This is a genomic window from Streptomyces sp. NPDC026589, from assembly GCF_040638385.1.
Lineage (GTDB): Bacteria > Actinomycetota > Actinomycetes > Streptomycetales > Streptomycetaceae > Streptomyces.
Genome location: NZ_JBEZYG010000038.1, coordinates 1 through 47,681, shown reverse-complemented (window position 1 = coordinate 47,681; position 47,681 = coordinate 1). Strand labels below are relative to the sequence as shown.

At 70.0% G+C, this 47,681-nt stretch carries 49 protein-coding genes, 1 tRNA gene and 2 pseudogenes; 24 read left to right on the top strand and 28 right to left on the bottom strand.

Annotation, left to right across the window (positions count from 1 at the left end; translation table 11 throughout):
• The coding region (locus AB0F29_RS38625) for a phosphotransferase (RefSeq protein WP_361882820.1) at positions 1-485 on the bottom strand (485 nt) is incomplete at its 3' end.
• Between the two features lie 142 nt (positions 486-627).
• Between AB0F29_RS38625 and AB0F29_RS38620 the strand changes: the two genes are divergently transcribed.
• Positions 628-1,287 (top strand): GNAT family N-acetyltransferase, encoded by a 660-nt coding sequence (locus AB0F29_RS38620; RefSeq protein WP_361882818.1) that lies wholly within the window; start codon positions 628-630, stop codon positions 1,285-1,287.
• Here AB0F29_RS38620 and AB0F29_RS38615 read toward each other — a convergent pair.
• The 3 genes from AB0F29_RS38615 to AB0F29_RS38605 form a co-directional block, all read right to left on the bottom strand.
• A complete protein-coding gene (locus AB0F29_RS38615) occupies positions 1,223-2,056 on the bottom strand; it encodes an IS5 family transposase (RefSeq protein WP_361882815.1) in 834 nt (277 codons plus the stop codon). The two genes, AB0F29_RS38620 and AB0F29_RS38615, sit on opposite strands and share 65 nt — an antisense overlap.
• A 75-nt stretch (positions 2,057-2,131) precedes the next feature.
• Positions 2,132-2,551 (bottom strand): RacP protein, encoded by a 420-nt coding sequence (locus AB0F29_RS38610; RefSeq protein ID WP_361882812.1) that lies wholly within the window; start codon positions 2,549-2,551, stop codon positions 2,132-2,134.
• Between the two features lie 2 nt (positions 2,552-2,553).
• Positions 2,554-3,555 carry a DUF6192 family protein gene (locus tag AB0F29_RS38605; RefSeq protein ID WP_361882809.1) on the bottom strand — a complete coding sequence of 334 codons (1,002 nt, stop codon included), beginning with the start codon at positions 3,553-3,555 and terminating at the stop codon, positions 2,554-2,556.
• 814 nt (positions 3,556-4,369) lie between these two features.
• Between AB0F29_RS38605 and AB0F29_RS38600 the strand changes: the two genes are divergently transcribed.
• The gene (locus AB0F29_RS38600; RefSeq protein WP_361882806.1) at positions 4,370-6,676 is read left to right on the top strand and encodes a tetratricopeptide repeat protein; all 2,307 of its coding nucleotides are present in this window, start codon (positions 4,370-4,372) and stop codon (positions 6,674-6,676) included.
• Here AB0F29_RS38600 and AB0F29_RS38595 read toward each other — a convergent pair.
• Complete coding sequence (locus AB0F29_RS38595; protein ID WP_361882804.1) at positions 6,639-7,421, bottom strand: hypothetical protein; 783 nt, start codon at positions 7,419-7,421, stop codon at positions 6,639-6,641. The genes AB0F29_RS38600 and AB0F29_RS38595 overlap by 38 nt on opposite strands.
• 180 nt (positions 7,422-7,601) lie before the next feature.
• On the opposite strand from AB0F29_RS38595, the gene AB0F29_RS38590 reads away from it, so the two are divergent.
• From AB0F29_RS38590 to AB0F29_RS38580, 3 genes are all read left to right on the top strand, one after another.
• Positions 7,602-8,066: a hypothetical protein gene (locus tag AB0F29_RS38590; protein WP_361882801.1), complete on the top strand. Its 465-nt coding sequence runs from the start codon at positions 7,602-7,604 to the stop codon at positions 8,064-8,066.
• Positions 8,067-10,249: 2,183 nt separating this feature from the next.
• Complete coding sequence (locus AB0F29_RS38585) at positions 10,250-10,723, top strand: MarR family transcriptional regulator (RefSeq protein WP_361882798.1); 474 nt, start codon at positions 10,250-10,252, stop codon at positions 10,721-10,723.
• Positions 10,724-10,725: 2 nt separating this feature from the next.
• Positions 10,726-11,043, top strand: coding sequence for a hypothetical protein (locus tag AB0F29_RS38580; RefSeq protein ID WP_361882795.1), 318 nt, complete (start codon positions 10,726-10,728; stop codon positions 11,041-11,043).
• A 617-nt stretch (positions 11,044-11,660) separates the two neighbouring features.
• Here AB0F29_RS38580 and AB0F29_RS38575 read toward each other — a convergent pair.
• Positions 11,661-12,044 (bottom strand): hypothetical protein, encoded by a 384-nt coding sequence (locus AB0F29_RS38575; RefSeq protein WP_361882792.1) that lies wholly within the window; start codon positions 12,042-12,044, stop codon positions 11,661-11,663.
• Between AB0F29_RS38575 and AB0F29_RS38570 the strand changes: the two are divergent.
• Positions 11,941-12,657, top strand: a pseudogene (locus tag AB0F29_RS38570) (hypothetical protein); the annotation flags it as partial. The gene AB0F29_RS38575 and the pseudogene AB0F29_RS38570 sit on opposite strands and share 104 nt — an antisense overlap.
• A 470-nt stretch (positions 12,658-13,127) precedes the next feature.
• Here the strand turns inward: AB0F29_RS38570 and AB0F29_RS38565 are convergent.
• The 3 genes from AB0F29_RS38565 to AB0F29_RS38555 all read right to left on the bottom strand — a co-directional run bounded on the left by AB0F29_RS38565 (position 13,128) and on the right by AB0F29_RS38555 (position 14,376).
• Positions 13,128-13,213 (bottom strand) — tRNA-Leu (locus tag AB0F29_RS38565).
• A 7-nt stretch (positions 13,214-13,220) separates the two neighbouring features.
• Complete coding sequence (locus tag AB0F29_RS38560) at positions 13,221-13,859, bottom strand: ScbR family autoregulator-binding transcription factor (protein ID WP_361882829.1); 639 nt, start codon at positions 13,857-13,859, stop codon at positions 13,221-13,223.
• A gap of 76 nt (positions 13,860-13,935) precedes the next feature.
• Entirely contained in the window at positions 13,936-14,376 is a 441-nt protein-coding gene (locus AB0F29_RS38555; RefSeq protein ID WP_361882789.1) for an ATP-binding protein, read from the bottom strand.
• Positions 14,377-14,557: 181 nt separating this feature from the next.
• Here AB0F29_RS38555 and AB0F29_RS38550 point away from each other — a divergent pair, with 181 nt between their 5' ends.
• The 6 genes and pseudogenes from AB0F29_RS38550 (at position 14,558) to AB0F29_RS38525 (ending at position 21,823) form a co-directional block, all read left to right on the top strand.
• Entirely contained in the window at positions 14,558-15,376 is an 819-nt protein-coding gene (locus tag AB0F29_RS38550) for a helix-turn-helix domain-containing protein (RefSeq protein WP_361882786.1), read from the top strand.
• 204 nt (positions 15,377-15,580) lie between these two features.
• The gene (locus AB0F29_RS38545; protein WP_361882783.1) at positions 15,581-18,088 is read left to right on the top strand and encodes a tetratricopeptide repeat protein; all 2,508 of its coding nucleotides are present in this window, start codon (positions 15,581-15,583) and stop codon (positions 18,086-18,088) included.
• A gap of 207 nt (positions 18,089-18,295) precedes the next feature.
• Complete coding sequence (locus AB0F29_RS38540) at positions 18,296-19,267, top strand: Ku protein (protein WP_361882780.1); 972 nt, start codon at positions 18,296-18,298, stop codon at positions 19,265-19,267.
• A gap of 34 nt (positions 19,268-19,301) precedes the next feature.
• Positions 19,302-20,274 (top strand): annotated as a pseudogene (locus tag AB0F29_RS38535) (ATP-dependent DNA ligase).
• A 169-nt stretch (positions 20,275-20,443) separates the two neighbouring features.
• On the top strand, positions 20,444-21,316 hold the full coding sequence (locus AB0F29_RS38530) for a DUF6192 family protein (protein ID WP_361882777.1): 873 nt from the start codon (positions 20,444-20,446) through the stop codon (positions 21,314-21,316).
• 87 nt (positions 21,317-21,403) lie between these two features.
• Positions 21,404-21,823, top strand: a complete 420-nt coding sequence (locus AB0F29_RS38525; protein WP_361882774.1) for a hypothetical protein — start codon at positions 21,404-21,406, stop codon at positions 21,821-21,823.
• A 32-nt stretch (positions 21,824-21,855) separates the two neighbouring features.
• On the opposite strand, the gene AB0F29_RS38520 is transcribed toward AB0F29_RS38525, so the two are convergent.
• From AB0F29_RS38520 to AB0F29_RS38475, 10 genes are all read right to left on the bottom strand, one after another.
• Complete coding sequence (locus tag AB0F29_RS38520; protein WP_361882772.1) at positions 21,856-22,611, bottom strand: restriction endonuclease; 756 nt, start codon at positions 22,609-22,611, stop codon at positions 21,856-21,858.
• Positions 22,612-22,632: 21 nt separating this feature from the next.
• The gene (locus AB0F29_RS38515; protein ID WP_361882769.1) at positions 22,633-22,815 is read right to left on the bottom strand and encodes a hypothetical protein; all 183 of its coding nucleotides are present in this window, start codon (positions 22,813-22,815) and stop codon (positions 22,633-22,635) included.
• 19 nt (positions 22,816-22,834) lie between these two features.
• On the bottom strand, positions 22,835-23,611 hold the full coding sequence (locus AB0F29_RS38510; RefSeq protein WP_361882766.1) for a DnaB-like helicase C-terminal domain-containing protein: 777 nt from the start codon (positions 23,609-23,611) through the stop codon (positions 22,835-22,837).
• A gap of 26 nt (positions 23,612-23,637) precedes the next feature.
• Entirely contained in the window at positions 23,638-23,961 is a 324-nt protein-coding gene (locus AB0F29_RS38505; RefSeq protein WP_361882763.1) for a hypothetical protein, read from the bottom strand.
• On the bottom strand, positions 23,898-24,116 hold the full coding sequence (locus tag AB0F29_RS38500) for a hypothetical protein (protein ID WP_361882760.1): 219 nt from the start codon (positions 24,114-24,116) through the stop codon (positions 23,898-23,900). The genes AB0F29_RS38505 and AB0F29_RS38500 overlap by 64 nt, the downstream gene beginning before the upstream one ends.
• Before the next feature lie 113 nt (positions 24,117-24,229).
• Positions 24,230-24,517: a helix-turn-helix transcriptional regulator gene (locus AB0F29_RS38495; protein ID WP_361882757.1), complete on the bottom strand. Its 288-nt coding sequence runs from the start codon at positions 24,515-24,517 to the stop codon at positions 24,230-24,232.
• Between the two features lie 120 nt (positions 24,518-24,637).
• Complete coding sequence (locus AB0F29_RS38490) at positions 24,638-26,530, bottom strand: hypothetical protein (RefSeq protein WP_361882754.1); 1,893 nt, start codon at positions 26,528-26,530, stop codon at positions 24,638-24,640.
• On the bottom strand, positions 26,527-26,661 hold the full coding sequence (locus AB0F29_RS38485) for a hypothetical protein (protein ID WP_361882752.1): 135 nt from the start codon (positions 26,659-26,661) through the stop codon (positions 26,527-26,529). The genes AB0F29_RS38490 and AB0F29_RS38485 overlap by 4 nt, the downstream gene beginning before the upstream one ends.
• A 424-nt stretch (positions 26,662-27,085) precedes the next feature.
• Positions 27,086-27,478: a toxin Doc gene (locus tag AB0F29_RS38480; RefSeq protein ID WP_361882749.1), complete on the bottom strand. Its 393-nt coding sequence runs from the start codon at positions 27,476-27,478 to the stop codon at positions 27,086-27,088.
• Positions 27,479-27,482: 4 nt separating this feature from the next.
• Positions 27,483-27,716 (bottom strand): antitoxin MazE7, encoded by a 234-nt coding sequence (locus AB0F29_RS38475; protein ID WP_069752753.1) that lies wholly within the window; start codon positions 27,714-27,716, stop codon positions 27,483-27,485.
• 382 nt (positions 27,717-28,098) lie between these two features.
• On the opposite strand from AB0F29_RS38475, the gene AB0F29_RS38470 reads away from it, so the two are divergent.
• On the top strand, positions 28,099-28,488 hold the full coding sequence (locus tag AB0F29_RS38470) for a hypothetical protein (RefSeq protein WP_361882745.1): 390 nt from the start codon (positions 28,099-28,101) through the stop codon (positions 28,486-28,488).
• A 379-nt stretch (positions 28,489-28,867) separates the two neighbouring features.
• Here AB0F29_RS38470 and AB0F29_RS38465 read toward each other — a convergent pair whose 3' ends face one another.
• On the bottom strand, positions 28,868-29,281 hold the full coding sequence (locus tag AB0F29_RS38465; RefSeq protein ID WP_361882742.1) for a hypothetical protein: 414 nt from the start codon (positions 29,279-29,281) through the stop codon (positions 28,868-28,870).
• A 471-nt stretch (positions 29,282-29,752) separates the two neighbouring features.
• Between AB0F29_RS38465 and AB0F29_RS38460 the strand changes: the two genes are divergently transcribed.
• The 3 genes from AB0F29_RS38460 to AB0F29_RS38450 all read left to right on the top strand — a co-directional run bounded on the left by AB0F29_RS38460 (position 29,753) and on the right by AB0F29_RS38450 (position 32,180).
• Positions 29,753-30,613, top strand: coding sequence for a hypothetical protein (locus tag AB0F29_RS38460; RefSeq protein ID WP_361882739.1), 861 nt, complete (start codon positions 29,753-29,755; stop codon positions 30,611-30,613).
• A 206-nt stretch (positions 30,614-30,819) separates the two neighbouring features.
• Positions 30,820-31,836: an ATP-binding protein gene (locus AB0F29_RS38455; protein ID WP_361882737.1), complete on the top strand. Its 1,017-nt coding sequence runs from the start codon at positions 30,820-30,822 to the stop codon at positions 31,834-31,836.
• Positions 31,800-32,180, top strand: coding sequence for a hypothetical protein (locus AB0F29_RS38450; RefSeq protein ID WP_361882734.1), 381 nt, complete (start codon positions 31,800-31,802; stop codon positions 32,178-32,180). The genes AB0F29_RS38455 and AB0F29_RS38450 overlap by 37 nt, the downstream gene beginning before the upstream one ends.
• Before the next feature lie 504 nt (positions 32,181-32,684).
• Here the strand turns inward: AB0F29_RS38450 and AB0F29_RS38445 are convergent.
• Complete coding sequence (locus AB0F29_RS38445) at positions 32,685-32,921, bottom strand: DciA family protein (RefSeq protein ID WP_361882826.1); 237 nt, start codon at positions 32,919-32,921, stop codon at positions 32,685-32,687.
• 103 nt (positions 32,922-33,024) lie between these two features.
• Positions 33,025-34,632, bottom strand: a complete 1,608-nt coding sequence (locus tag AB0F29_RS38440; protein ID WP_361882731.1) for a hypothetical protein — start codon at positions 34,630-34,632, stop codon at positions 33,025-33,027.
• Between the two features lie 70 nt (positions 34,633-34,702).
• Here AB0F29_RS38440 and AB0F29_RS38435 point away from each other — a divergent pair, with 70 nt between their 5' ends.
• Positions 34,703-35,023 carry a hypothetical protein gene (locus AB0F29_RS38435; RefSeq protein WP_361882728.1) on the top strand — a complete coding sequence of 107 codons (321 nt, stop codon included), beginning with the start codon at positions 34,703-34,705 and terminating at the stop codon, positions 35,021-35,023.
• A gap of 214 nt (positions 35,024-35,237) precedes the next feature.
• Here the strand turns inward: AB0F29_RS38435 and AB0F29_RS38430 are convergent, their stop codons facing one another.
• The 6 genes from AB0F29_RS38430 to AB0F29_RS38405 all read right to left on the bottom strand — a co-directional run bounded on the left by AB0F29_RS38430 (position 35,238) and on the right by AB0F29_RS38405 (position 41,256).
• Complete coding sequence (locus AB0F29_RS38430) at positions 35,238-36,116, bottom strand: DciA family protein (RefSeq protein ID WP_361882725.1); 879 nt, start codon at positions 36,114-36,116, stop codon at positions 35,238-35,240.
• 9 nt (positions 36,117-36,125) lie between these two features.
• Entirely contained in the window at positions 36,126-37,652 is a 1,527-nt protein-coding gene (locus tag AB0F29_RS38425; RefSeq protein ID WP_361882722.1) for a helix-turn-helix domain-containing protein, read from the bottom strand.
• An 823-nt stretch (positions 37,653-38,475) separates the two neighbouring features.
• Positions 38,476-39,015 carry a GNAT family N-acetyltransferase gene (locus tag AB0F29_RS38420; protein ID WP_361882719.1) on the bottom strand — a complete coding sequence of 180 codons (540 nt, stop codon included), beginning with the start codon at positions 39,013-39,015 and terminating at the stop codon, positions 38,476-38,478.
• A complete protein-coding gene (locus tag AB0F29_RS38415; protein WP_361882716.1) occupies positions 39,015-39,785 on the bottom strand; it encodes a GntR family transcriptional regulator in 771 nt (256 codons plus the stop codon). The genes AB0F29_RS38420 and AB0F29_RS38415 overlap by 1 nt, the downstream gene beginning before the upstream one ends.
• A 95-nt stretch (positions 39,786-39,880) precedes the next feature.
• Complete coding sequence (locus AB0F29_RS38410) at positions 39,881-40,471, bottom strand: UTRA domain-containing protein (RefSeq protein WP_361882713.1); 591 nt, start codon at positions 40,469-40,471, stop codon at positions 39,881-39,883.
• Positions 40,468-41,256 carry a GntR family transcriptional regulator gene (locus AB0F29_RS38405; RefSeq protein WP_361882710.1) on the bottom strand — a complete coding sequence of 263 codons (789 nt, stop codon included), beginning with the start codon at positions 41,254-41,256 and terminating at the stop codon, positions 40,468-40,470. The genes AB0F29_RS38410 and AB0F29_RS38405 overlap by 4 nt, the downstream gene beginning before the upstream one ends.
• 459 nt (positions 41,257-41,715) lie before the next feature.
• Between AB0F29_RS38405 and AB0F29_RS38400 the strand changes: the two genes are divergently transcribed.
• From AB0F29_RS38400 to AB0F29_RS38370, 7 genes are all read left to right on the top strand, one after another.
• The gene (locus AB0F29_RS38400) at positions 41,716-42,561 is read left to right on the top strand and encodes a hypothetical protein (protein WP_361882707.1); all 846 of its coding nucleotides are present in this window, start codon (positions 41,716-41,718) and stop codon (positions 42,559-42,561) included.
• A 175-nt stretch (positions 42,562-42,736) separates the two neighbouring features.
• Positions 42,737-43,255, top strand: coding sequence for a hypothetical protein (locus AB0F29_RS38395; protein ID WP_361882704.1), 519 nt, complete (start codon positions 42,737-42,739; stop codon positions 43,253-43,255).
• A gap of 299 nt (positions 43,256-43,554) precedes the next feature.
• Complete coding sequence (locus tag AB0F29_RS38390; protein ID WP_361882701.1) at positions 43,555-43,737, top strand: hypothetical protein; 183 nt, start codon at positions 43,555-43,557, stop codon at positions 43,735-43,737.
• On the top strand, positions 43,734-44,009 hold the full coding sequence (locus AB0F29_RS38385) for a hypothetical protein (protein ID WP_361882698.1): 276 nt from the start codon (positions 43,734-43,736) through the stop codon (positions 44,007-44,009). Before AB0F29_RS38390 ends, AB0F29_RS38385 begins: the two co-directional genes overlap by 4 nt.
• 105 nt (positions 44,010-44,114) lie before the next feature.
• A complete protein-coding gene (locus AB0F29_RS38380; protein WP_361882695.1) occupies positions 44,115-44,687 on the top strand; it encodes a hypothetical protein in 573 nt (190 codons plus the stop codon).
• Positions 44,688-44,901: 214 nt separating this feature from the next.
• Positions 44,902-47,526, top strand: a complete 2,625-nt coding sequence (locus tag AB0F29_RS38375) for a hypothetical protein (RefSeq protein ID WP_361882693.1) — start codon at positions 44,902-44,904, stop codon at positions 47,524-47,526.
• A gap of 77 nt (positions 47,527-47,603) precedes the next feature.
• Positions 47,604-47,681: hypothetical protein (locus AB0F29_RS38370; RefSeq protein WP_361882823.1), on the top strand; the 78-nt coding region annotated here is incomplete at its 3' end.

Here is a 47,681-nt window from a genome sequence, read left to right as displayed (position 1 = left end):
GCGTAGGCGACATCCCACAGGCGCGAGCCGGGACCTGCACCGTCCCAGTCGATGAAGGCCCACCGCGCCTCGTCGGCGACCACGAGGTTCCAGGGAGCCAGGTCGTTATGGGCGATGATGTCATCGCCCTCAGCGGGGATCGGCGTCTGCCACCGCGCATCGGAAGGCGGCGTGAAGTCCTGCACGGCATCGTGGAAGTCCCGGATCAACCGTGCAACGCGAGCCAGTTGTCGAGCGGGGTCGACCAGCGAAAACCGGTCGGGCCAGACCACATCTCCCGGCATGAAGGCCAGGACCTCACGCCCCTGATCGTCAATGCCGAGCGGACGAGGTGCCGCGCCGAATCCCACTTCGTGCAGGTGGGCAAGCAGGGCATGCACAGCGGGGGTCCATGGTCCGGCCGGACGGCGAACGGTGTCCCCGACGCGAACGACACCCTCACTGACGTTGCCACCGGACAAAGGCTGCTCATCATCGCGCCGCATCGAACCAGTGTGTCGGACCAGCTCGCCATGGTCACCCCAATTTGGGGAGCGTCAGAGTAGGGGCGGAGGTTAAAGAACAAGCTCAGTACCTGTTTCTGATCCCAAGGACTGTTCGTTGATAGCAGTCGGTGTATTTGAGATCATGCTGCTCATGCCTGCCTTGGTTTCTCCGCTGATGGCCGTTGGTTGTCTCGCAGCGTCTGCTCAGCCGTCTCTGCCGGTGGAGGGTGAGCTGCTGTTGAGGCCGTGGCTACCCAAAGACGCCGCTGGCGTGGTGAAGGCTTTCCAGGACCCGGCGATCCAGCGTTGGCACCTGCGGCGAGCCGACTCTGAAGAAGAAGCTCGGGAGTGGATCACCCAGTGGCAGCGAGGTTGGCGGGACGAGACGGGGGCGCATTGGGCTGTCGTGGACGCCCACGACATGTTGCTCGGTCGGGTCTCCCTCTCGTCGTTGGTCCTGATGGGCGGTCAAGCCGAGATCTCGTACTGGACCGCCCCTTGGGCAAGAGGTGCCGGTGTCTGTTCCCGCGCTGTGGCTGCGGTAACTGACTGGGCTCTGGGAGAAGCCGGCTTCCACCGCATCGAACTCGGGCACTCGGTGACCAACCCCGCGTCCTGCCGGATAGCGAAGCGGGCGGGGTTCACACAGGAGGGCGTCCGCCGCGACGCGCTGTTGCATGCGGATGGCTGGCATGACATGCACCTGCACGCCCGTGTTCGGCAGGGGGTGTGGTCTGTCAACGCCGCCCGGCAGCCTGGTGTGCTGCTGGCTGACGGGTCAGACGCCGAGTCATCAGCGTGATAGCTGCCCAGGTGATGAGGGTTTCGGAGTGCTGGATGAGGCGTTCGTAGTCCCTCGCATGCCGGCGGGCGTGCATCATCCAGGCGAGTGATCGTTCGACGACCCAGCGGCGGGGCAGGACGACGAAGCCGGAAGTGTCCTTGGGGCGGCTGACCGGTTTGATGGTGAGGTTCAGTCGCCCTTTCGCCCAAGTGACGAGCTTGCCCGCGTAGGCGGAGTCGGCCCAGACAATAGTGATCTCTGGGTGGGTGAGGCGGAGGCGGAAGAGGATCTCCTTCGCTGCGTCGCGGTCGCTGAGGGAGGCGGGGGTGACCATTACCATCAGCGGCAGGCCCCGTGTGTCGACCACGACGTGTCGTTTGCGGCCGTTGATCTTCTTGCCCGCGTCGTAGCCGCGGGTCGCCCGGGAGACGGTCTCGGCGGCCTTCACGGACTGGGAGTCAATGACCGTGGCGACGGCCCGGGGGCCTTTGCCCAGCTCGCGGCGGATGCGTGAGGTCAGGTGGTCACGGATCTGGTTGACGATGCCGGCGGCCGCCCAGCGGGCCATGAAGCCCCAAACCGTGCGCCAAGGCGGGAAGTCCGCTGGCATAGCCCTCCATTTGCAGCCGGTGTCCACGACGTAGCGGATCGCGTCCACGATCTCCCGCCGCGGGTGCTTCTCGGGGCGGCCGCCGGCCACGGTGTCGCACGCCGGAACGGGTAACAGCGGTTCGATCAGCGCCCATTCGGTGTCGGTGGTGTCGGTGGGATAGCGGCGGCCGCGCATGACAACCGGTGCCTCCAGACATGGGTGCGGGGGCCGGACGGCGAAGCCGTCCGGCCCCCGCCAGGGGTGGATGGGTCAGGCAGAGGCGATGAGGTCGAGGGTGGATTCGATGGAGTTGAGCTGGGCGACGATGTGCCGTACCCACTTGTCGTTCGGGTGGGTGGCGGCGTGCGGGGCGACGGTGCCGGTGATGAACCGGCGGAACTGGGTCAGTTTCTCGCCGACCACCTGCCGTTCGTAGGCTTCCAGCGCGGCCCGTTCCGCGCCGAGCTGGTAGCCGTCGGCGCGGGTCCAGATCAGCGGTGGCCAGCCCTTGGACGCGGCCTCATCCTTCAGCGCGGCCAGGCCCGAGCGGACCTGGTGCGGAGAGAGCGCGCTGGCCCGCACCAGCTGGTGGAACTCCAGCCCGGCCGGGCGGGCCTCGAACAGGACGAAGCGGACCGTGTCCGCGTGCCGTCTGGCGGCGTCTCCCTTGCGCCGGGAGGCGCGTGGCACGACTACTCGCCCCGCAGCATGGCCGCGAGCTCGTCGTCCATGTCGACCTTGCCGGTGTCGACCGCGGTCTCGATCCAGTCCAAGGTAGCCCTCACCTTGGCCACGTTCTGGTGCACGATCACCGACTCGTCCTCGGACAAGGTCCGGTCCCGCAGGCCGGGGACGGTGCGGCCGGCCGCGGCGACGAACGCGTGGCAGGCGGTCACCAGGTCGAGGAACTCCACCGTCCGGTCAATGTTGCGGACCGCCGGGGCGACCGGGCTGGTGTCCTCGAAGTGCTCGCGGGCTTGTCGGGAGCGTTCATTCTGGGCATGGTTGACCTGGAAACGGGCATGGTCGTCGCTCATCGCCTTGAACGCGACATCCGGCCGCCGCAGCAGGTTCGTCGCCGCCGTGGTGGCGACGCCCTCGTCGCGGGTGAACTCCTCCACCACCCGGGCCCTGTCCACCGGGGTGACCGAGGCCGTCACCTCCGGACGTTTCAGGAACACGCTGGTCACCGCCGCGGCGACCTGGTCGTCCTGGGCCAGGGAGTGGATAGCGGTGATCTTCTCCTGATGCGTAACGGGCGTCTCGACCTGGTTGCCCACGTAGCGGCGGGCGTCGTCCGGTACCCACCGGGTCTTGCCCTCGGGCGGAGTGAGGATGACGGCGAACCGCTCCTCCTCGTCCTCGATGAACGCCAGCGTCCGGTGAACGGTGAAGGACACTCCGGGCTGACGACGATCGGCCGGCCAGCGCGAAGACGTCCACCTCGCCGACTTCACCGTGCTGAACTTCAGGCCGATGTCCTCGGCCAGCCGCGTCAGCGTCGCGGTCACCGACCACTCCGGGTCGGTCGGCACCCCGCCGCCCGTCTCCCGCATCGGCTCGATCTCTAGGGCGCGGTCCCCGATCGTGAACTGCCCGCGCGTCTGCTGTTCGACCACGTCCCGCAACTCGGCCACGATCTGCTCGTAGCGGGACAGAGTCACTTCTCCGACGTTGCTGTTCTCCTCCGCCATGGTGCACTCACCATCCAACTGCGTTCACCGGCACGGCACTTCGAGCCGCGATGGACCGGTTCCGCGCCCCCCACGGAGAGTCAGACCAGAAGTAGGAAGATCGCAACAAAAGATAGAAAACGACCGAACACGACCGAATCTAGTTTGCTGAAGTGTTCGCCTCACGGTCACTGTGACCGAGTCCCGAACGTTTCCTTCCGCAGCCGCCAGGCAGCCACCTTGCACCGCTTCGAGCAGTAGACCGCCCGCACACTCCGGTCGACCCCCGCCGCCCAGCCCGCCCCGCAGACCGGGCACGACCTCAAGTCGCCCTCACCGCGAACCGCCGCCAGGCGGCGTCGCAACCGGCGCCGCAGCCGCCACTGCCTGGAACGACACGCCGCCGAACAGAACACCGCGTGCGGCCGGGCATCCGGCCTCAGCCGTTCACCACAGCCCTCACAGACCCTCTGCCCAGCCCCGCCGACGTCCTGAAACACAGCACCAGCGTAGGACTCAGGCTACTCGTCAACAGGGGATCAGAAACGAGTTCTGAGGAAACGCGCGGGAATTCACCGTCACAAAGACTCGGCTGTGCCGGAGATAGCTGAGGCCCGCAAAGGACGGCGGGAGGACACCTTTCGATCAGGCCCCGGCAGGGGCGCGCCGTGATGCCCCTGCCACACGTGGGAAGCGGTGGGGCCCTGCCCTCATTCCACACCGGGGCCGCCCGCCGCCACCAGGCAGAACAACCCGCAAAAGTAGGCCCCGCGCTACTTTTGCAGGAAGATCAGCTCCAGACCGTCCCGTGCGCGGTCAGTGAGGAGGCCAGATCATGACCAGTACGCCCGACGGCTTCGGGCAGCTCCTGCGCACGCTGCGGCTGCGCGCAGCACTAAGCCAGGAGCGGCTCGCGCTCGCAGCGGGGGTGAGTGTGCGCACGCTGGCCTACCTGGAGAGCGGCCACACCACGGGGCCGCAGCGCCGTACCGTCCACGCCCTGGCCCGGGCCTTGGGGCTGAACCCTGACGAAACCCTAACCCTCGAAGCAGCCGCCGCCCCCGGCCGGCACCGACCCCGCCCGGCCACCGGCCCGGCCGCGCCCGGAATCCTCTCCCTGCCGCGGAACACCGGCGACTTCACCGCCCGCCGCGACGCCCTAGCCACCCTCACTGCCCTGGCCGACTCCGCACCGTCCACCGGGGCCTCCGTGGCCGTTGTCACGGGCACGGCCGGTCTAGGGAAGACGGCGTTCGCCGTCCACGCCGCCCACCACCTCGCCCCCGCCTTCCCCGACGGGCAGTTGTATCTCGACCTGCGCGCCATGGACAGCGAGCCGATCCGGCCGGACGACGCACTGGCCCGGCTGCTGGCAGCGCTCGGCGTGACCAGCCGGTGCGTGCCCCGGGCCGTGGAGGACCGGGCCGCGCTGTTCCACTCCCTGGCAGCCCCCCGGCGTCTGCTCCTGGTCCTCGACAACGCCACCGACGAGTCCCAGTTACGCCCCCTCCTCCCCACCTCAGGGACCTCCCTCACCGTCATCACCAGCCGCAACAGCCTCACCGGCCTCGAAGCCGTCCACCGCATCGACCTTCCTCTCCTGCGGCGCGAGGAAGCTGTCGAGTTGCTCACCCGGATCGTGGGCGAGGAGCGGGTCGCCCGGGAGCCGCAGGCCGCCCGCGATCTTGCCGACCGCTGCGGACACCTGCCTCTCGCCCTGCGGATCGCCGGACAGCGCCTCGCCGCCCGCCCCCACGAGAACCTGGCCAAACTCGCCGCCCTCCTCAACCGGGAAGAACGCCGCCTCGACCTGCTCCAGACGGGCGACCTCAAGGTCCGGTCCGCGTTCGCCCTCTCCTACCAGCAACTCGACCACGTCTCCCAACGGCTTCTGCGGCGCTGCGCCCTCGCCGCAGGACCTGATATCAGTCCCGAGGCCGCTGCCCTCCTCGCCGGCGTCCCGCTCCGCGACGCCCAGCTCGGGCTGGAGGAACTCTGCGACCGAGGACTCCTGCAGCCCCACCCCACCACCGAGCGCTACCGCTTCCACGACCTCCTGCGCCTCTTCGCCACCGAACAACTCGCCGCCGACGACCCGGCGACCCTGGACGCGGCCCTCGACCGCACCGCCCGCTGGATGCTCGCCCGCGCCACCGCCGCAGCCCTCCACTTCGACAGCGAGCACCACCGCGCTCCGGCCGGTGACCCCGACCCCGCCACGGCCCCGGCCAACCGCGACCAGGCCCGTGCCTGGCTGGAAGCCGAACGGGACCACTGGCTCTCCGCCCTCCACCACGCCCGCACCGCAGGATGGAACCAGCAGGTCATCGACACCGCCGCGGCCATGCACTGGTTCTCCGACCTCACCCAGCACTGGGCCCAGTGGACTGACGTCTTCCAGCACTCCGCCAACACGGCTCGCGCCATCGGCAGCACACGCGACGAGGCCGCCCACCTCAACTACCTCGCCTGGGCCCACAGCATCTGCGCCCACAACCCCTCCGCCGCCCTCGAAGCCGCCGACGCCGCCCTCCAAGCAGCCCACGCATGCGACGACCCCCTCCAGACCGGCTGGGCCCTCGGATACGGCGCCGGAGCACTACGCCGCCTCGGACACATGGACCAGGCCATCACCCGGCTCCGCGCATCAGCCGCCTGCCACCACACCAACCCCGCGCCCCAGGCCCGGCTCGCCGAACTGACCACCCTCAACACACTCGGCGAGGCCCTGCGCCAGCACGGCCGCGCCGGCGAAGCCCTCGAGCACCACCTGAACAGCCTCACCATGTGCCAGCAGCGTCACCCCGGTCTCTCCCCCCACTTGCTCGCCACCTACCAGGCCCTCGCCCAGCGTCAGCTCGGCAACACCTACGCCGCCCTCGCCCGCTGGCAAGAAGCCGAACCCCTCCTGAGGCAAGCCCTCACCTTCTTCGAACAGACGGACTCCCCCGCCCGCAGCGGACCCGTCCAGCTCGAACTCGGACGCGTCCTGCACGCCCTCCATCGCACAGATGAAGCCCGCACAGCCCTGACCGCCGCCCTCCACACCCTCGCCGCGCACCACCACCCCCTCCAAACCGAAGCCAGCGCCCAACTCGCCGCCCTCACACACATATCCGCCGGAACGCCGTCCCCACACTGACAGATACTGCGACACCCCTCCGACCGATATGGCACTCGCCGGACCAGGCGCGGGCCTGCACGCGTCCATCCTTCGCCAGGATTCCGGACCGGAGAGCGGCGGTGTGGTGGAGCCGGGAGGTTGCGTTGTCGCCGGCGTCGTAGGCGGCCCGTCCGGCGGAGGAGTACAGGTCGCTGAGCGTGCGGTGCAGGGCCTGCTCCACGCGGGGGCCGTAGGTGCAGCCGTCGACCGTGTTACGCAGGCGGTCGATGTAGGTGGTGGCGGCGGTGAGGAGGGCGCCGCCGCCGATCGCGGTGAAGTGGGCGTCGAGTCGGCCGATGGTCGCGGCGACGCGGTCGGCGTGCGCCATGGTGAGGCGTCCGCGCACTGGGGTGTCCTCCAGGCGGAGCGCGAGGGTGAGGGTCGTGGCGGTGGACGCGGTCAGGAATGCGCGGCGTTTCACGGGTTCCTCCTGCCCTGGCCGCACCGAGGAGGGTGGGGCGGGCAGGCGGCTGGTGCGGCCGCGCGGCACGAATCCCATGGCCTCGGGCGGCCGGTCGAAAATCTCGGCGAGAGCCAGAAGGTAGCGGCCGGTCGGCCACCGCACGGTGCCGGAGATCCACCGGCGTACGTCCCGGTCGGTGGCCGCCCCGGGACGTCCGAAGATGCGCCCGGAGACCTGGTTGACCTCGTCGGCCAGGGACCGGTGGGTGAAGCCGTACTCGCCAAGCAGCACGGTGAGGATGGTGTTGGTCGGTGTGTCCATCAGGCCCCCGGGCGGCTGCTGTTCGAGACGGCGACGGTAGTCCAGGCATCTGGTCCGCGCAGGTAAAACTGTCCGCCTCCCGGCAGGGACTTGCCCGCGTTCTGCCCTGAACCCACCCGTGCGTGAAGGCGTTGTCTGGGAGAAGGCCATCAGTCACCACACTGCGATCGGGAGAGCGCCATGCCACCACCGAGCCGCCGCACCGGTTGGTTGTCGTTGCCGCGCCTGGTGCCGGGCGGCACCCGCAGCGACCCGGCGGCCGGGACAGCGCCGGTCGTCGGGCCAGGCACTGCGGTCGCGCTGTACGCGGTGGCGCCGCTGCGGGGCGTCGAGCACCTGGTCCTCGACGACCTCGCCGCCTACACGCAGGACCGGGGGTGGATCGTCCCGGCCGACTGCGCGGTCGCCGACGCCGGGCCGCTCGACCAAGCCCCTGCCATGCGGGCCGGATGGCAGCGGGTACGAGCCGCAGCAGCCGGCCGCCTGGTCCACGGGGTGGTGATCCCCTCCTTCGCACACGTCGCCTATCGTGCGGCGGACTGGGACGGGGAGCGCGCCTGGCTGCTGGAGCAAGGGCTGTTCGTCGTCGCGACCGACCCCACCGAACTCCAGGCAGGCCTCGAACCGGCGGAGCTGAGGGCATGAGCGGCACCGTGGTGTACGGCCCTTCGGGTGCGGAAACCGGCGGGCTGCCGCTGGACCGTGACCCACACCTCGCACTCACCGCCGCCGTCCCGGCCTGGGGGCCAAACCCGGCAGGCGTACGGGCGGCGGACTGTGCGCAGATCCGCCTCCAGCTCACCGGGCAAGCGCGGTGCGTGGCCGCCGACGTCCGCCAGCGGTTCGAGGCACTCCCGGCGGACAGCGAACTGCGCCCGCTGACCAGGGTCGTGCTGCGGGAGTCGGTGAACCGCCTCTCGACCGGCCCCGCCACCAGCGTCGCAAAGGTCCAGAACCGGGCCCGGCTGGTCCAGGCCCTGTACCGGGCACTCGACCGAGTCCCGGCCCAGGATCACAGGGCGGTGGTCGGAGAGGTCGACGTGGGTCTCCTCACGCAGCTCGCGGACCAGAGTAATCGGGGCGGTCTCGCCCGGATCGACCATGCCACCCGGGAAAGCCTCCACCGCGATGTCGTCCCGGGTGATCAGCAAAACTCGGCGGTCCCGGCCGGTGCCCGCGACGACGATCGGGTCGGCGGCCGCGTTCTCGCCCCACCGGCCCAGGTTGCGGCCGGGGCGGCCGGTGCGGCCCTGCGGCTGGAGCGGCCAGCCCTGCGCGTCGAGCTGGAACGGTACGAGCGCGGCGGCCTGCCGCTGCGGCCAGTCGGGCACGTCGGCCGGTGTGGGAGCGGCTTCGGCCCAGCCGAGCACATGGTGGGCCAGTGCCGACGGCCGCAGCTCCGGCGGCGTGATGTCCGTGGGCGCGTTACTCCGGCCAGTTTCGTATCCCGTACACCCGAAGGATGAGCGAGGAGAAGGGCGGTCCTCTCCGCCCACCGGTGGAGCCCACGCTGGCCCAGGCCAGGGAAGGGCGCGGTGTCTGGGACCCGTGATCAGTGGGCGGTTTTTTCACCGTCCATGAAGCTCCTGCGACGGTTGATTCCGGTCTCTCTGGTTCTCGTGATGGCGACGAGCTGCGTGTCCGTGCAGGGCTCGGAGGCACCGACATCACGTTCCCCGGTCGCGACGCCGGCCGCGCGGTCCGGAGATACTTCGGCGTTGTCGGACTATCCGGTACAGCCTCCGGCGGCCCGGGAGCATCTGGCGCCGATGACCGACGACTCACCCGGCAGGAAGCAGAAGAGGGGGACGAAGTCGAAGGAGAGCGGGAAGCGGTCCACGCCGGTCGTCCCCCAGCGCCCGTCTGTGCAGCAGTTCGGTCGGACCTACGATCCCCCGAAGCAGCGGCGGCAGCGGCCGGCCACGTCTCCTCGCCCCGGCCAGGCCTGCGACATGCGGAGCCTGTGCTCTGCCAGCAGGGGTGTCACCGGTTCAGGGATCGTGGATCTCTGTCGCAGGGCATACGGATGATCTCGCTGACTTCTTCGTATGTCGGCCTTCCGGACGGCGCTCGGCGGTGACATTCGTCGAGCCGTGACCCGCGATGGCGTCGCTCGACGAGTTTCAACCTCAGCCCTCGCCGGCCAGCCTGCCGTGCAGAGCGCCAGGTTGGTCGGCCTGCCAGTCGGCTTCTGGTTTCCGTTGCATTCCTGGCGGAAGCCCACACCTCAACGATCCGCTGAGCGACCACCGTGCCCTGATGACTCATCAGCCACCGCACGCTGAGCCCCTCCGGTCAGGGGAGACGGTCAACCTGCAGTGGCTACATCAGGCTGATCGGGCATCAGCCACACCTTGCTGCGATCGTCATCAGCCCGGTACCGCCGAGGAGTTACGACGGTGCGGAGGAACGTGCGCCGAGGACCGGAGCGCTTGCGCGAGGACCGCAGGTCCGCCCCAACGAGCCGTCAGGTGCTCACCTTTTTCGATGCATAGAGAGGGCGGAGCCCCCGCGGGCCCCTGACCTGCGAAAACGATCAAGGTATTGGCATCTGCCGATGCCTATATCGGCATCCTAGGATGCCGATCCATGACCACTATGGTCATGTCGCCAGGGATCATGGAGTGAACCTCAGGGTTCCTTCGGTGACCTCTGTCGACATGTCGCGATTGGCGAGCGAACGAACCGCAGAGTTCTTTCGCCTACCACAGGCGACATGTCGCCAGCGGTCACCGAAGGAATCGCCGAGTTCCTTCGCTTACCGTTGACGACATGTCGCCTGTGGTAATCTTCAGGAGTCAGGGAAAAGCCCAGGTCAGGGGACGTAAGTGCCAAGTCAGCGCGGCCGAGAGCTGGTCAATACTGCGACCGGTGAGGTCCATGAGCTGTGGGAGCCCGAGGAGGACGGCGGCCAGCGTCGGTCCTACAACCTGGGGGGCAGGCACGGCCAGTTCTCGTTCGAACGTGTACTTGCCATGCTGGACGGCGACTCGGGGATCACAGGAGACGCGTTCCGGGTGTTCTGGTACTGCGGGATCGCGACGTATCAGAGCGGCGGTGCCACGGCCAAGGAGGCGGCGAAGCACCTCAAGCTCACCCCGCAGGCGACGCGAAGGATCGCCAAGGAACTCTCCGAGAACAAGCTCTTGCTGGTCGCCGATGTCGTCGGGCGGACGATCAAGTACAAGGCGAGCCCGCACATCGTGTCCAGCCTCAGCGGCGCGGAGCAGTCCGAAGAAGCCGCCGCGTATCATCTTCCGACTCTGCCGGGCCGTCGCACCGGCGCGAAGCGAAGGGCGTGACCATGCCAGCTACCAGCGAGTACCCCGAACTCGAAGCTCTGCAGTCGCGCATAAGTGAACTGTCCCACCTGAAGCAGAACATCATCATGACGTACGCGATCCTGGGCGGCCTGGAGCGCAGCGTCGAGCGTACGGCGGCCACTCTTGCCAAGCTGATGGGCGTACCTGCCCCCCACTTCAGCCGTGCCCGCCGCGAGCTGGAAGCCGAGGACTGGGTAGAGCTCACCCACAGCGAGGGCCAGGTGAAGTTCTACCGGCTCGGCGAGAGGGCCACCGGCCGCGAGGTCGTCGTCCAGCTGCGGAGCCGACCTACCGCGTGATCTGAGCCGAGAGCGACACTGCCGGGGCCGGGAAGGTGACTCCTACCCGGCCCCGGCTTCTTGCGGAGAACCGGGCCAGGAACAGCGCACTGGTCACGCCGTCCCCTTCCGGGCCGGGCTTCCGCGTCCCGGCGTCGTGACGGCCTGAACATAGACTGCCCGGCATGTCGTGCTCCCTCTGGGAGGGCTGACGGGTGGGGCCAGCGGGTACCGCCGTCTTCACGGAGACGGACCGCGGGCCCCTACGCATGCCACGGTCTCCGCAGATCTGCGCCGCTTCAGGCATCCATCGGGGGACGTCTCCTTGGCCGTGCTCCATCGATTGGTACCGGGGCGCGGCTCGTGCGCCACCTTCTGACCGAGTCGGGGCCGTCCTCCTGGGCCTGGTCGACATCGCCACCCCGCCCTGTGGTTCTGCGTCTCCGTCGTGAGCCGGTGGCGGTCCGAGTGTCAGCGGTCCTCTGGAGCTCTGGGCCTCGGGACGAGGGGGCGGGCCCGTTCTCCACAGGGCGCAGTGCAACCGGTCCGGGCTGGGGCCCGGCGCTGGTGGACGAGGGCAGTACGGCGCAGGGCGTGCAGGGCCAGGTAGCGCAGCCGGCGCAGGGTTCGGGTGGTCATCAGCTGTCTTCGGGGGCGTCGGTGAGTTCGAGGACGACGGGGTCGCGGTGCTGGGTGGCGGCGGTGACGCGGGTGGTGTGTCGGACCAGGTGCAGGCCCATGTCGGCGAGTTCGTCCGGGTTGTGGAGGGAGCAGAGGAGGGCTGCGGCGGCCGGGAGGGTGAGGGGGGTGGTGGTGCTGTAGCCGACGAGGGCGGCGGTGTCGGGGTCGGCGTGGGCGGCGGTGCGGGCGTGGGCGAGGACCCGGCGGGGGTCGGTGACGATGAGTTCGTCGAGCTGGATGCGTTGGGCGTGGACGCGGAGGTCGAGGGGGCGTCGTGCGGCTATTTGTGTGGTGGGGGCGGGGAGGGCGGGCAGCAGGCTGGGGTGCGGCAGACGGTTCATTGTGGGATTCCTTGGTGTGCGTACGGTGAAGGGGACGGACGAGCAGGGGGTTGGGATGGACGTGGTGATCGGGCGCCCGGTGGTGGTGCGGGCTGAGTTCCGGGTGGGCACGGACGAGCTCGTGGAGGACCTGGAGCGGCGCTACGGGCCTGTGAAGCTCGCCGCGTGGACGCGGATGCTGAAGAACACGGGGGTCGTGCACCGGCCGTGGTCGGCTCCGCTGGAGGAGAACGTGGCCCGGGCGGGTGTGGGGGTGCGGTCACGGGCCGCGTACGAGGCGTCCCGGGACCGGGCGGTGTCGGCGGCGCGGGACGCGCTGCTCCAGGAGGAGCTGGGCGCGCGGGATGTGGATGTGCTGATAACGACGCACACCACGTCCTGGACGATCCCGGGCTTGGACGTCGATCTGGTGGGGCGGCTGGGGCTGCGGCCGGATGTGGAGCGGATCGGGCTGGCGACCGCGGCGTGTGTCGGCGGCGGGCACGGTCTGGTGCACGCGGCCCGGGCCCTGCGCGGCCGCCCCGGGAGGCGGGCCCTGGTGGTGGCCGCCGAGGATCTGTCCACCCTCTACCGTCCGGGTGCCGAACTGCCGACCATGCAGGACGTCCTGTATGGCGGATTGTTCGGTGACGCGGCGGGGGCGGTGGTCGTTTCCGGCGTCGAGTCGGCCGGCGCGGGCGACCTGGTGGTGGAGGACGTGTGGGAGCTCGTGCTGCCGGAGAGTTCGGATGCGTACTGGGGTGTGGTCCATGAGGGCGGGGTCACTTTCGATTCGGGGCGGGAGGCCACCCGGGCGCCGGTGCGGGTGGTGCCGTACCTGACGGGGTGGCTGGAGGGGCGGCCGGTGCAGTGGGCGGCGGTGCACCCGGGCGGGCCCGGGATCATCTCCGGGACCCTGACCGGTCTCGGCCTCGACCCGGAGACGGCCGGACGGCACGCACGCGACTCCCTCACGGGAGGGAATCTGGGCGGGGTGGCCTTGTTGGACGTGCTGGCCCGGACCATGGCCGACGGCGCGACCGCGGGGCCCGGTGTAGTGGTGGCCTACGGACCCGGGTTCACCGCCGCCGCGCTGTATCTGCGTGGTGCCCGAAGCCGGACTCGAACCGGCACGCCGTCTAGGGGCAGCGACTTTTAAGGTCGCCGTGTCTGCGTTCCACCATTCGGGCAGGCGGGTCAGGAGGCCGGCGGGCCCAGGCGCAGTTGGTTGAGGACGGGCCCGCGTGCGAGGCCGGGCATTATCAGGGACCACATGGCGCTGACCTGCTGGTGCAGGGCGTCGCGTTCGGCGAGGGCGAGTGCGAGGAGTTGGACGCCGCTGTAGCAGCCGACCAGGGTGCGGGCCGTCTCGGCGGGCTCGATGTGGTCCTGGATCTCGTCGGCGTCCCGGGCGGCGTTGAGGACGGCGGTGACGGCTCCGAGCGGGCCTGCGTAGCTGGTCGCGGTCTGGTACGGGCCCGGTTCGATCGACAGGCGCACGGCGGCCCGCAGGACGGGGTCGGCCAGGATGCTTGCGGTGTACTGGTGGCTGATGTCGGCCAGTGCCTGGAGCCAGAGCACCGGCGCCGGGCCCGATCCCGCCTGCTCGGAGACCTTGCGGAAGAAGGCGTCCTGGTGAGCCAGGACCGCGTCGCCGAGCTCCTCCTTGGACGCGAAGTGGTGGTAGAACCCGCCGCGGGAGACTCCGGCGACGCGCTGGATCTCTGGCGTCGTCGCGCCGGCGTAACCGTGCCGGTCGATCACGATCCCGGCGGCCTCGACGATCCGCTGCGCAGTCCGCTCGCGGCGGTCTGCGGGCTCCCCGCGCTGCTGCATCGTCCTGTCGCCTCCCTGGGCCGCGTCCGACGCTACCCGGGGCTCCGGCAGCACGCCCCCAAGACCCACCGGGGCGTCACGCATCGGCGCACTCCAACCGCTCCGGACAGACGGTGCCCCAGCGCGGAGCCGTAGCGGAGCCCTGGAACAGGGCCCACACGCATTTCCCGCCGCACGGGCGCGGGGCCCATCCGTAGTCGTAGGCGAGCGCGTCGACCAGGAGTAGGCCGCGGCCGCCGTCCTCATCAGTATGGACGCCGGCTGGGGTGTCGGGGAGCGGCTGGTCGCTGGCGTCGGTGACGGCCAGGGCGACGTGCCGGCCCGCCGGGTCGACGACCAGCTCGACCTCGATGTCGTCCAGGGCCCCGGCCGCCGCGTCGGCGGCGACCGCGTTCGTCATCAGCTCGGAGACGACGAGCACGACCTCATCGCGTACGTCGGCGGGCAGCAGCGGGGCCGCCCAGCGCCGTGCGGTACCTACGGACGCGGGGACCGGCGGCAGTTGCAGACACGTCATGACGGAACATCCTCCAAAAGCTCGGATCCGACCAGACAGACAGGTCTGTCGGTCTTTTTCCAGAGAACGCCCGCGAGCCGCCGGGGCGGAAGGGCCAGGTCTGGCCCCGGGCCAGGTCTGGCCCGGTCGCGAATGTCCCAAATGGGTACCGTGTGGACAGGCCGTACACCTGGAGGTGCGCATGCGAGACGTGGCTCCCGATCTGCCCGCCCTCCTGAAGCGGTGGCGGGCCCGCCGTACTCTGGCCGATCTGCCCGGCGCGGACCCGGCGGCCGGCGACGGCCCCGTCACCCAGACGGTGATGGCCTCCCAGCTCGACATCAGCGAGCACCACTACCGGCGGCTGGAGACCGGACGGCGCCCGATGAGCAGCGACGTCATCGCGGAGATCAGCCGCGTACTCACCCTGCACCCGGACGAGCAGCTGGCCCTCTACCGGTGGGCCGGGCGTCCCGCCCCTCCCCTGCTCTCCCCCATCACCCCCGACGTCCCGGACGACCTCCGCGACCACATCGGCAGGCTTCCCTTCCCCGCGCTGCTGGAGGGGCCGGACTTCGGGATCCTCGCGTACAACCGCCGTGCCGCACGCGCGTGCCCCTGGACCACCCGACCCGGCGCGAACGTGATGGTGGACTTGCTCCTGCCCGGGCCGGGCCGCGACCAGTGCGCGCAGTGGGAGGAGCACTGGGCACCGCCCCTGCTCGCGCAGCTGCGCCAGGGAGCGCTGGCCAACAGTGCGCTGCGGGCGATCGTCGACCGGGTCTGCGAGGACTCCCAGGTCCGGGAGCTCTGGCACCGGACCGCGGACCTGCGCCGCCACGCCTACGGCACCACCCGGCCCATGCACCTGGACGGCTGGCGTCCCCGGCCGGCCTGGGTCCGGATCATGGGATGGCAGCCGCTCCATGAGCCGAGCCTCCGCGTCATCACCGGAGAACCCGCCAGCGTTTCTGAGGAGGAGATGGCAGCCCGTTTCGACGACAGAAGAAGGTCGCGATAAACGAGGCAAGGGCGAGAGGTCGCCCGTTTCCTTCGCTGGACAGCTCGTTGCTTCGTCGGGGGCGCTGCGGTCCGGCGTCTTCTGGCCGTCGGTGCGGAGTTGAGGACGGGCGGGTTTCTGCTGCCTGCCCGCGTCCCCTGGCCGGATCGTGGAGGATGTGGTCCGAGCCCGGACGTGGCGGGCGGAGTTGGGGGAGGGCACGGGGTGAGTATCGAGCGGGAAGCGGCGGGGACGAGCAACAGCATCTCCGGCGGCCGTCAGGATGCCGTGGTCATGGCGCGGGAGATCTCCGGGCCCATCACCTTCACCACCGGGGGCCGGCGGGTTCCCGCGTATCTCCAGGATCCTCTCCGGTGGGCGCTGGCCGGGGAGTGGGATGCGCTGGCGGCGGGTGCTCACCGGGCGCGCCCCGACGACTCCGGGGACGCTGTGCCCCCGTACGTTCCCCGGGACCAGGACCCGGTGATTCGTACCCGGCTCACGCGGGCCGCGGACGAGGGCGGTCTGGTCCTGGTGGTCGGGGACTCCACCGCGGGCAAGACGCGGGCCTGCTTCGAGGCACTCCGTGCGGAGCTGCCGGAGTACCGGGTAGTGGCCCCTGCCGGGGGCGCGGATCTGATGGCCGCTGTAGAGGTGATCGACCGCACCAGAACCCGCTGCGTCGTGTGGCTTGACGACCTGGAGTCCTACCTCGGGCCCGAAGGGCTGGAGCCCGGGCTGCTCGCCGAACTCGTCCGCCTGCGTATCCCGGTGCTGGCCACGATGCGCCACCAGCAGTTCGAGATCTTCGCCGCCCCGGAAAGCACCTCCGAGAGGGGTGCGGAGCACGCCAGGGCGGCGACCGTTGGCGCGAGGGTGCTGCGGCAGCTGGAGACCGTGGAACTCGACCGGGTCTGGAGTACCGGTGAACTGGAACGGGCGGGCGAGGCGGAGGACGACCGGATCGCTGACGCCCTGGCCCATCACGGGCCCTACGGGATTGCCGAGTACCTCGCCGCCGGCCCCGCACTGTTCCAGGAGTGGCACCGCGCAGCCCGCCCCGGCGGGCACCCCCGCGCGGCCGCCCTCATCGCGGCAGCCGTCGACCTCTCCCGCACCGGCCTGCGCCCCCCGTATCCACTCGACCTTCTCGCCGACGTTCACGAGCCCTACCTCGCGATAGCCGGCGGGCCTCTCCTGCGCCCCGAATCGCTCGGCACCGCCCTTGAATGGGCAACCCGTCGTCGCCACGGCGTCACGAGCATGCTTGTGCCCACGCAGGACCCGAGCGCCTGGAACGTCTTCGACTACCTCGCCGACCACACCGACACCCCCGTCCTCGACACGACCTGGCACGCGGCCTTCCAGCACACCGCAGACACAGACGAGCTGGCGATTATGGGATTCCATGCCCATCGTGTCGCCCCGGTCTTCGCCGAGAAGTTCTACCGCCCGGCTGCTGAGGCCGACCGGGCCGACGTGATGAACAACCTCGCCGTCCTCCTGGCCGCCATGGGCCGGTTCGAGGAGGCCGAACGCTTCCAACGCCGGGCCGCTACTGCTGGAGACAGCGACGCCGTGTTCAACCTTGCCGTCTTGCTGGGCGACACAGCCCGCTCGGACGAAGCGGAGGCCGCCTACCGCCAAGCCGCCGACGCCGGACACACCAGCGCGATGTTCAACCTCGGCGTCCTGCTGGGCGACACAGCCCGCTCGGACGAAGCGGAGGCTGTCTACCGCCGGGCCGCTGAAGCCGGACACACGGACGCGATGAACAACCTCGCATTCTTGATGGACACCGCAGGTCGTCAGGACGAGGCCGAGCGCCTTTTCCGCCGGGCCGCCGACGCCGGGCACCTCGACGCGATGAACAACCTCGGAGTGCTGCTCGCCGGTGCGGGACGTCCGGACGAGGCGGAAGCCGCCTACCGCCAGGCCATTGACTTCAGAAACGTCAACGCGATGAACAACCTTGGCAACCTGCTGGCCCATAGGGGGCGGCCGGACGAGGCCGAAGCCGCCTACCGTCAGGCCATTGACGCCGGACTCGCTGACGCAAGGGCCCACCTCGGCATCCTGCTGGAGGACGAGGGGCGTTTGGACGAGGCGGAAGCCGCCTACCGTCAGGCCGCTGACGCCGGACACACCGGCGCGATGAACAACCTCGGGTTCATGCTGGCCAATGCCGGTCGCACGGACGAGGCCGAAGCCACCTACCGCCAGGCCGCCGACGCCGGACACACCGAAGCGATGCACAACCTCGGGAACCTGCTGGTCCGTGCGGGTCGGCCGGACGAGGCGGAAGCCGCCTACCGCCGGGCCACCGACGCCGGACACACCGAATCGCTGAACAACCTCGGCAACCTGCTGGCCGGAACAGGCCGCCTGCCCGAGGCCGTCGCTGTCTACCGCCAGGCCGCCGACGCCGGACATACCAGCGCGATGAACAACCTCGGATTCCTGCTGGCCAGTGCGGGGCGTCCGGACGAGGCCGAGCGCCTTCTCCGCCGGGCCGCCGACGCCGGACACATCAACGCGATGAACAACCTCTGCAAACTGCTGGCCAGCGTGGGGCGGCTGAACGAGGCGGAGACCGCCTACCGCCAGGCCGCCGGCGCCGGACACACCAGCGCGACGAACGACCTCGCCGTCCTGTTGGCTGAGGCAGGGGGCGCGGGCGAGGGGGAGGCGGGTGGCTCCACCGGTGACGCCCCCGCTTCTCGCCGGAGGTGACGATCTCCACGGCTGCTGCCTGCGGGCCCGGTCCCAGGGCCCCGGGCAAGCTCGGAGCGCCTACGGAACGCCGGGGCTGGTGGACCGGTGAAGATGCGGGTTGACCGGCCCGGCGTGAGGATCACCAGTACGGGCAGCGGCCCGGGGCGCTCCCGCCCCGGCTGCTCGCCGGCGTGGTCTCGTGCCGCGGGCCCTGGAGGTAAAAGCATGCCGCGACCGCTGTGGAGCGGAGCCATCAGCTTCGGTCTGGTCACAATCCCGGTGAAGGCCGTATCCGCGACCGAGGACCACGACGTCCACTTCCACCGGGTGCACCTGAAGGACATGGGCCGGGTGCGGACCCGGAAGGTCTGCGAGCTCGACGACCAGGTCGTCTCCCAGGACGAGATCGGCAAGGGCTACGAGATCGCGAAGGACCAGACGGTCCCGGTGACCGACGAGGAACTGGACGCCATGCCCTTGCCGACGGCGAAGGCGATCGAGATCGCCGCGTTCACCGACGCCGACAGCATCGACCCGGTGCGGATCAGCGACTCTTATTACCTGGCCGCCGACGGGCAGGTTGCCGCGAAGCCGTACACGCTGCTGCGGAAGGCGCTGGAGCGGTCCTCGAAGGTCGCGGTGGCGAAGTTCGCGTGGCACGGGCGTGAGCGCCTGGGCCTGCTGCGGGTCAGGGAAGGGGCGATCGTGCTGCACGCGATGAAGTGGCCCGACGAGGTCCGCAGCCCCGAGTCCCTGGCCCCCCGGGAGGTCGAGGTCGGCGAGGAGGAGATCGCGCAGGCCCTCCAGCTCGCCGACCGGATGACGATCGAGGACCTGTCCGGTTTCCGCGACGAGTACCGGCAGGCGCTGGAAGGCATCATCGCGGCGAAGGCCGAGGGGAAGCCGCTCCCGGCCCCGCCCGAGGAGGGGAAGCAGGACAAGGGTGAGGTCGTGGACCTGATGGCCGCCCTGAACGCCTCCGTCGCGGCGGCGAAGGAAACGCGCGGCGAGCACGGTGAGGACGCCACCGTGCACGAGATGCGTCCGTCGAAGAAGACCGCCCGTAAGGCCCCCGCGAAGAAGACGGCCTCCTCGAAGTCCGCCGCCGCGAAGAAGACGGCGGCCGGCCGCTCGTCCACGGGGTCCGCGAAGACGACCGCGAAGAAGGCGGCGGCGAAGAAGCGCAGTGCCTCCTGACCCTGTGGGCGCGGTGCTGCCGAGGATCGAGCCGATGCTCGCGACGCCCGGGGCCCTGCCGTCGTCGGCGGTCGAGGACCGGTGGGCGTTCGAGGTGAAGCAGGACGGCCAGCGGGCCATGATCTACCTGCCCGGAGACGGGACCGTGCTCGTCCGCTCACGGTCCGGCGCGGACATCACCGCCGCCTACCCCGAACTCCTTCCCCTCGCCGACACCCTCGGCCGGCACGCCGCCGTGCTGGACGGCGAGATCGTCGCGCTCGACGACCAGGGGCGGAGCGACTTCGAGCGGCTCCAGCAGCGCATGGGGCTCGCCGGCTCCCCCGCCAAGGCGGTGCGCATGGCCGCTCAGGCGCCCGCGCACTTGATGCTCTTCGACGTCGTGCACCTCGACAGCCCCGTAACCGCACTGCCGTACACGCAGCGGCGCGGACTCCTGGAAGGTCTCGGGCTGGCCGGGCCGGCTTGGTCGACGCCCGGGGCGATCGTCGGGCACGGTGCCCAGGCATGGGAGGTGGCCCGGGACGCCGGGCTGGAAGGACTGCTCGCGAAGCGGCTCACCTCCCGGTACGAGCCCGGGGTGCGGTCGAAGGCGTGGCTGAAGATCAAGATTCACCATCTCGCCGACGTCGTGATCGGCGGATGGGTTCCCGGGCGCGGCCGGCTGAACGGGCTGCCCGGCGCGATTCTGGTCGGGGAGCGGCGCGAGGGACTGCTGCACTACGCGGGCAGGCGTCGGTACCGGGTGGAGCATGGCCGAACGCGCCCGCCTCGCCGAGCTCCTGCGGATCGCGGCCGCCGACGCCTGTCCCTTCCCCGAGGTCCCGTCGGTGGCCGGGGCACGATGGGTGCTCCCCCGGCTCGTCGGCGAAGTCCGCTACTCGACCCGCACCCGTACCGGACGCCTGCGCCACCCCTCGTGGCCCGAGGAAATTTCACGCACGGACGGCACCAATGCGACCGAACAGCACGTCGCAGGAGGACCTGATTGTTCCGTGACTGCATGACGCGCATCGACGACGCCGCCGTACGCGTCCTGGCAGCGGCTGCGCCCCGACCTCGCCCCCGACGGCCTCACAATAGGTGCGGCCTCTCCCGCGCTGCCGTTGATCCTTCTGGGAGATAGAATCACATCAGGGGTAATTTGTACCTATTTGAGAGCCCCTGGAGGTCTCAATGGCCGACACGCTTACCTCACACGGTGAGGTCGAGGACTGGGACGGACTGGTCGCCGAAGGAGTTCGGCTGACCGGTTCGGAAGGGTCCCTGCAGTTCCGTCTCGGAGACCTGGGGCTCGATCTCGTCCCTCTGCCTCCCAAGGGCAAGCGTCTCCCCATGGCGAAGTACAAGCTGCTGGCGGACTTCGCGGAGGAGATAGGGCAGACCCGCGAGCGCTTCGAGGAGTACCGCCTGGTGGCGGGCGCGTGGCCCAAGGCCAAGCGGAACCGCCAGGTGTGCTGGACCGTGCACGCCTACTTCGCGCGGCATCCCGACCGCTTCCTCATGATCAACAACCCGCCGTTGTACCGGCGCTCCGGACAGCGCCGCTGGACCTGCGACTCCGCCAGGAAGGTTCTGGGCTGGACCTCGGAAGAGACCGAGCCCACCACGGAGGACCGGCTCCGTCAGGTCGAGGAGATCCTCGCCGCCGACGACGACCTGGCCGTCACCGTCGTGGAACGGGCGATGACCCGGGAGCCTGTGGTCCGGAAGGTCGCACAGCGCCAGCCGGCGCGAGACGCGTTCAACCGCGCCCAGGTGGAGGAAGTGCGCACCGCGCACGAGGCGACCCGCCGGATGCCCGAGGTACAGCGCATCAACGAGGAGTCCGAGGTACTCACCGTCCTGGGACTGTGCCACTCCTTCTCGCACGGAATCGGCCGGGCCCTGCCCGGCCTGCACCTCGCGCAGCTCTCCGAGGACGCCCAGGGTTCCATCCGCGAAGGACTGGAGCGCGTGACGGCTGCGGTGGGCTGGACAGAACACGTACTGGAGACGGGACAGACCGACATGGACGCCGCGCTGGAGCGCTTGATCGCCGGGGAGTGACGAAGGAGCACGTCCGGCCGACCACCCGGGGCCGGAGAGTGAGCACCATCATCGTGCCGGGCCGCCCGGCACAAGAAGAGGTTCATCATGACTGCGTACCTGAAAAGGGAGGAGAGTGCTCAACGGATCGTCGACGCTCTGGATGCTGCCGGCGAACGGGGAATGACGCTCTCGGAACTCATTCACAGCACGGGCATGACCATCGGGCAGATCCGCTACGGCATGGGCTTCCTGCGTGAGGCAATCCCCGGGCTCAAGGACAGCCAGCGGGTGTACTCCTATGACCCGAACGGTCACCTCTACCGCACCGCGTACGTGGCGGAGGTCGTGGAGGCGTACGAGATCATGCGCATCTCCGGCGAGGCCACCCGCAGCTACCGGATCCTGACCGGCACGGTCCTTCCCCACGCGAAGAACAGCCGCACCAAGGCAATCCGCATGCTGCGCCGGCATCTGGAGTTGGTTGTCGAGGAGAGTCACGACCTGCTCGATCGAGAGCCCATCTGACCGGCCTGCGGGGGCACTGCCGCCCCGCGGGGCTATCGGCCGTTGCGGGGTGCGGGGATCCGCGGGAGGAGTTCCCACAGCGGACGGCCGCCACTCGCCCACGTCGCGAGGACCCGCCGGTCGGCGAGGTGCATGTGCAGCTGCGCTGCGAGGGGTGCGCAGCGGGTGGAGAAGCGGCCGTTGGTGACGACGAGGACGATGTCCGCGCCGTAGATCTGGCGGGCGGTGCCGTTGACGCGCTGGAGGTCGGGGGTGCCGACGGCTGAGCCGCGGTCGCCGTCCTTGCGGTGTTTGGCCTGGATGACCCATGTGCGGCCGAGGGGGTCGGTGGCCAGGACGTCGGCGCCGTTGTCTCCGGCTCCGCCGATCTGGCGGGCGTCGGTGCACCCGTCGCGGCGCATGAGGTCGCGGATCGCGTACTCGAAGTCGCGGTGGTGCAGGGCGTCCAGTTCGGGGAGCCCGAAACGCAGGGCCTGCTGTCGCGTACGGTCCCAGGCCCGCTGCTGCTGGCGCCGGTGGGCCCACCCGGCCGTAACGACCGTCGCCGCCGCCCCGAGGACGATCAGTGCCCACCAGTTCGTCATGAGCCAGGAGACCGCTGCCCACACGGCGGCCGCGGCCAGGACCACCGCGCCGAACACCAGCACCTGGACGTCGAACTGCCGCCCGCGCCGACGGGACCAACGCCGGCTCCGGGGGCGGTAGGAGGTACGGCGGCGCGGTGCGGACCGGCGGACGTTGCGCCGGGGCGCGGGCCGGCGGCGGGGGTAGGGACGGCGGGTGGCCATGAGGGCGTCTCCGGAGAGGGTTCAGCGGGAGGAGTCGGTGATGCCGGAGGCGAGCTGGCCCAGGAAGTCGAGGATGCCTTCGCCGACCGGGGTCGGGGCGATGACGACGCCGAGGGCGAGCACGATGATCACGGTGAGCTTCTCGTCGTTCCGGCTCCGGGACTCCGTGCGCCCTGCGGACGGTCCGGCCGCCCATGGGCTCATTCGTCGGACACATGCTGGCTCAGGTGTTGGGCAGGTCGACGAACCGGTGGTACTCGGGTTCGAAGCGGACGGTCGCGCTGCCGGTTTCCTGCCAGCCGTGGACGGCGATGAGGTCGACTTCGCTGCGCCGCTGCGGAACGGTCCCCCTCCGGTCGGGTCGGTGCAGGACCACCGCGTTGCGGGCTTCCGCCACGGGGCCCTCCATCGAGCTGAGGTCCGAGAGCGCGGGCGGATCGGTCTCGGGGGCATCCTTGTCCGGGGTCAGGTGAGCGGTCCCCAGGACGGCGACGTCGCGTTCGCGGGCGAGCTGTTGCAGTGCGGCGAACGTCGCCCCCTCGGAGGGTTCGCCGTAGGCGGCCTGGCTGTACCCGTCCATGACGACGAGGTCGAGCCCCGGCTGGGCGGCCAGCTGCTTCATCAGATGCGCGAAGGCCCACTTCCCGGGTTTTCCCGCGCGGCTCCACAGCAGCAGCCGGGACTGCTCCATCGCCTTCCGGGCACGGTCGATGCGTGCGCGGCGCCCCGGATCGATCGAGAGCGGGCGGTCGGTGTTCACCGAGGTGGTGGCGGCGACCAGGTTGCCCATGATCGTGTCGGCGCCGCTCTCGAAGCTGGCGAACGCGGCCTGGTGGCCGATCTCGTCGTTGTGGCGGACCACGCCCAGGGCGAACGCCGTCGCACCGGAGGAGGACCGCGCGGCGGCGACCGTGACGTGCTGCCGGGGAATCGGCCCGGCCAGGGCGTCGAAGTCGGACAGCCCTGTGGCGATCTCCGCAGCGTGCAGCTTCTTCGTCATGGTTTCCCTTGTTCCTGCAGCGGTGGTCATCGTGCGGACTTGGCGTCGACGAAGGCGTTGTCCACGACGATCCGCAGGGGCGGGTCCGTCGGTGCAGGCCGCTCGACGGTCGCGTCCAGGACCGCGGAGATCTCGTCGTACATGCGGATGGACTCCGCGTCCCGGCTGCGTCCCCAGGGTGTATCGCCGCTGGCCCCTCCGTGCGCGTCGTGGTCGAGTTCGCGCAGGTAGTTGGCCAGGCTCACACCGGAGAGCTCGACTCGCTGCAGCCCGTTGGGAAGGGGAGTCAGCTTCGCCTTGATCGGGCGTTCGGTGTTGTTGTAGGGGTCTGGCCCGACGTTGCGGTCCACAACTCCTTACTGGTGTCGATCTGGAAGGTTTTCAGGCCGGCGGCCTTCTGCAGCCGCTGGGAATGTTCCCGCGGCGAATCGACCGAACAGCCGGAGACGGCCAGCAGCAGAGCGGCCCCGAACGTCACCGCGGCGGACTTGGAAATGATGTTCACCGGCGCATTTTCCCGGCCCGCGCACCGCCGTGCCGCGGAGTTGGCGTGAATCATCCGATCGGGTGAGGGGCTCGGGGCGGGCGACGCCGGGGGCGCCGGCCGTCGGATGCCCTTCACGGGGTGATGGTGAGCTGCGCGGCACCGGGCATCGGTGCGCGGCGGCGGGCGGGCAGGCAGTGGGCGGCCCGGTCGACGCCGGCCAGGAGGTCGATGACCGGGATGCCGTAGTGCGCGGAGAGCTTGTCGACGTCGGTCAGCGACCAGGCGGCGGTGCCGGACTGCTTCCGGCTGATCTGCGTCTGGCCCAGGCCGAGCCCCTCGGCGAGGTCGGCCTGCCGCTCCCCGGTCAGGTGCATCAGGGCGGCGATGGTGAGCCGCAGAGTGGCTTCCGTGCTGGGCATATGCGTACTCCGCATCAGGTATGCGCCGCGCTGGCGGCAAGGTCGACAGGCGGGCGGGCTCGTGTGGGCCGCTCGCCGCCGCAGGGCGCCCCAGGAGGCGCGTGCGGCGGTGAGCGGCGCTCAGAACGGCGCAGGGAGGGGCTGCTGGGCCTCCTGAGTCTCACGGACTGATCCGGAAACCGCCGCGAGGTCCGGGTACTGTGCGGCCAGCTCGGCGCGGAGGCGGGCGGTCTCCTCGTCGTCGGCCTGCTTGCGGGCAGTCCGGTCCAGGTCCTGCTGGTGCCGCTCGGTGCGCTCGGCGGCCTCGCGGTAGGCGGTCTCCTCGTCCAGCTCGGCCGCAAGCTCGGCGGCCTTGAGCCGCTCGGTCTCCCGCTCGGCGAGGTCCTGGTCCACGTCCACCTGGCCCTGATCCTGGTGCTCCTGGTCGCTGGTGTGTCCCTCGTGTGCTGCGACGGCGGAGGTACGGGCGGCGTGCCACTCCGCCTCGATGCGGTCGCGGTCGGCCTGGGAGGCGACCCGGCAGCGGCGGCAGAGGCCGGACGCCACGACGGGTCGGCCGCAGGGTCCGGTGTGGCCGGGGCAGGTGCCGTCCTCGGTCTCGGTGACGGGCAGCTCGGCGTCGATGCGGGCGTACAGGGCGTCGTGGGCGCAGATGGCGCACTGTTCGCCGGTGCGGGTGCGGGCGGTGCAGGTGTGCCCGTCGTGGCCGGGGCACAGCGGCCAGTCGAGGTGAGTGGGGCACAGGGTCTCGCCGACGACGGCGAGGGTGGGGCACAGGCCGTCGTCGCCCGCGCAGTCCGTCTGCGGTGCCATCTGGGCCTGGTGGTCGGACCACTCCGGCGGAGTCGGGGTGGGGGCGTCCTCCCAGCGCGGCTGGGGCAAGGGCGCCTGCTGAGGAGCACCAGGCACGGTGGCCGGAGGCATTCCGGCGAGCTTGCGCAGACGGCCGGAGATGACGGCGCTCCTGGAGGTGGTGATCGGGTCGGGCATCGGCAGGGCGATGACCTCACGGACGGTCCAGATGCTGTGTCCGGCTTCCAGGAGCCCGTCGACCATCAGCCCCTGGTCACGCAGCGCGGTCCCCCGCACCCGTAGATCGTTCAGGGTCTCCCGGTCGGCAGCCTCGATCAGCAGCCGCACACCCCGGGAGTCGACCCGCACCACACCGCCGCCCGGGGCGCCCCCCGCCCTTGCTGCGCCTTTTGCCTCCGGCCCGGAACCCGCGGTGGCGTCACGCGTGACGCCACCCCCCTCCCCGCTGCCCCCGGCCGGTACGGGCCCGTCCACCTGGTCCTCCTCGATGCCGCCGCCCCGTCCGTCCGTCCGCGCCGCAGGCGCAGCCTCGCGCACGCCATCACCCGCAGGTACAGACGGACGGACGGGAGGTCCGTCGTTGTTTCCCGGGTTCTTTGACTGGGTGTTCTCACTGGGTTGGGGATCTTCAAGTTCCCCCGTCGACGACTGGCAGTTCCCCCGTGGACGACTTGTAGTTTCCCCGTGGGGCGGCGGCGAGTCCCCCTCGCGGGGGGTCTCTGAGTTCCCCCGTTCGATGACCTCCTGGTCAGGGGCTGGCGCTGTCTGTTTCTTCGGACGCGCCTTGCCCTTGTCGCCGCGTGCCTTCCTTGCGGGAGCGGGCGCGATGGGCGGCCGGTCGGCCGGAGTTAGGGGAGGACGGCCGTAGCGGCCCCGCTCGGTGTTGATCCGGTTGACGTTGCTGAACCAGTCGTACGGGATCAGGAGGTCGTAGACGACGGGGCGGCGGTCGGCTCGGTAGTGGCTGACGTGGCTCTGGTCGCCCCGGGCGATCAGACCGCGCTTCGACATGTTCCGCCAACACCGCTTGACGGTCTCCTCGCTGATCTTCACGCGAGTGGCGATGGTCTCTTTGGAGAGCCACGTCCCGCAGCCGTCGGGATCGGCCTGGTCGGCCATGGCCCCCAGTACCGCGTACTCGTTCACATCGGAGACCGGCGCGTCACCGCTCAGGACCCAGATCATCGCTTCCAGACTCACGCCCCCACCCCCACAGCGAGCAGGTCGTACAGCGGCTTGGTCACGCAGACCGCGAACATCCCGAGCCGGAGCCCGGTGGATCCGGGGCGGCTGACGGCGGTGCGGTGCGAACTGGACGGGAGGCGGCTCACCGGGCCACCCCCGCAGCGAGACGGAACGCGCGAGCGTGAACCGGGGTGCTGGGCCTGGGCGTGATCGTCATACTCAGCCCAAGGTCCTGCGGAGCGCCGAACGTGACACGAGAGCCCGAGGAAGTTTCCAGCGGGACCGTCACAAGCCGACGGCGGGAGTGGTGCGGGCGGTACATGGTGGATCTCCCCTGATCGGGGAGCCGCGGTCGGCATATATGACCTGTTGGTGGTGGCGTCCCGCGTGGCGGGACCCGTATCCTGGGTAGAGGTGACCACGCGGACCCCTGACGGGGCCACAGGATTCACCCCGGCGAGGTCACCTCACCGGGGTGACTCGAATTGCTTGCAGGCTTGAGGGTCGATTGCTTGGAAGCGGGTCCCGTTGTGGCGACGGGACCCGCTTCGCGTTTTCTACGGCGGCATCTCAGTCCGCCCCTTCCCCTGGCGTGCCCCAGGAGCGCAGCCGGGCGGCTACGTCGTAGACGGTCAGGCGCAGGGCCTGGATGTCCATGATCAGGTCGCGCCAGGACTCGTAGACCGCGTTCACCGACTCGCCGGACGCCTCGATGTAGGCGGTGGCGACGCCGTACGCGAACAGCTCGCTGCGGACCGGGAGCGGGCGCAGCAGCACGATCTGTTCCAGCAGGGCCGCAGCCCGCCAGAAGGCGTCGGGCGCGCTCTCGTCCAGGCTGGGTGTGTTGACCTGGTGGCGGGCGACGGCGGCGACCAGGGCGGAGTAGTCCCGTACGGTCAGCTCTTTGCCGAGGAGTTCCTCCTGGCGGTCGAGGAGCCAGCGTATGTCGACGTGGAGGTCCAAGGCGTCAGGCCACCCGGTGCTGGGGGAGGCCGCCGAAGTCGCGGTCGAAGGCTTCGGCGAAGCCCGGCTGTGTCACGGCGGCCCGGAAGGAACCCGTCGCGCGCTTCAGGGCGAGCTGGTTCTCCTCCTCTATCGCCAAGGCGGCGAGATACCCCTTGACGGTCTGTCCGCGGGCGGCGGCGACGGCGGCGAACCGGTCCCGCGTTTCCATGTCGATCTTGACGGTTGTGTCAGCCATAGCATGAGCATACCCAGACGGATACTATTTGAATGCCGGTGTGAAGCGTGTTCGTCGCCGACCGCAGCTCACGGCTCGGACCGGCGGCGCCGCCCGGACCGACCATCGCCCAGCCGGTCCGGGCATGTCAGCTGGCTGCCACACCCCACCCGGGGCCGCCTCGTCGGCCGTGCGGGGGCTGGCTCGTACGCTCACATTGCATCGAGGTAGGTGTCATGTCCTACACCGTACGGGCGGCCTCGACGCAGCAGCACCCCTTTGAGTTGGCGCACGGGCTCTCCCCGATCGCACGGTCGGGTGACGCCTCACTGGTCCAGCAGCTTCGCGGAACCTGGCGGAGCATCATCGGATGCTGACACGCGTGACGAGGAAGGACCTTCCGTTGACAACTCCTGCTGCCCCCACACCCCGGCTGACCGCCGCTGACCTGACCTCGGTGGACGTCGAGGCGCTCGTGTGTTTCATCGACCGCAAGGTAGACAGCGTTCTGGCTGCCAACAGCTCACCGAGTGACGAGTGGAGGGTCGGCCTGGGGATGCGTACCGCGCTGAACTACCAGGCGAAAAGGGTGCGGGAGGTGTTCGGGCAGGACGAGCAGTCCTTTGAAACGGTGCAGGGGCGATTCCGTCAGTGGAACCGGCTGGCGGCCCTCGCCCTGGGGTGGGCGCAGGACCCGGACTACGACGAGCGGTGGAGGGTCGTTCACTACCCCAACGCCGAAGGGGCCGCTATCTGGGCCGCCCTCCGGGGCCCGGATACGTCGAGCGGCTGACACCAGACGCGGCAAAACCACCAGGTGCAACGGCCGGCCACTGGTCGTAACGCTGGTACTCGTCATGGCTGTGGCTGCCGATGCGTCTCCGTCGAGGGCAATGCGGACCAGGCCCTGTCCGCAGGGCGTCTACCGTCGTCGGCCGCCGTTGCCAGTGCGGTAACTGGTGAGGATGTCCAGCCTCGCCCGGTGCGATCCGGCGGGCAGCGCGCACTCGGCATCAGACTTGGCGTGGCACACCGGGCGGGGCCGGCGTTGACATCCACGACCGCCTCGCGCCGGGGCAGCCGTGCCGGCCGCCACAGGGAAGCGAACCTCTGTACGCCCCTGTGAGCCCCGAACCACCCGAGTGGCCCGGGGACAAGACGGAGGGGGAAGTTCACAGAGTCCTGGAGGCGCGGTTCCGTAGCTCTGGCACGGCGATGCGTCTTCCTCCTTGGAGGGCTTCCTGGATGAGGTCACTCCAGTCGGTGAGGTGGAGCCAGTTCTTGCCCATGAGATGAGCGGTCCAGCGCAGGAGGTCGGCGCCGGTGCGCAGCTTCTGGGAGGCCAGCCGGTAGTGGGCCCCCTCCCGGTCCGGGTCGCATGCCTGATGGTGCGCTTGCCACGGGGCTGGTTCCGGGTAGGAGAGGAAGTTCAGAAGATCCACGGGGCCGTCGCTGTGCTTCGCCTCCCAATCCCGTCGCGCCTGGCCGACGTGAGCCACCTGGGTGGTGTCCGCCCATAGGTAGCCGAAGCCACCCCAGATGCGGCGGTCGCACTCCTGGCAGACCAGCACCAGCTCACGATCCACGCGTTCCACCTCCCGAGCCTCTGCGCTGCTTTACCGCACAACGAGCACAGCCGCCCGGTGGGTACGCGCCTACGGGACGACGTGCTTCGCGCCCGGTGCCATCGCCCGGGAGGTCAGCGCCACCCGGGAGCAGATGGCGATCACTGACCACGGGCAGACGGTGGCCATACTCGTCAGCCCTGCCGACGCCCTGGAGCTAGGCCGTGCCCGTGAGACAGGGCGAGCGGAAGTCGCGCGGTCCGCCGAGGCGGCGCAGTGGGACGCGCATCTAGACACGCGCCGCAGTGTCCCACCGCCGGGCTCGTCAGGACAGTTCGCCGTCAACTCCACTGGACGCGAGCGCCCCGCTCCCACCGTTTCTGGACTGGTTGGGGGCGTGTGAAGGTTTCACCCGCCCGACGTAGTTCTCTACCTCCCCCAGGCGCGTTATTCCCTGTGTCCGTCCCGATGCCTGGTAGAGGAGAGAGCCCCATGGCGAGTCATAAGTCGGTGAAGAGGATGCCGACGGGCAGGGGACTTCTTGACCTGCGGGATGCGCGGGTTCTGCCGCTGCGGCAGTTGCGGCCGCCCGGCGCATTGTACCGGACGTGGTTCTTCCTCCCCGCTGGCATGAATCCCGATGTCCCGGAGTCGTGGGGGCTGTTCGGTCTGGACGGCGCAGCGAGGCCGGCCGCGGTGCTGGCGCTGCACGAACTGGCACCGCTCTACGGCGGCGAAATCCCTGAAGCGGCGCTGCGTCTTGATGAGTACGTGGTGGCCCTCAACCTCCCCGTACGCCGGCGTGACGGCCGAACAGCCCCAACACCGCTGAAGAACTTTGTCGCCTCCATCGAGTTGAGGACGGCCACCAAGACCGAAAGGACGCCCTCCCGGGAGGACGTGCACCGCCTCCACGCCAAGGGCATGTTTACCCTCGGCGACGACCTGGCCGCGCGGATCAGCGTCGCACGGCCCCGCACAGCATCGGACGCCTGGTCGTTCCGTGACGGCCAAGAGGTCGGCTCCCGGCAAGTGCATCGGCCCGGGCACGAGGCGGCCCCACCGAACGCGGGCCGACTCGGCAAACTCGGTATCCCGCCCGACCTCCCCTCCGACCTCCGCGATCTACTCGTCTCCCTCGGACAGGAGTACCGCGAAGCTTTCGGTAGGTCCGAAGATCCGGCAACAGTCATCGAGCGCGACATCCGCAAGGCAGCCGCGCTCGCCCGGTGGGCGGCCGAGCCGTCCGCCACCGAGAAGATCAAGACCGCAGCCCTTTCCGCCCAAACATGCGCTGAGGTGGGCCGCCGACGGCTCCAGAAGATCCGCCCCAGAGTGCACCCGGAGAGCTGAAGCTAGATCGTCGCCCGACGCCCTGCGGCCGCCTGTCGTAAATGATGGCGCGCTCACGCGGTCAGCACATCACCACAGTTCAGAAGGTCGGCGTAGACCTCTGCCGGAGATCAGCCCCACAGTTTACGAGTGAATTCGGCCGCCCACTCGATTCGTTCACGGTGCGGGCCCGTCGCGCGGGGGCCTGGTTCATACGCTAATTCAGCGTGTGGTCAAAGCTGTTGGTAGATTATGAGGGGATGAACAACTCTTTGTTCGCTGCGTCGGCAGCGGACCTGACGATCGAGCGCATCCGCGCCCTCGCCACGCGTCTGGACCAGGTCGAGAGCCTGACGTTGGAGTACAAGAGCGAGTACTCCGCGAGTCTGGTGACGACCATCGCGGCAATGGCCAACACCTACGGCGGCATGATCCTGGTCGGCATCAACGACAGGGTGGAGCCGGGCGTCGAGCGAGTGGTCGGCGTCGACGGCCAGGCGACGATCGACCAGATCGTCAGCGGGTGCAGCACGATGCTCGATCCGCCCTGGGAGCCGACCTTCTTCAACGTGCCCTTCGGCGACGGGTCCGGACGCAGCGTCGTGGTCGTCCGAGTGGACGCCAACGTCGCGCCCCGGCCGGTTCTGATCAAGGTAAAGGCGCCGATCCGGCTGAGCGGACGCAACGCCACCGCCGACCGCGCACGACTCCTCCAGCTCGCCCGCGAGGAACCCTCCGCAACAGTGCTGCCCACGGGGCAGAACGTCATGTCACCGAACCTGGACAGAGACGGGGAGGGCAAGGCCACCGCTGACTTCATCCTCCGCACGGGCATCAACCTCCCAATGGGCGAGGCCGCCGCCTGGCGCCCGCTGTCGGAGAAGACCGTGGCCGCCCTCGCCCAGGCGCTGAACGGCTCCGCCCTTCCTCCGGTTCTGCACACCTCGGAAACGGGGCGATCGACTATGCCACGGACTTCCGTCAGCTCGGGCACAACCGAGCCCGGAAGGCCCGGCTGGTTTGGCAGGCCACCGGCCGGCCCACCGAGAATAAGCACCTGGTCGAGGCGGTCGTGTCGGTGGAGCTCCCCGAGATCTACGGCGCTGCGGCGGCGCCTGCGGCCGCGAGCGTCACCATCGACATCATCGCCCGGGTCTGCCAGTACGCTGAAGGCCGAGGCAACGCAGGGTGGACACATCGGTACGCGGTGCCCGACCTGGCCATCCTGTTCGAAGGGCTGCTGAAGACAGCCGTCGATCCGAAGGTCGTCGCGGAGATCGCCCGAATCGCCGACATTGACACCGCCCTGGTGGCTCAGCCGCGCGAACTCCACCTTGTCGCGGACCGGCAGGTCAAAGAACTTCTCTACTCCGGCGGTCTGGAGGAGATCCCGGACGCCGGTGCGTCGGCCGGCGGCATCTTCCGCAGCAATCCGGTCCTGAACCTGCGCAGCGACACCGACCGGCAAGAGCAGGTGGACGACTGGCTCCGGCAACTCGGCCTGGATGCCGGCCTGACCGGTATGGAAAGAGTGGTCGAAGGCTACCGGGCGGCCGCTGCTCGGACCACAACGCAGCCCGTAGGCTGAAAACGCCGTGGTCCCCGGCAGTTCCAGTGCCGGGGACCACGGCGTTATCAAGCAGACCTACAGCTCGATGTCGAGCCGCTCCACGTCGGCAAACTCCACGTCCAGGACCTGGCCCGGGAGTTGTTCGCGCGCGGAAGCACATCCGGGCCAGGCCGTCGGCGGCGATCTGCCGGAGCTGGTCCTCGGTCTCGCCCTGCTCCCGTGCGGTGAACAGCTCGTTCGCGTACTCGGGCGGCAGGGCCTGGGTGATGTCCCGTACGCGGGAGCCGCCGGTGCCGCACCTTCGAACCTGAAGCGGCCGTTGTGATGGTGGCCAGCCCGGCCCGTTCGGCGGCTGATCGGCTGATGACGTGCATGGTGACGTACATGTCCGCCTGGACCTCGGGGCGGGTGTGCTGCCGAGTGGCGGTCCAGGCGGCGCGATGGACGGCGATGGCCTCGCGGTACCCCTCCGGCGCCTCTTGCTGCGCAGGCTCCCTGGACACGGCAACAGGTTGCGGAGCGTCAGCGGGCGCAGGTGTCCGAGCATTGCTGGGCGCGGGAGGGGTGGGGTGAGGTGAGTGCGGCGGGCCGCAGGATCTCCAGCTGTCGGACGGTGTCCGGGCCGACCATGTTGTTGACCTTGGCAATGATCTGCTTCTGGTGGAGGGTCAGCTGGGTGCGGTAGGCGGGTGTGGCAGGGCGCAGGTGCAGGGTGCGGGTGGTGGCGTCGAAGCGGGCAGCGACGGCGGCGACGGCCAGGGCCGTACGCGGCGAGCAGGAGGTGGAGGCCGCCCGTCGTGAGGACGGCGCAGAGACCGGGCGCGGACGGCATACGTCGGTCTCTGCCCGCCTGGGCGCGCGCCTACTGGTGGAGCCGGTGGAGCTCAGCTCGCTGGGCCGTCAGCTCCGCGATGAGCTCCAGGTCCTTCTCCGCAACATCCCTCCCGAGCTCTGCCGCAACGGCACGGTGCATGGCGAGCGCCTCCCGGTCCCCATGGGCGATAAGCAGCACCGACCACAGGGGCTCATCGGCCGGCGTCTTCTGCCCGACGAGCACCAGGAGTTCGACCCGTTCCTCATAGGAGAGCCCCTTGAGCCCGCGGGTACCCGTCTTGCGCTGCAACTCTTGCCACGTACGCATCTCACCGTTCCCCGCCGCCCTCTTCAGCCCACCCCGCACGGACGGGACCAACGACTTGAGCCGCGCGCTCCGTACCTCCTGCTCCCGCCAGGCCGACTCCTGATCGAGGGCGAGTCGCTGCTCTTTCGCTGCGCGCTGCATCTCTTCTCGCGCAGCTCGGTCGGCTTCAGCTTTCCGCCGGGATTCGGCCTCGCGTCGTTCCCTCGCCACCCGCTGCAGCTGTTGCTGGATTGCCTCGACCTTGACCCGGTCCTCGTCCGTCGCGTCCTGTTCGCCGACGAGATCCAGAGCCTGCCGGGCCAGCCCGCCGGGGTCCCTCCGGGCATCGACTCGCTCCTGGAGCTGTTCGATAACGGTTCGCCGCAGCCGAGCCCGCTTCTCCAGCCACCGCTGCCCGCGGGCGTACGCGGCCTTCAGCGCCGCCAGCTCGTCACTCTCAACGCCATCGTTGGAGATGGCATCTTCCAGGCTGAGCATGGCGGACTTGACCCGAGCAGGCGATTCCTCGTAGATCGCGTTGTCGAGTCGGCCTGCGGTCGAGGGCCGCTGCTCGCGAGGAATCGGCGCCGCGGAGCTGGGCGGTGTCACCGTAACGATCGACCGGTGGTCCGTGGCGGGCTGCTTGGTGTCCGTTGAAGTGGCTTGCTCGTGCCGGGGAGAGCGCGCCTCGTCGACCGTGCCGATCCCGTTGGCTGTCACGGTGAGGTTCGCGAGGTCGAACCACCGGGTGTGTTCCCCTGCCCGTTCGATGCCGGCGACGCTGAAGCGCCGTCCGCGGTCGGAGGTTCCCTCCATCCGGATCCGGAACACGTGACCGCGCCGGGTAAGCACTTCGTGGCTGATCCGGCAGCCCGGCCCCAGAATGTGCTCCCACACTTCCTCGTCGTCCCACGCGGGCGCACGGACGGTGTCGAGGTGAACGAGCAGGAGCCGTCCGTCGTCGAGGCGCGCCGTGATGGCGGAGCCGAGCGGGTCGGGGAGGGCCAGATCGGCTTCGATGTTCTGCTGCCGCAGCCACCGTGCAAGGTCTGCCCTGATGAAGAGGTGATCGGCGTCTTCCTTGCCACGCAGCCGACGGTTGCAGGGTCGTCGGGAGCCGGAAGTGCCGTGCGGGTCCGGTACATGGGCGAAGTGGCAGATTTTGTCGGTGCAGAGCCGAGTGGTGAGCCGACGGCCGCATCCGCCCGGCAGGTTGATGCCGCACCACCAGCTGTTCTCGGCATGTTCCAGACGAAAGGCAACGAGTTCTTCCGGGTCCTCCGGGCAGATGACCGGCTCGTCGGACTCCGGGTTCCCGAGGACAGCGGTCTGGATAAGGCGTGTGTCCATTCTGCTCCTGGGTGCTCTATTCGGGCGCTACCGCACTATTGTGCGCCTGGGCACTGACAGCGGGGCAGTTGTGCGGCAATACGCCGGGCGGGGGCTGGTCCGGAGCGCCTGGAGTGGCGGGCTGCTGGCCCGGATCGAGGCGCTGAAAGCCGTGACGTACGGAGGGAGGCCGCCTCCGGCTGTCCCGGCGGGCGAGTGGAAGCCCTGGGACCGTACGCGGCGCGACTCCATCCGGCCTGTGGCCGACGAGGACTCCCTCGCGGCCGGGGGAGCCGCGAGCCGGCTCGCCGATCCGAACGACGTCCGGGTCGAGTACATCCTGAACGAAACGGAGTTGTTCCGAAACTCGACGCCAACATCCGCGAAAGCCCCGCAGGCCGCGGCCGCGTGACTGCTCGGGTCCGGAACAATGCGTTGCCTCGTCAACGCGGCGTCCCCGGGCACGGATTACCGGGACGCGGTTGTCGGTCATGGGGCGGCGGGACCTATTCGGGGTCCTGCTGATGGTGGGTGGCGGCCGCAGAGGTAATCATGGCTATAGCGTGCGCCCCGCGCCTCCTCGCAAGCGCCCCCTCGCGGCAGGGCTGCCAGGCCGCCTTCCGCGATCACGCCGTACGGCCGAGCCGGTCGGGCGCGGCCGCCGCCGGGGTGATCGCTGTCAGCCCGGCCCGTTCGGCCGCGAGGCGTTGCAGGGCACGCGTCCGGGCCGCGCTGCTGTATCGGACCTGCTGCTGGGCGGCGGCTTTGGTCTGGAGTTCTTCGAGTGCTTGGCGGCCGTCGGAGAAGTGCTCCTCGGGTTCCCGGATCCTGTCGCGGAGCTGCCGTTGGGCGGCCGCCTGGACCTTGGGGTTGGTGTGCTGCCGGGTGGTGTTCCAGGTGGCGCGGTGGGCGGTGAGGGCCTGGTGGTAGCCGTCGGCGGCCGTCTCCCGGGTCTTCACCGGTGCCTCCGGCGTGACCGGGGCGGGAACGGGCGACGCGGGCCGGGGGGATCGGTCCGCGGGTGCCGTTCCGGGGGGCAGGACGCGGATGGTGCGCACGGTGCCGGTGCCGGTGCTCTCGTTGGCGGCGGTGATGATGCGGGCGCTGATCAGCCGGAGCTGGGTGGCGTAGGCCGGGGATTCGGGGAGCAGGTCCAGCTGTCCGGTTTCGGCATGGAAGGCGAGGGCCTGGACGTGGTCGGCCAGTTGGGGGGTGATGGTGGCGGCGATGTCGGGCCAGCGTTCCTGGACGGTTCCGCCGGCGGCCGGGATTTCCCAGGCGTGGTCGGTCATCAGGGTCTGGAGTACGGCGGCGAACCCGGACGGTTCGCGTCCGCTGGGCCGGACGGTGCGGGTCCGGTGGCGGCGCGGGGCTCGGCTCTCGGTGGCCCCGCGCTTCTTGGCGGCCTCGCGGGCCTGGTGCAGGGCGATGCGGGCGAGGTCGGCGCCGGACAGTTCCGGAGCGGTGTCCTCGGGCTGGCTGGTGGGGGTGTTCACGTCGGTCATGTCGGCCTCCTACCGGCGTCCATAGGTCATCAGCGAGCTGCGGGCCCCGCAGGCGAGTTGCATGCCGCGGCGGACCAGGTCGGGGCCGTAGAGGTGTTCGGCTTCCTCCCGGCCCAGGGTGTCGACCGCCACGGTGATCGGTGAGGTGTCGCCCATCATCAGCCGCTGGCGGGCATCGTTGCGGGCCTGGACGATCTCGTTGTCCTGAAGGCCCTGCACACCGGACCCGATGGGCATGCTCTCCGTTTCCGGAATCAAGTCCTGGCGGTCGGTCAGGATGGCGCGGCCGCCGGTCGCAACCTCCCTGACCTTCGCGAACGCCGCCGCGACTTCCTGCTGGACGCGGTAGCTGGTCGGCATGGCCCAGTCCCCGTCGTACCGCTCGGTACGGGTGCGGACCTGCTCGATGCGGTGCCGGCGAGCGGCTTCCTGGGAGCCGCGCCACTGCTCGATCGCATCGGCGCGCTTGCCCGGGGTGTCGAGGATGGTCTCGGCACCGGCCAGCAGTACGGCGAGCAGGCCCGAGCCCCGGCGGACCCGGGTTACTTCGCCGCGCATGTGCAGCCAGGCCCGGACGTCGGTCACAGTCCATCCGGCATCGGCCACGTCCCGGGCCACCCACGCGACGCGGGGCACCGCGCAGCCGCGCAGCCAGTCCAGCTCTTGGACGAGCTCCTTCGCCAGCTGGTAGCGCCGCCCGACCTTGTTCGGCTTCCTGCGGCCACCGGCCTGTTTCGCGGACTTCTTCGGGGTGGGGGACTTCGCTTCCCCGCTGGCGAGTCTGTTCTCAGGGGGAGAGTAAGTAGGACCCGCAGAGAAGACAGCTGAGGTACCAACCTGCATTGGGGTGCAACGGACCTCACCGGAAACAGCCGTCACAGCGCCCTGGTCAGCGCCCTTCCGGACACCCTTGACCGAGGCCTTCGAGCCCGACTTCGTGCGCGGCTTGCGTACCTTCCGGGCCGCCTTCGCCGCCAGCTGCGCCATCAACTCCCGGCCGGCCTCCGCGATCCCGCACACCGCCCGCGTGTACTCCGGAGCCGCGTCGTCCCGCAGCACCGTACGGATCCCGAGCGCCGCATCGAACTCCGGCGGCACCATCAGCGCGAACTCCGAGGCCTGCGCCGCTGCACCACGGATCCGGGTGCCCCGCACGACGTACGCGAGGAGTCCGGCCTCCCGCAGCATCCCCAGGTGATACTCCACCGTCCGCTCCGACAGCCCGGTGCGCCGCACCAGGTACTCGATCCCCGGACGGCAAGGGGAGAGCTGTGCGAGCTCCTGAGCAACGCGAACGGTCGTCGGCCCAAGCGCGCGCGGCCCGTGTGACCGGTGCCGCCGCGGCTTGTACAGGCCGGACCCGGCGACCCAGTGGACCGCCTGCATCCAGGAGTAGCCCTCCAGCGCGACCCGGCCCGTCGTCGTCGACAGCCACTGGCACGCCTCCGGCACGAACAGAGCGGGCAACACGGAGACCGCGCCGCCGTCGGCTGGCTGACGCGGGGCAGGAAGCAGCGCGGCGATCGGTGCCGCCACGGCCCTCACTGGTCCATCGCGCCGGCATCCGCCAACGCGCGAAGAGAAGACGGGAAAGCACCCGAAAGGATGAAGCGGCCGCCGCCGCCGAGCAGGAACCCGGTGGTGACCTTGGTCACTCCGGGGCCGTTCCGCGGCGCGAGAACAGGCCGGAAGGAAGGTGTGTGGGCATGCCGATGCTGGCAGTCACGCAAAACGTCGTGCACAATGGCTCCCGTGTTGAAGGGGCTCGCCTCTTGGCACGACGAAGCCCCGAAAGGGCTTCGGTTTCTGGGCAGAAACCTTGTTGAACCGCTCGACCGGGTGGCACCGGACGGGCAATCCCTTCAGAGGGGCCCTGGCAGGCTCCTCCGGTGTCAGATGGGTGCTCCCGGCGAGGCGACGGCTAATCGCTTCGCGGCACGGAGGCCCGGGGGCGGCAGACCCGGATGGGTGCCGCCCCAGAAGGATCTACGTCATCCCGCCCCCCTCATCAGAGGCGTGTACGGGGCGTTTCCGGATTCAGACAGCACGAACACCCCGCCGAAGGACCAGCGACCGAGGTCGCTGAGCCCACGGCGGGGTGCAGTGTGTGCGCGTGCGGGTACGGGTACCCTGAACACGTCGCCACCTCCTGGGTTGTAGGAGTGCGCGGCCGGCCCAAGGACCCCTACGACAAGGTCCTTTGGCCCGAGTGGCCCCTCCCAGCTTGTCCAAGGCTGGTAGACGGGGCCACTCTCATTTTGATCTACGTCGATTGTCACCCTACCGTCCTGGCTCGATCCGATCTGCGCTTGAGGGTGACGTGTCGAGCCCCGTGACTCGGCAGCGTGCTGACGTAACTTCACCGGCCCGCGTCCTCGGAAAGAACGGTCCCGGGATGACGTACCACTTCGGCTGACCGCTGTCCGAGCCAGCCCGACAGGCGGTGTGTCGGGGCCTCGGTGCGCACGTGCTGGAAGCCTTCAGCGCGGTAGAACTTTTGCAGTGCCAGGTTGTCGCGCCAGCAGTCCAGCCGTACCCACGGTTTGCCTTGTGCACGTGCTTGGCTGCCAGCCCAGTCGAGGAGGCGACCGCCGAGGCTACTTCCCTTCGCGGCCCGCGTGGTGATGAGCTTTGCTACGTACACGGCACTATCGGGGGAGTCGTCCAGCTGCCAGAAATCCATGTCGGCCGCAGCGAGAGTCACCGTGGCCAGCACCGATTGGTCCTCAACGACCCAGGTGCGGCTGGCTTCGATATCGGCCATCCACTTCGCCAAGGCCGGACCGCGCGTCTGCGGATTCCTCCACTGGTCAATGCCAGCGGCAGCAAGCCAGCCTTCCGCCTCGATGCGTAGCGCCATCAGGGCCTCGACGTCTGCCGTAGTGGCGAGGCGCAGCATCACCGGTTGATCTCCATTTCGTAGATGATCCGGTTGCGGTCGCCGGGGGCAATCGTGACCATCACGCGGATCGGGACGCCGTCGGCTCCGTAGCCGATTCGGGCGTGCTGGCATACGGGAGTGCCAGGCAGGTTCAGCAGGTTGAGACGCTCAATCTCGGCACTCGTGGGCATCCTGATGTCGAGTTCGTCGCGGATGCGGTGCTGCGGGTTGCCCGTGGCCGCGAGGATGCCGCCGTTCATGGTCACGTCACGCTCCTCCATGAGAGGGGTGCCGTCAGCGATTTCAACGGGGAACCACGAATCGGCGAGCTGGCACGGCTCGCCGTCGACGAGACGAAGTCGTCGCCGAGCAACGACGGGCGTGCCCGGCTCCACGTGCAGCCAGTTCGCGATGTCCTTGGGCGCCGGTTCGGTCGAGACCTGCGGGGTGCCTTGCTCGGGCTCCCTGCCCTGGGCTCGGACCTGCGCCTTCCAGTCGTCGGTGTTGGTCACCGGGTCGTCGCTCCTCTCCCCGCGTTCGTACTCGCCGGGATTCCAGAGCAGCGGGTTGTAGACCCGCACGAACACGCCCGCGCCCTGACGAGCAACGATGTGGCCCGACTCTTTGAGCTGGGTGATGGCCCGGTAAACGAGGAGCTCGCTGACGTCGTACTCCGCCGCGATCTGCTTCGTGCTGGGCAACTTGTCGCCTGGCTTCAGCGCGCCGGAGTCGATCCGGGCGCGGAATTCCTCCGCGAGCCATCTGGATGTGGCCGGCTTCCTAGTCATGGCGGGAACCTTAGCGCAACTTCCGATAGGAAGTAACGGGTGGGGCCGCCCAATCGATCAGCAACCGACTGAACGGCCCCGAGCAGGCTGGCCGATCAGCTGGTCGGCACGCTGTAGCGCAGCACCCAGGCGTCTGGAGCCAGCGTGTGCACGGTTACCTCGACAGCACGGCCCATGCTGGTGCGGCCGACGTGGAAGATGCGGATCAGAAGAGTGCCTGCCTCGATGCCGAGCGCGGTCGCTTCAGCCTCGTTCGCAGGGTGCTGCTGGATCTCCTCGGTGACCTCGGCCTGATCGAAACCGGCCTCCGCCATGCGCGAGATGATCCCGCCCTTGCCCGGGTCGGGCTGCTCGATCCCGGCCGCCTCCGCGACATCGAGCGGGATGTACGAGTCGGCGAGCTGTACCAGGCTGTCGTCGCTGAACATCCGGCGCTTGCGAGTTGCAACCTCGGTGCCGACCTCCACTCCGAGGATCGCGGCAACGGCCTCCGGGGCCGCGTCGCGCTCCACGGTCGTCTCGACGCGCGGGACGCCGCCCAGCTTCCTGATCTCGGTGTCGAACGCTCCACGCGAGGTTCCCTCCTCCCGGCGGGCGCGAAGGTAGCGGGTCGAGGAGTCACGCACGATCTTGTCGCTCACAGTGATGAATCCGTTCTTCTTCTCGTGTTGGTGATGGATAGTCACGCCTCATCGGCGGGTGCGTCCGGGGGGTCGATCGGCCAGGTGTAGCTCAGCGTCCATAGCGGCGTCGACACCACGTGCACGCAGACCTCGACGACTCGCCCCTCCGCGCTGCGGGCTACATGCGTGATCTCGTACACCTGGCGCTCCTTGGGGATGGCCAGAGTGCTGGCCTCCAAGGGACTGGGTGAGCGGACGTTGATGGTCTCGGTGATTGTCCGCTGTCCGTGGCCCAGCTTTTCCAGTCGGGACTTCGAGCCTCCCGGGCCGGTGTCCTGCTGTTCGAGCTGGGTTCCGAACGCGATGCTGCCGGGGAGGTAGCTCGTGGCGAGCTGGACGACGATTTCGCTGGCGGACATGATCCGCGCCCGGATCAGCACCGTGTCCGGAGCCGAGGGATCGACATCGAGCAGCTCGGCGATGCGCGCCGGCGGGCGTCCGCGGCTGATGTCGGTGCTGCTGACCGGATCCATTCCCAAGCGTTCGATCTCAGCCGCGAAGGCGCCGCGAGCGCCGTTCTGCTCCCGCGCGACACGCATGTAGCGGCCGGTTCCATCCCGGTGGATCTTCCCCAGGATGGGCGACACGATCGTGCCGCGCTTCTGGACGCCGATGGTCAAGCCGCGCTCGGTCAGTTCGCCATAGGCCCGCTGGACCGTGGTCCGTGAGCCGCGACCGGCAGCGACGAGGTCGGTGATCTTCGGCAGCTTCGCGCCGGGCAGGTACACGCCCTCGGAAATCTCGTTGGCGAGCTCGTCCGCGAGCTGCTTCCACCGTGGCGTTGCCATGGCACGCCTCCCTTCCTACGGTCTGACGACCTATCCAACCTTAATTCCGGTATTAACGCACGGAACTGCTTGACCGTCAGGAAAAAACCGGGATTATTCTATAGGTCACGCGTGGCGGGCTGTGCACGCAGGGTCACCGCGACGCCGGACGAACTTCCTATCGGAAGTTGTTGACGCCGAGCGCTTGAGGGGCTACGGTCTCAATCAACTTCCGATAGGAAGTTGCAACGGCCGGGAATACACGTCTGGTTGTTGCCCGCACGACCAGTCGCCACTTCGGTGGCCGCAGTAGGGGTCTGAGGCAACTAACTCCCCCTTCGGCGTCCGTGACTGCTGCTTGCACGTCGCAGCGCGTATGTGCTGTCGGTCCGTCAGGACGCCCGGGTCTCCCGGTGAGTCCTGACGCGGCCGAGAGGGCACCCGCGACGCCCAACCCCTGCCATCGTGAGGAGTTGTCCCATGACCGCACCCGTCCGTGAGCGTGAGATCCAGACCGCCAGTCAGAAGCGCAAACGGAGGACGCGGTCCCGCACGATCAGCCCCCTCCCTCCGATCGTCGTCTCCAAGCTCTCCCCGGCCGAGTACGATCTCGACCCCGCCTCCATCTCCCTTGTGTGCCCGACCTGCCGCACGTGGGTCCCGATCCGCGTCGCCGACACGGAGCGGGCCACGGCCAAGCTGGTCCCCCACCACACCGAGCCCGCCGGCACCGAAGACCCGGACCGTTGCCTCCTCGGCAGCCACCGCCTCGTCACGATCGACGTCAACGTCGCCAAGTGGTCCCGCCGCCTGGAGCAAGGTGTCGCGGAGACCAGCGGCCGCCGCGCCGACCGCGTCGTTCGCAAACCCCAGCCGATGCCCACCCCGGCCGTCATGCAGATCGTCGGCGGCCTCGTCGACGACAAGACGGCCCGCAAGCTGCACGAGAGCCACGTCAAGAACTGCACGACCTGCTCCCCCACAACCTCCCGCTGCGCGGACGGCCGCCGTCTGGCCCACCTTGCCGCCCATACTCAGCGGACCGCACCCATCCGCCGCAAGAGGCGGACGGAGCAGGAGGAGTGGGCCGACCGGCGAGCCTGGGCACTGCGCCTGTTGCACGACCAGCAGTGGGACAAGGTTGCCCGCCCGGTCCACGAGACCGACCAGCAGCGCGTCCGCGACGTCCTGACCGCGCTGCGCAAGATGCTCAACGCCCCGACCAAGTCCGGCGCCCGGCCGCTCACCACGTGGGAGCGCGCCGACCTGGAGACCACGATCGCGGTCGTGGAACGGCAGGCGAAAGACCTCACCCACCGCTGGTAGACGTCGGACGAACGACCACGGCCCCGGCCGACCCGATCAGCTCGGGTCGGCCGGGGCCGTGGCTGCTCGTACAGAGCCACGGGGCCAAGGCCCCGCAAAAAGCGACGCACCCCCGGGCTTAGGCCCCCGGGGGTGCGTCTTCGCAGATCACCCTGCAAGAGAGGGCAACATGCGCGTGAACAGGATGACATTCACCCAGACCCCGCCGGCACGTGGGGCCGCCGCGACCGGCACATGTCCGGTCTGTGACGGCACGTTCGAGACGTGCGGGTGCAAGGGTGGCGTCGCCGTCCTCGACCGGCACACCAAGACCATCCCCGCCCCCACGGCTGCCGGTGGATACGGCGACTGGGAGGACAGCGATAACCAGCGGGGCTACGAGCGCGACGAGACCGACCAGTTCCACCAGCTCGTGCAGAGCCTGGTGGGCGACGGCGACGCCCGCGCCGCCGTGGCCGGCCGCCGAGCGCGGCGCACGGTCAAGGAAATGACCGGCCAGTCCCTGCCGCCGGTGCTGCACATGACCCGCCCGCTGACCTTCGTCCCGACCGCTCCGGCGGGGCCTGTGGCGGGCGGGTCGTGCACGAGCTGTTCGGGTGCGGGCGGCAAGGTCGTCGACACCAGCGACGGTGGAGTCACCCGTCAGACCTGGCACTCCTGCATCCCGTGCGGCGGTACGGGGGTGGCCCGATGAGGACCACGTCTACCTCGCGCCCCCTCGGGTCTCTCGCTGCGGAGGACCAGAAGACGCTGTCCGAGAAGGTCAAGGAAGTCAACAAGCGGTCCGAGAACCCCTACCCGAAGTAGTGGAGCGACCGATACGCGCCGCCCAAACCGCGCAGCACCTCGCGGTCCGGGCCCTCACCCTCCACGGCCTGGGCCACCCGCTCACCCTCGCGCTTCTGGCGGCCGCCTCCACCGCGGCCGCCAGGGCGTGGGACCGGGGCCACCCCGTGGATGCGATCCATACCTCACCCGGACAGAGAGCCCGTCGTGCCCGCTGACCTCCACACCCGCTACATGAGCGCGACCGACACCTGGGGCACCCACCTCAAGGGCTGCCCGACCTGCACCGCCGAGCGCCGCTGCCCGGACGGAGCGCCGCTCCGGGAGCGATTCGAGCGCTTGCAGGACGCCTACCTCAACCACCTCCGCGCCAAGAGAGGCACGTCATGACCGTCACCTCCATCGCCACCCGCTGTGCCGCCCCGGCGGGTCTCACCACCGGGCTGGCAGCCGCATACATCTCTCCGCCCGCCCCGATGTTCCTCACCAGCATCCCCACCGGGGCCGGGGCCGACGTGCACATCTACCAGGACCCGGACGGCAGCCTCAGCAGCGACTGCACCGGCTGCGGCGAGTACGCCTGGACGCTCGTGACGACCCAGGACTTTGCCGAAGAGCACGCCGCTACCTGCCTGCGCCCGCCCCGCCGGCGCGCCGCCTGACGGTCTGCCTGCTGCCTCCCCTGCCCGTCCCGGCCCAGTGCCGGTACGGGCAGGGCCGAGGGGAGCCGGACAGCCCGGAACCACCCGACAGAAACAGAGGCCACCATGCCCCAGACCCTCACCGCCGCCACCGTGGTCATCACCACCGAGATGCACGAGAAGGCGGCGCAGCTCGCGCTCGACTCCTACCGCCCGCTGTGGACCGGCGCCTCCGGCGAGCAGTCCACCGGCGAGGCAGTCGCCCGTCACCTGGACGCCACGATCACCCTGCTCGACAAGGACGGCTGGACCCGCACCTGGAACTGGCCCACCGAGACGGACAACACGCTCCCCGCCACCGACGACGAGACGAGCGTCAGGGACATGGTCCGGACCCTGCTTGACTACGTCCGCGACGAGGACAGCGCCACCGCCCGAGGCCCGCAGCGCACCGCGCTCACCGCCCTGGGCCACATCGGGGGGACCGAGCACGGCGACCCCGACACCCGCGACATCGCGCACGACGTCCTCAACGTCCTCGTCCAGGCCCTGACCGACAACACCACCGCCCGGTTCGCCGCCTGGTCGGAGCGCCAGACCCGCACCCACGCGGACATCACCGAGCTGCTCACCGCCGGTTCACGGTTCGCCCGGACCTACGGGCCCGGCGCCCCGGCCTCCGAGCCGACCGCCAGCTGACCCGTACTGCCTGCTGCCTCCCCTGCCCGTCCCGGCCCAGTGCCGGTACGGGCAGGGCCGAGGGGAGCCGGACAGCCCGGAACCACCAACGCCCCGCCGTGGCCCCCGCGCGGGCCGCCTGACCCACCACGTTCACCGCCGCCTCACCGGTCGGCCCCACCAGCACCACGGTGAGGCCGACCGCTGCGTGCGGCCCCTCGCGAAGGAGTTTTCCGTGGCAACCGCCGCCCGCCCGAAGAAGCCGGTCCGGCGAAAGCCGCCCCGGCCCCGCAACACGACCTCCCCCACCACCAAGGCCCCGGCCCCCGTTGTTGCGGCGGTTTGCCCCGAGGCCGCCCCTGCTGTCGCGGACGCCAGGGACCGGGCCGCCGACGCGGCCGACCTGGTCCGGGACCGTGCCCGCAGCGAGAGCGACCGGCTCCTGGCCGACGCCGAAGCCGGCGCGGCCGCGCTGATTGCGGACGCCCGCCGCCAGGCCGAGGCGGTCCGCGCCGGTACCGAGGCGATGGCTCGGCAGGTGATGGCCGAGGCCGTTGAGGAGTCCGGCCGTCGGCTGACCGAGGCGACCAGCGGCGCGGCCGCCGTCCAGGACCGGGCACGGTCCGAGGCCGGGCAGCTGCACACCGAGGCCCGCGCCAGGACGGCTCGGCAGCGTGCCGAGGCCGCCGTCGCCGCCGGACAAATTGAGGCCGCGGCCCAGGAGCAGGCTCAGCAGCTGCTCGCCACGGCGCGTACGGAGGCCGGCGAGGTCTTGGTCCGGGCCCGCCGGGAGGCGGTGCGGATCACCGAGGCCGCCGACGAGGCCGTCCGGCAGGCGGAGACAGTCGCACGTGAGCGGCTGGAGACGGCCACCGCCGAGGCCGCCGAGCAGCTCGCCGTCGCCGAGCGGCAGTCGGCCGACATCCTGGCCACCGCCGAGGCCGCTGCCACAGAAGTAGGGGTGCGTGCCGAGAGCGACGCGGCCCGGCTGCGTGAGCGGGCCGACGCTGAAGCCGCCCAGGTCCGTGAGGACGCCGGGCGGGAACAGAGCGCGGCCCGCCAGGCGGCGGCCCGGGTACGGAAGCTCGCCGAGGAGGACATCGCCCAGCTGAAGGCGACCGCGGCCGAGGACGCCGAACGCCTGACCCGCAGCGCCCGTCAGGAGGCCGACCGCATCATCGCGGCCGCACAGGCCCGGACCCAGGCCGAGCTGAAGGAAGCTCAGGGGGCCCTCGCCGCCGCCCGGATGCGGGAGGCCGACGCCGAGGTCACGCTGAAGGCCGCCGACGACATGGTCACCGAGGCCGGGGCCCGGATGGCGCGGGCCATGGACCGCACCGAGCGCCGGATCGAGCGGAAGCGCCTCAAGGAGACCGCCCGTCAGGAGCGGGGCATGGCAAGGGACGAGCGGAAGGCGAAGGCCCGGCAGCTGCGGGCCGAGGCCCGTGCCGGGAAGCCGACCCGCACGGAGCGGGTCAAGGAGTTCGTGAAGGTCAACGCCGAGCGGCTGATGGTGATCGGGCCGATCACCGCGCCGATGGCGGTCGCCTGGACCGGGCAGGCCGGGTTCGCCGAGGACATCCTCGACTGGGTCATGCCGTTCACGATCCTTTTCGCGGCCGCCTGGGAGCTGTCCACGGCGTTCGTCGGGTGGATGTACCACCAGGCCCGCCGCGGCGGCGACGCCGGAACCCTCTACCGGGTGTCCACGTGGATCTTCGCGCTGGGTGCGGCGGTCATGAACTTCTGGCACGCCTCGGGCAAGCCGACACCCGGCACCCGGGTGTGGGACGGGAAGGCGGAGATCTGGACGGAGCAGATCACCTACTGGAACTTCACGCCGAAGGCCGTGGCGTTCGCCGCCATGTCCATCGTCGGGATGGTGCTGTGGGAGCTGTATGCGTCGCTGATCCACCGCCGCACGCTCCGTGAGGACGGCAAGGTCGCGAAGGCCCGCCCGTCGATCGGCGCGGTCCGCTGGATCCGCTACCCGGTCCACGCCTTCACCGCCTGGTCCCTCGCGATCACCGACGCGAGCCTGACCACCCTGGACCGGGCCTGGGCCGCCGCCGGCGCGGAGCTCGCGGTCCGCAAGACGGTCCGGACCGCGAAGAGCGCGGACCGCCGGGCGGTCCGGACCGGGCAGGCGCTCCAGCGCGTCGTCGTTCCCCGGGTCGGTGCCAAGGCGCACGGACCGGCAGCGATCCCGTCCTTCCTCACGATCACCCGGACCGACCGGTCCGGACCGGGCTACGGACCGGCTCCGGTCCACCCGGTCCATCAGGAACGGCACGCGGTCCGGTCCGGTCCGGCCGACCGGAACCCGGTCCACGGCCCGGTCCGGACCGCTGCGGGACTGGACCGGACCGGCGGACCGCCGCTCGCCCTGGAGGGCGGTCCGGCCGGTCCGCACCATGCTGACCAGGAGAGCATCGCCGGTCCGGACCGGACCGCGAGGTCCGTACCCGCCGCCCACGCGAACTCGGCAGGACGCGTGGTGACGGTCCGGACCCCCGTCCCGCACCCCGTGGTCGACGGTCCGGACCGGACCGCCGACACCCTGCCGGTCCAGACCGGGGCGGAAGCCGGACCGGACCGAACCAGCAACTCGGTCCCGGATCGGTCCGGACCGGAACAGACCGCTGGTACCGGTCCGGTCCGGTCCGGACCGGAGGAACCGGACCGGACCGTCATTGAGTTGACGGACCTGGAACGGACCGCGCTGGACCAGCTGCGGACCGCGAACGAGGCGCTGAACCGGAACAACATCGCACGAGCGGTCCGGACCGAGGGCGGGACCATCGCGACGGACCGCGCCGGTCAGATCGCCGTCGCCCTCAAGCAGCACGCGCTCCTCTGACCGGACCGCCACCGGACCGACCGGACCCGCCGCCCGGGCGCGCAGGCGAGCGCGACGCGCTCATTCCCCTGCCGCTCATGACCGGCGGGCCGCTCGAGCGGGTCCGCGACGAACTCAACAAGCTGCTGCTCTCCCAGCACCCGCGCAAGGGTCGG

Coding starts and splice junctions, on each gene's coding strand:
- AB0F29_RS38385 (WP_361882698.1), top strand. CDS start 43,734: ATGACCGTCACCTCCATCGCCACCCGCTGTGCCGCCCCGGCGGGTCTC.
- AB0F29_RS38510 (WP_361882766.1), bottom strand. CDS start 23,611: ATGACGAAGAAGCTGCACGCTGCGGAGATCGCCACAGGGCTGTCCGAC.
- AB0F29_RS38530 (WP_361882777.1), top strand. CDS start 20,444: ATGGCCGACACGCTTACCTCACACGGTGAGGTCGAGGACTGGGACGGA.
- AB0F29_RS38460 (WP_361882739.1), top strand. CDS start 29,753: ATGGCGAGTCATAAGTCGGTGAAGAGGATGCCGACGGGCAGGGGACTT.
- AB0F29_RS38440 (WP_361882731.1), bottom strand. CDS start 34,632: ATGGACACACGCCTTATCCAGACCGCTGTCCTCGGGAACCCGGAGTCC.
- AB0F29_RS38475 (WP_069752753.1), bottom strand. CDS start 27,716: ATGGCTGACACAACCGTCAAGATCGACATGGAAACGCGGGACCGGTTC.
- AB0F29_RS38560 (WP_361882829.1), bottom strand. CDS start 13,859: ATGCAGCAGCGCGGGGAGCCCGCAGACCGCCGCGAGCGGACTGCGCAG.
- AB0F29_RS38430 (WP_361882725.1), bottom strand. CDS start 36,116: ATGACCGACGTGAACACCCCCACCAGCCAGCCCGAGGACACCGCTCCG.
- AB0F29_RS38620 (WP_361882818.1), top strand. CDS start 628: ATGCTGCTCATGCCTGCCTTGGTTTCTCCGCTGATGGCCGTTGGTTGT.
- AB0F29_RS38495 (WP_361882757.1), bottom strand. CDS start 24,517: ATGCCCAGCACGGAAGCCACTCTGCGGCTCACCATCGCCGCCCTGATG.
- AB0F29_RS38415 (WP_361882716.1), bottom strand. CDS start 39,785: ATGACTAGGAAGCCGGCCACATCCAGATGGCTCGCGGAGGAATTCCGC.
- AB0F29_RS38605 (WP_361882809.1), bottom strand. CDS start 3,555: ATGGCGGAGGAGAACAGCAACGTCGGAGAAGTGACTCTGTCCCGCTAC.
- AB0F29_RS38520 (WP_361882772.1), bottom strand. CDS start 22,611: ATGGCCACCCGCCGTCCCTACCCCCGCCGCCGGCCCGCGCCCCGGCGC.
- AB0F29_RS38400 (WP_361882707.1), top strand. CDS start 41,716: ATGACCGCACCCGTCCGTGAGCGTGAGATCCAGACCGCCAGTCAGAAG.
- AB0F29_RS38615 (WP_361882815.1), bottom strand. CDS start 2,056: ATGCGCGGCCGCCGCTATCCCACCGACACCACCGACACCGAATGGGCG.
- AB0F29_RS38405 (WP_361882710.1), bottom strand. CDS start 41,256: ATGGCAACGCCACGGTGGAAGCAGCTCGCGGACGAGCTCGCCAACGAG.
- AB0F29_RS38540 (WP_361882780.1), top strand. CDS start 18,296: ATGCCGCGACCGCTGTGGAGCGGAGCCATCAGCTTCGGTCTGGTCACA.
- AB0F29_RS38515 (WP_361882769.1), bottom strand. CDS start 22,815: ATGAGCCCATGGGCGGCCGGACCGTCCGCAGGGCGCACGGAGTCCCGG.
- AB0F29_RS38420 (WP_361882719.1), bottom strand. CDS start 39,015: ATGCTGCGCCTCGCCACTACGGCAGACGTCGAGGCCCTGATGGCGCTA.
- AB0F29_RS38380 (WP_361882695.1), top strand. CDS start 44,115: ATGCCCCAGACCCTCACCGCCGCCACCGTGGTCATCACCACCGAGATG.
- AB0F29_RS38550 (WP_361882786.1), top strand. CDS start 14,558: ATGCGAGACGTGGCTCCCGATCTGCCCGCCCTCCTGAAGCGGTGGCGG.
- AB0F29_RS38595 (WP_361882804.1), bottom strand. CDS start 7,421: ATGGACACACCGACCAACACCATCCTCACCGTGCTGCTTGGCGAGTAC.
- AB0F29_RS38525 (WP_361882774.1), top strand. CDS start 21,404: ATGACTGCGTACCTGAAAAGGGAGGAGAGTGCTCAACGGATCGTCGAC.
- AB0F29_RS38575 (WP_361882792.1), bottom strand. CDS start 12,044: ATGAACCGTCTGCCGCACCCCAGCCTGCTGCCCGCCCTCCCCGCCCCC.
- AB0F29_RS38555 (WP_361882789.1), bottom strand. CDS start 14,376: ATGACGTGTCTGCAACTGCCGCCGGTCCCCGCGTCCGTAGGTACCGCA.
- AB0F29_RS38600 (WP_361882806.1), top strand. CDS start 4,370: ATGACCAGTACGCCCGACGGCTTCGGGCAGCTCCTGCGCACGCTGCGG.
- AB0F29_RS38590 (WP_361882801.1), top strand. CDS start 7,602: ATGCCACCACCGAGCCGCCGCACCGGTTGGTTGTCGTTGCCGCGCCTG.
- AB0F29_RS38580 (WP_361882795.1), top strand. CDS start 10,726: ATGCCAGCTACCAGCGAGTACCCCGAACTCGAAGCTCTGCAGTCGCGC.